At 72.4% G+C, this 57,671-nt stretch carries 42 protein-coding genes and 1 pseudogene (2 of these 43 only partly in view); 20 read left to right on the top strand and 23 right to left on the bottom strand.

Translation table 11 applies throughout. The features are described from left to right. Together ACQPZX_RS32395 and ACQPZX_RS32390 are read left to right on the top strand one after the other, a co-directional pair. Nucleotides 1-229 carry the 3' portion of an RNA polymerase sigma factor gene (locus ACQPZX_RS32395; protein ID WP_433363578.1) on the top strand. It extends 344 nt beyond the left edge of the window, so only the last 229 of its 573 coding nucleotides appear in the window; the start codon falls outside the window, past its left edge; the stop codon is at nt 227-229. Next, nucleotides 229-1,206 (top strand): hypothetical protein, encoded by a 978-nt coding sequence (locus ACQPZX_RS32390; RefSeq protein WP_433363575.1) that lies wholly within the window; start codon nt 229-231, stop codon nt 1,204-1,206. Before ACQPZX_RS32395 ends, ACQPZX_RS32390 begins: the two co-directional genes overlap by 1 nt. A 20-nt stretch (nt 1,207-1,226) precedes the next feature. Here the strand turns inward: ACQPZX_RS32390 and ACQPZX_RS32385 are convergent, their stop codons facing one another. The 4 genes from ACQPZX_RS32385 to ACQPZX_RS32370 are packed head-to-tail and all read right to left on the bottom strand — an operon-like array spanning nt 1,227 to nt 5,361. Beyond that, nucleotides 1,227-1,610 carry a RidA family protein gene (locus ACQPZX_RS32385; RefSeq protein ID WP_433363572.1) on the bottom strand — a complete coding sequence of 128 codons (384 nt, stop codon included), beginning with the start codon at nt 1,608-1,610 and terminating at the stop codon, nt 1,227-1,229. Nucleotides 1,611-1,654: 44 nt separating this feature from the next. Continuing rightward, on the bottom strand, nt 1,655-3,586 hold the full coding sequence (locus tag ACQPZX_RS32380) for a diguanylate cyclase (protein ID WP_433363569.1): 1,932 nt from the start codon (nt 3,584-3,586) through the stop codon (nt 1,655-1,657). A 45-nt stretch (nt 3,587-3,631) separates the two neighbouring features. Beyond that, a complete protein-coding gene (locus ACQPZX_RS32375) occupies nt 3,632-4,510 on the bottom strand; it encodes a DUF1266 domain-containing protein (protein ID WP_433363566.1) in 879 nt (292 codons plus the stop codon). After that, complete coding sequence (locus ACQPZX_RS32370; RefSeq protein WP_433363563.1) at nt 4,507-5,361, bottom strand: DUF1266 domain-containing protein; 855 nt, start codon at nt 5,359-5,361, stop codon at nt 4,507-4,509. The genes ACQPZX_RS32375 and ACQPZX_RS32370 overlap by 4 nt, the downstream gene beginning before the upstream one ends. A 78-nt stretch (nt 5,362-5,439) precedes the next feature. Between ACQPZX_RS32370 and ACQPZX_RS32365 the strand changes: the two genes are divergently transcribed. Continuing rightward, nucleotides 5,440-8,487, top strand: a complete 3,048-nt coding sequence (locus tag ACQPZX_RS32365; RefSeq protein WP_433363560.1) for a tetratricopeptide repeat protein — start codon at nt 5,440-5,442, stop codon at nt 8,485-8,487. Here ACQPZX_RS32365 and ACQPZX_RS32360 read toward each other — a convergent pair. Continuing rightward, nucleotides 8,455-9,102, bottom strand: a complete 648-nt coding sequence (locus tag ACQPZX_RS32360) for an adenylate kinase (protein ID WP_433363557.1) — start codon at nt 9,100-9,102, stop codon at nt 8,455-8,457. The two genes, ACQPZX_RS32365 and ACQPZX_RS32360, sit on opposite strands and share 33 nt — an antisense overlap. Nucleotides 9,103-9,137: 35 nt before the next feature. Next, nucleotides 9,138-10,541, bottom strand: coding sequence for an aldehyde dehydrogenase family protein (locus tag ACQPZX_RS32355; protein ID WP_433363554.1), 1,404 nt, complete (start codon nt 10,539-10,541; stop codon nt 9,138-9,140). 95 nt (nt 10,542-10,636) lie between these two features. Here ACQPZX_RS32355 and ACQPZX_RS32350 point away from each other — a divergent pair, with 95 nt between their 5' ends. Both ACQPZX_RS32350 and ACQPZX_RS32345 read left to right on the top strand, forming a co-directional pair. Next, nucleotides 10,637-11,470 (top strand): helix-turn-helix transcriptional regulator, encoded by an 834-nt coding sequence (locus ACQPZX_RS32350; protein WP_433363552.1) that lies wholly within the window; start codon nt 10,637-10,639, stop codon nt 11,468-11,470. 41 nt (nt 11,471-11,511) lie between these two features. Further along, a complete protein-coding gene (locus ACQPZX_RS32345; RefSeq protein WP_433363549.1) occupies nt 11,512-12,138 on the top strand; it encodes a TMEM175 family protein in 627 nt (208 codons plus the stop codon). Nucleotides 12,139-12,876: 738 nt separating this feature from the next. Here ACQPZX_RS32345 and ACQPZX_RS32340 read toward each other — a convergent pair. After that, nucleotides 12,877-13,230: a hypothetical protein gene (locus ACQPZX_RS32340; protein WP_433363546.1), complete on the bottom strand. Its 354-nt coding sequence runs from the start codon at nt 13,228-13,230 to the stop codon at nt 12,877-12,879. Between the two features lie 208 nt (nt 13,231-13,438). On the opposite strand from ACQPZX_RS32340, the gene ACQPZX_RS32335 reads away from it, so the two are divergent. Beyond that, nucleotides 13,439-16,795 carry a CARDB domain-containing protein gene (locus ACQPZX_RS32335; protein WP_433363544.1) on the top strand — a complete coding sequence of 1,119 codons (3,357 nt, stop codon included), beginning with the start codon at nt 13,439-13,441 and terminating at the stop codon, nt 16,793-16,795. Between the two features lie 38 nt (nt 16,796-16,833). Here the strand turns inward: ACQPZX_RS32335 and ACQPZX_RS32330 are convergent, their stop codons facing one another. From ACQPZX_RS32330 to ACQPZX_RS32320, 3 genes are read right to left on the bottom strand one after another with little or no spacing between them, the layout of a single operon-like run. Then, nucleotides 16,834-18,159 carry a hypothetical protein gene (locus tag ACQPZX_RS32330; protein ID WP_433363541.1) on the bottom strand — a complete coding sequence of 442 codons (1,326 nt, stop codon included), beginning with the start codon at nt 18,157-18,159 and terminating at the stop codon, nt 16,834-16,836. Next, the gene (locus tag ACQPZX_RS32325; RefSeq protein WP_433363539.1) at nt 18,156-20,048 is read right to left on the bottom strand and encodes a dynamin family protein; all 1,893 of its coding nucleotides are present in this window, start codon (nt 20,046-20,048) and stop codon (nt 18,156-18,158) included. Before ACQPZX_RS32325 ends, ACQPZX_RS32330 begins: the two co-directional genes overlap by 4 nt. A gap of 31 nt (nt 20,049-20,079) precedes the next feature. Then, nucleotides 20,080-20,922 (bottom strand): IniB N-terminal domain-containing protein, encoded by an 843-nt coding sequence (locus ACQPZX_RS32320; RefSeq protein ID WP_433363536.1) that lies wholly within the window; start codon nt 20,920-20,922, stop codon nt 20,080-20,082. 217 nt (nt 20,923-21,139) lie between these two features. Here ACQPZX_RS32320 and ACQPZX_RS32315 point away from each other — a divergent pair, with 217 nt between their 5' ends. From ACQPZX_RS32315 to ACQPZX_RS32280, 8 genes are read left to right on the top strand one after another with little or no spacing between them, the layout of a single operon-like run. Further along, nucleotides 21,140-22,120: a hypothetical protein gene (locus ACQPZX_RS32315; protein WP_433363533.1), complete on the top strand. Its 981-nt coding sequence runs from the start codon at nt 21,140-21,142 to the stop codon at nt 22,118-22,120. Next, nucleotides 22,117-24,660 carry a LuxR C-terminal-related transcriptional regulator gene (locus ACQPZX_RS32310; protein ID WP_433363530.1) on the top strand — a complete coding sequence of 848 codons (2,544 nt, stop codon included), beginning with the start codon at nt 22,117-22,119 and terminating at the stop codon, nt 24,658-24,660. The genes ACQPZX_RS32315 and ACQPZX_RS32310 overlap by 4 nt, the downstream gene beginning before the upstream one ends. Before the next feature lie 40 nt (nt 24,661-24,700). Continuing rightward, complete coding sequence (locus ACQPZX_RS32305) at nt 24,701-26,440, top strand: sensor histidine kinase (protein WP_433363527.1); 1,740 nt, start codon at nt 24,701-24,703, stop codon at nt 26,438-26,440. Continuing rightward, nucleotides 26,437-26,868: a roadblock/LC7 domain-containing protein gene (locus ACQPZX_RS32300; protein WP_433363524.1), complete on the top strand. Its 432-nt coding sequence runs from the start codon at nt 26,437-26,439 to the stop codon at nt 26,866-26,868. Before ACQPZX_RS32305 ends, ACQPZX_RS32300 begins: the two co-directional genes overlap by 4 nt. Then, entirely contained in the window at nt 26,865-27,233 is a 369-nt protein-coding gene (locus ACQPZX_RS32295) for a DUF742 domain-containing protein (RefSeq protein WP_433363522.1), read from the top strand. The genes ACQPZX_RS32300 and ACQPZX_RS32295 overlap by 4 nt, the downstream gene beginning before the upstream one ends. Before the next feature lie 17 nt (nt 27,234-27,250). Further along, nucleotides 27,251-27,982: a cellulose binding domain-containing protein gene (locus tag ACQPZX_RS32290; protein WP_433363519.1), complete on the top strand. Its 732-nt coding sequence runs from the start codon at nt 27,251-27,253 to the stop codon at nt 27,980-27,982. A gap of 59 nt (nt 27,983-28,041) precedes the next feature. Further along, nucleotides 28,042-28,974, top strand: a complete 933-nt coding sequence (locus ACQPZX_RS32285; RefSeq protein WP_433363516.1) for an ATP-binding cassette domain-containing protein — start codon at nt 28,042-28,044, stop codon at nt 28,972-28,974. Next, a complete protein-coding gene (locus ACQPZX_RS32280) occupies nt 28,971-29,732 on the top strand; it encodes an ABC transporter permease (RefSeq protein WP_433363513.1) in 762 nt (253 codons plus the stop codon). The genes ACQPZX_RS32285 and ACQPZX_RS32280 overlap by 4 nt, the downstream gene beginning before the upstream one ends. On the opposite strand, the gene ACQPZX_RS32275 is transcribed toward ACQPZX_RS32280, so the two are convergent. Beyond that, entirely contained in the window at nt 29,716-32,805 is a 3,090-nt protein-coding gene (locus ACQPZX_RS32275; RefSeq protein WP_433363510.1) for a BTAD domain-containing putative transcriptional regulator, read from the bottom strand. The two genes, ACQPZX_RS32280 and ACQPZX_RS32275, sit on opposite strands and share 17 nt — an antisense overlap. Before the next feature lie 78 nt (nt 32,806-32,883). On the opposite strand from ACQPZX_RS32275, the gene ACQPZX_RS32270 reads away from it, so the two are divergent. After that, nucleotides 32,884-35,301, top strand: coding sequence for a transglycosylase domain-containing protein (locus ACQPZX_RS32270; RefSeq protein WP_433363507.1), 2,418 nt, complete (start codon nt 32,884-32,886; stop codon nt 35,299-35,301). Between the two features lie 2 nt (nt 35,302-35,303). Here ACQPZX_RS32270 and ACQPZX_RS32265 read toward each other — a convergent pair whose 3' ends face one another. The 3 genes from ACQPZX_RS32265 to ACQPZX_RS32255 form a co-directional block, all read right to left on the bottom strand. Continuing rightward, complete coding sequence (locus ACQPZX_RS32265) at nt 35,304-36,017, bottom strand: ATP-binding cassette domain-containing protein (RefSeq protein ID WP_433363504.1); 714 nt, start codon at nt 36,015-36,017, stop codon at nt 35,304-35,306. Further along, nucleotides 36,014-36,832, bottom strand: coding sequence for an ATP-binding cassette domain-containing protein (locus ACQPZX_RS32260; protein WP_433363502.1), 819 nt, complete (start codon nt 36,830-36,832; stop codon nt 36,014-36,016). Before ACQPZX_RS32260 ends, ACQPZX_RS32265 begins: the two co-directional genes overlap by 4 nt. 78 nt (nt 36,833-36,910) lie before the next feature. After that, entirely contained in the window at nt 36,911-39,667 is a 2,757-nt protein-coding gene (locus tag ACQPZX_RS32255; protein WP_433363500.1) for a hypothetical protein, read from the bottom strand. 62 nt (nt 39,668-39,729) lie between these two features. On the opposite strand from ACQPZX_RS32255, the gene ACQPZX_RS32250 reads away from it, so the two are divergent. Beyond that, entirely contained in the window at nt 39,730-40,476 is a 747-nt protein-coding gene (locus tag ACQPZX_RS32250) for an alpha/beta fold hydrolase (protein ID WP_433363498.1), read from the top strand. Between the two features lie 12 nt (nt 40,477-40,488). Here the strand turns inward: ACQPZX_RS32250 and ACQPZX_RS32245 are convergent, their stop codons facing one another. From ACQPZX_RS32245 to metX, 7 genes and pseudogenes are all read right to left on the bottom strand, one after another. Continuing rightward, nucleotides 40,489-41,664, bottom strand: coding sequence for an AI-2E family transporter (locus ACQPZX_RS32245; RefSeq protein WP_433363496.1), 1,176 nt, complete (start codon nt 41,662-41,664; stop codon nt 40,489-40,491). Between the two features lie 79 nt (nt 41,665-41,743). Beyond that, nucleotides 41,744-44,578: a GH92 family glycosyl hydrolase gene (locus tag ACQPZX_RS32240; protein ID WP_433363493.1), complete on the bottom strand. Its 2,835-nt coding sequence runs from the start codon at nt 44,576-44,578 to the stop codon at nt 41,744-41,746. Between the two features lie 65 nt (nt 44,579-44,643). Continuing rightward, on the bottom strand, nt 44,644-45,624 hold the full coding sequence (locus ACQPZX_RS32235; protein ID WP_433363490.1) for an SDR family NAD(P)-dependent oxidoreductase: 981 nt from the start codon (nt 45,622-45,624) through the stop codon (nt 44,644-44,646). Nucleotides 45,625-45,662: 38 nt separating this feature from the next. Next, a pseudogene (locus ACQPZX_RS32230) lies at nt 45,663-45,892 on the bottom strand (chitinase); the annotation flags it as partial. 29 nt (nt 45,893-45,921) lie between these two features. Continuing rightward, nucleotides 45,922-46,404, bottom strand: a complete 483-nt coding sequence (locus ACQPZX_RS32225; protein WP_433363487.1) for a CoA-binding protein — start codon at nt 46,402-46,404, stop codon at nt 45,922-45,924. Then, the gene (locus tag ACQPZX_RS32220; protein ID WP_433363484.1) at nt 46,401-47,696 is read right to left on the bottom strand and encodes an O-acetylhomoserine aminocarboxypropyltransferase/cysteine synthase family protein; all 1,296 of its coding nucleotides are present in this window, start codon (nt 47,694-47,696) and stop codon (nt 46,401-46,403) included. The genes ACQPZX_RS32225 and ACQPZX_RS32220 overlap by 4 nt, the downstream gene beginning before the upstream one ends. Next, on the bottom strand, nt 47,693-48,898 hold the full coding sequence (gene metX / locus ACQPZX_RS32215; RefSeq protein WP_433363481.1) for a homoserine O-acetyltransferase MetX: 1,206 nt from the start codon (nt 48,896-48,898) through the stop codon (nt 47,693-47,695). The genes ACQPZX_RS32220 and metX overlap by 4 nt, the downstream gene beginning before the upstream one ends. Nucleotides 48,899-48,996: 98 nt before the next feature. Here metX and ACQPZX_RS32210 point away from each other — a divergent pair, with 98 nt between their 5' ends. Together ACQPZX_RS32210 and ACQPZX_RS32205 are read left to right on the top strand one after the other, a co-directional pair. After that, complete coding sequence (locus tag ACQPZX_RS32210) at nt 48,997-49,545, top strand: OsmC family protein (protein ID WP_433363478.1); 549 nt, start codon at nt 48,997-48,999, stop codon at nt 49,543-49,545. After that, on the top strand, nt 49,542-50,795 hold the full coding sequence (locus ACQPZX_RS32205) for an NAD(P)-binding domain-containing protein (RefSeq protein WP_433385521.1): 1,254 nt from the start codon (nt 49,542-49,544) through the stop codon (nt 50,793-50,795). The genes ACQPZX_RS32210 and ACQPZX_RS32205 overlap by 4 nt, the downstream gene beginning before the upstream one ends. Here ACQPZX_RS32205 and ACQPZX_RS32200 read toward each other — a convergent pair. Then, nucleotides 50,784-52,586 (bottom strand): hypothetical protein, encoded by a 1,803-nt coding sequence (locus tag ACQPZX_RS32200; RefSeq protein WP_433363475.1) that lies wholly within the window; start codon nt 52,584-52,586, stop codon nt 50,784-50,786. The two genes, ACQPZX_RS32205 and ACQPZX_RS32200, sit on opposite strands and share 12 nt — an antisense overlap. Next, on the bottom strand, nt 52,583-55,309 hold the full coding sequence (locus ACQPZX_RS32195) for a TIM barrel protein (protein WP_433363472.1): 2,727 nt from the start codon (nt 55,307-55,309) through the stop codon (nt 52,583-52,585). Before ACQPZX_RS32195 ends, ACQPZX_RS32200 begins: the two co-directional genes overlap by 4 nt. 228 nt (nt 55,310-55,537) lie before the next feature. Here ACQPZX_RS32195 and ACQPZX_RS32190 point away from each other — a divergent pair, with 228 nt between their 5' ends. Together ACQPZX_RS32190 and ACQPZX_RS32185 are read left to right on the top strand one after the other, a co-directional pair. Then, on the top strand, nt 55,538-57,484 hold the full coding sequence (locus tag ACQPZX_RS32190) for an FAD-dependent oxidoreductase (protein ID WP_433363469.1): 1,947 nt from the start codon (nt 55,538-55,540) through the stop codon (nt 57,482-57,484). Nucleotides 57,485-57,601: 117 nt separating this feature from the next. Then, nucleotides 57,602-57,671: the beginning of a RuBisCO large subunit C-terminal-like domain-containing protein gene (locus ACQPZX_RS32185; RefSeq protein ID WP_433363466.1), read on the top strand. It continues 1,001 nt past the right edge of the window; only the first 70 of its 1,071 coding nucleotides appear in the window; the start codon lies at nt 57,602-57,604; its stop codon lies beyond the right edge, outside the window.

The raw sequence follows: 57,671 nt of genomic DNA, 5'->3' as shown, positions 1-57,671 counted from the left end.
CGCGGGGCGGCTCGACGCGGCGGCCGTACGAGGGCGGCTGGCCGAGGCCCTCGGGCGGCTGCCGGAGCCGGTGCGCGCCGTGTTGCTGCTGGTCGCGTGGGCCGGGCTCAACCAGCAGGAGGCCGCCGAGGCGCTGGGCATACCGGCCGGCACGGCCCGGTCCCGGCTGCACCGGGCACGACAGGAGATGCGGGAGGCGCTGGGCGCCGAGATCGAGGTGGGCGAGTGATGGACGAGATCAGCATCCTGAAGGAGACCTTCGGCCCGGACGCGGCGCCGTCCCCGGAGGCCGAGCAGCGCGCCCGGGAGGCCCTGCGGGACCGGATGGCCCCGAGGCCGAAAGCCGCCTGGCGCCTGCGGATTCCGATCGTCGTCGGCCTCGCCACGTCCGCGGCCGTCGTCGCGGCGGTGGCGATCGCCAACCTCGGCGGCGCGGGCCCGGCGGTCCCGGTGACGACCCCCGAGCGGCCGCAGGAGCAGACCCAGGCGGCCGCGAAGGTGCCGTACCTCCGTCCGGTCAACGCGGCGCAGGTGCTGGAGAACGCGGCGTGGACGGTCGAGCAGGAGCAGTGGACCGACCCCGCCCCGACCCAGTTCATGTATGTCGAGACCCTCGAGATGCGCAACCCGCCGGCGTACGAGCAGAAGGCGCCGAACGGGGCTCTGCTGCCGGGCAAGGCCAAGTACCGCAAGATCCAGAAGTGGGACCGGATCGACGGCCAGGTGCAGGCGACGATGCGCAACGGCAAGCTCGAGACCCTGCGGCAGGGCCAGGACGGCACCTACTTCGCCTTCGTCCCCTGGTCGCAGATCATCAAGCTGACCTCGCCCGAGGCGATCGCCGCGTATCTCGAGCACCCCGAGGGCGGGGTCATGGCGGTGCCCGACGCGCTGGCCGGCCAGTACGTGCTGCCGCCCGAGGTGAAGGCGGCCATCTTCCGCTACCTCGCCCAGCAGCCGGGCATGACGGTCAACCCCGACGCGGTCAACCTCGACGGGCACCCGGCGATCGGGCTGGGCCGGGTCATGGAGGGCTACCTGTCGCAGGAGCTGCTCTTCGACAAGCAGACGTACACGCTGATCGGCGAGCGCCTGATCGCCGTGAAGGACGAGAGCGGCCGCGGCGACGGGCGCAAGGGCGACCTGTACCGGCAGGTGATCTACCGCAAGATGGCCATCGTGGACCGCCCTGGAGACACGGGGTAGGGCGGCCCGCGCCCGGGACGTCAGGCCTCGACCGCCGCGATGGCCTCGATCGAGATGAGGATGCCCCGCGGCAGCACCGCGTTGGCCGGGGCCGAGCGGGCGGGCGCCGGGTCGGGCATGTGGCGGGCGTAGATCTCGTTGATCAGCGGAAAGTCCTCGACATTGGTGTAGAAGATCGTCGTCTTCACCAGCGACGCCATCGAGGAGCCGGCGGCGGTGAGGATCGCGGCGAGGTTGCGCAGCGCCTGCTCGGTCTGCGCCTCGATGCCGTCGGCGAGGGCGCCGGTGGCCGGGTCGATGCCCGGCGTCCCCGAGCAGAACACGAACCCGCCGGCCACGATCGCCTGACTGTACGGCCCGATCGCCGCCGGAGCCGCCGGGGTGGACACCGCGGTCCTGGCCATGACTCGTCCCCCTATGGGTGAGTGGTGAGCGTCAACCCGCGACACTAGGCCCGCTGCGCCACCCGGCCGCGGCCGTCATTCTTGGCCCGGTAGAGGTGCCGGTCGGCGTCGCCAAGCAGGGTGGGCAGCTCCTCGTGGCCGCCGTGGTGCAATCCCACGCTGATCGACACGGTGAGGTCCGCGGCCAGCTCGTGCCAGGGATGGTCGCGGACCGCCTCCAGGATCGCCCGGGCGCGTGCCTCGGAGACGCCCGGGTGCACCTGGGCCAGGATGACGACGAACTCGTCGCCGCCGAGGCGGGCCGCGAGGTCCATGGCCCGCACGTTGGCGCTCAGGATCGCGGCGATCGCGGCCAGCACCCGGTCGCCGACGTCGTGACCGAACCGGTCGTTGACCTGCTTGAAGTGGTCGACGTCGATCATCATGGCGGCGTAGTCGCCCGGTTCGGCCGGCTGCCCGGCGTCGAGCAGGCCGCTGAGGTACGCCTGGTAGCCGCGCCGGTTGGCCAGCCCGGTGAGGTGGTCGGTGACGATCTCCCGGAGCAGCTGGTCGTGCTCGCGGCGGTGCCGGGCGACGGCGATCGCGTCGCGCATGCTGCTCATCCGCACCAGCCGGTCGTTCCACCGCAGCCGCACCAGCTCATCCGCGAACCGGCCGGGCGCCGCCGCCCGGCGCGCCCCATCCTGCGCCGCCTCCTCGCTCCGCGGCACCCCGCCCTGCAGCGCCTCGCTCTGGCGCGCCGCACCGTGCGCCGCCTCCTCGCTCCGCGGCGCCCCGCCCTGCAGCGCCTCGCTCTGGCGCGCCGCACCGTGCGCCGCCTCCTCGCTCCGCGGCACCCCGCCCTGCAGCGCCTCGCTCTGGCGCGCCTCGAGCTGCAGGGCGAGCAGCCAGGTGTGGAGGGGCACGGTCTGGCCGAAGCGGTCGGCCACGCCCCGCGCGAGAATGGCGGCGCCGGCCGGGTCGGCCGCGCGGACGGCCGCGATCGCCGCGCCGAGCGCACTGATCGCGGGCTCGACGCCAAGCGACGGCCCGGCATCACCGGGTGGTGGGCTGCCACCACCGGGCGGCGGACCCGGGAAATCAAGCGGCGAGCCGGCGGAATCGGCCGGTGGCGCGGCGGAATCGGCCGGCGAGCCGGCGAGCGCGGACGGGTGGCCGGCGAGCGCGGACGGGTGGCCGGCGAGCGCGGACGGGTGGCCGGCGAGCGCGGACGGGTGGCCGGCGAGCGCGGACGGGTGGCCGGCGAGGGCAGAGAGCAGGTGCAGGTGGCCGTCGTACTGGCGGATCCAGCTGGGCGGCCAGTACGGCGCGATGGCGTCGCGGCTGCCGGGCAGTGCGGCCGCGGCGCGGGTGGCGGCCGCGGGCCAGTCGCCGATCATCGCCTCGGCGCAGGACCAGTCCAGCAGCAGCTCGATGCGGTTGACGGCGAGGACGGTGCGGTGCCGGAAGGCGACGGTCTGCCAGCGCGGGTCGTCGTCCTCGTCGAGGGCCTTGTGGGTGCGGTCGTAGTGTTCCAGCGCCAGCTCCCAGAAGCCGAGCGCGTGCGCCACGCAGGCAACCTCGATCAGCGCCGCGGCCCGGTGCACCACCGGCCCGCCCTCCTCGTTGAGCAGGACGGCGGCGCGCACCAGCGGGCTGGCGGCCGACTCGCTGAGGTCCAGCGGGCGCTGGGCGCCGACCCGCCGGGCGGCGCTCGCGGCCAGGGCCAGCGCGAGCAGCGCCGGATCGTCGAGGGCGGTCGCCACGTCGAGCATGGCGCGCATCTGCTCGGCGTCGTCCCCGCCGGCGTCGCGGACGGCCAGCGAGCGGGCGAAATGCAGCAGCACCTGCACGTCCCACCAGTCCGGCTCGCCGATCCGGGCGGCGGCGTCGTCGACCTGGCCGGGGCTCAACTCGCCCTGGGCGGCTTCGATCAACGCGTACGCCTGCTCGATGGCGTGCACGCGCTCGCCGGTCAGGCCGTCGCCGGCGGGCACCGCCCCGCTCCCCCCGCCGCACCTGGCTGCGCCATGGGGGTAACCCTACCGAGGGAACTGCCGCGAACTGTCGGGTCCGGGGAAAGCGGACGCGGCCAGCGGGCTTCGCGGATCGGCCAGCAGCGGCGGCGCCGCGGTCCTCGCCCAGCGGATCGCCTCGGCGTCGCCGCTGAGGTAGGCGGGCAGCAGCTGGGCCGCGAGCATCGTGCGGGGCGACGGGTACCAGCGCCGGGCCAGCTCGCCGGTGCGGCGCAGGTAGTTGAGGCCCCTCGTGCGGTCCAGCCAGCCGACCGCCACGGCGCCGCGGGCCAGGTGGACGCCCTGACCCCAGTGCACGGCCAGCAGCGTCGGCACGAACTCTTCCGCATCGAGGAGGCCGGCGCCGCGCAACTGGTCCTCGGCGCCGGCGACCCGCTCGGCGATGTCGTGCAGGGCCGCCACCGCCTCCTCCGGCATGCCGGACCGGGATGCCCACTCGTCGATGGCGTGCCCCCAGAGCTCGGGGCCGCCGCGGCGGCGGTGCCGGATCACCTCCTCGACCCCGGAGAGGTGGTCGCCGACGGTCTCGGCGCCGGGGCCGAGGAGGTCGTTGACGCACCGGCCGATCGCGGTGGAGACGTCCTCCTCGCCCAGCACCGAGACGAGGTAGGGCTCGGCCCGCAGCCGCAGCTCGCGCTTGATGGCGCGGCGGGGGCGGCGGCAGCCGACGATGTCCAGCACCTCGCCGGCCCGCAGCGCGGCCAGCGCCCCGATCGCCAGCGCGGTGGCGTACTCGGTGACCGGTTGCGGCGCCTCGCCCTCGTAGACCGCGGTGTCCCGGGGGCGCGGCGGGCGCCGCCGCCATCGGCCGAGCACCTCCCGCAGGGCCGCCGCGAGCAGGATCAGCCCGACGGCGGCCAGCAGGACCTGGAGGCGCAGCGTCACCGGCGGGTCGGCCAGGCCAGCGTGAGCCAGGGGCTCGCCGGGTCGGTGAACAGCGTCTGGTGCGGTTCGAGGACGGTGGCGTACCAGACGTCGAACTCGTCGTTGTCGAAGCGGAGCACCCGGCCGAGCGCGTAACCGGCGGAGAAGTCGCCCCACGACGTGTAACGGCCGAACGCTTGTTTTGCGGCGCGCGACACGTACTCGATGGCCTGTTGCTCTTTGATGTAACGCACCTTGTAGCCCCAGCGGGCCATGTTGACGGCGCGACCCCAGTCGTAGGCGAGGAGGCTGCTGACGATGCCGCCCGCCGGCAGCAGGCCGTCGGCGCGGAACCGCTCCTCGTAGGCCAGCACCCGGTCGACGGTCGCGGTCATCTCGTCCACTGTGGTCTCCGGGACGCCCTGAGCGCGGGCCTGGTCGGCGACGGCCTGCTTCCAGGCGTCGGCGCCGGGCGTTCCGCGCAGCCCGTTGCGCACCCCGAGCACGAAGTCGGCGACCGGATCGCCGGTCTCGTCGTCCAGCAGGCCCTCGACGGTCTCCCGCAGCTCGCCCGCGGTGCTGACACCCCACTGGTTCTTCAGGAGCGTGTAGGTCTTCTGCGCGCTGTTCGCGTCGTCCTTGAGCGCGTTCCAGGACACGCCGTGGTTGAGCGACATGTGCGCGCCGACCGCGAGCGCGGTGGCCAGCTCGCCGCTGGTGGGCTGCTTCTGGTCGACGGCGACGACGTTGCGGTACGAGCGGACCATGCCGCGGGCGCTGCGGGCCGCCGAGCGCGCCCGGAGCACGATCTGCACGATGAAGGCGACGACGACGAGCGGCGCCAGGAAGTAGACGAAGGTAGGAATTTGCACGCGCGGCAAGGTAAGGACGCCCGCGCGAGGATCGCTCGCAATTCGCTATACCCGCTGGTAGATCACTAAGGTGTCCCGGTGGTCGAATCGCTGCGCTTCGAACTGCTCGGGCCGTTGCGGGCCTGGCGCGGCGACGCCCCGGTCGTGCTGGCCGGGGTCAAGCAGCAGACGGTGCTGGCGGTGCTGCTGCTGGCGGCCGGGCGGCCGGTCGCCGTCGAGCGGATCGTGGCCACCGTGTGGGGCGCGGCGCCGCCGCCGAGCGTCACCCACCTCGTGCAGACGTACGTGAGCCGCCTGCGCCAGGCGCTCGACCTCGGCCCGCACCTGGTCTCGACCGACGCGGGTTACCTGTTGCGGCTCGATCCGGCCCAGCTCGACGTCTCGGCCTTCGACCGCCATCTGGACGCGGCTCAGCAGGGCCACGAGCGCGGCGACCTGGCGGCGGCCGCGGGCGAGGTGGCGGCCGCGCTGGCGCTGTGGCAGGGCGAGCCGATGGGCGGGCTCGGCGGCGAGGCGGTCGACGTGGCCCGGCAACGGCTGGCCGAGCGGCGGCTGACCGCCCTGGAACTGCGAGCCACCGTCGACCTGGACGGGGGCCGGCATGCGGACGCGATCGCCGACCTTTCCCGGCTGGTGAAGGAGTATCCGCTTCAGGAGCGGCTGTGGGCGCTGCTGATGCTGGCGCTCTATCGCGCCGATCGACAGGCAGAGGCGCTGTCCACGTACGCGACGGCCCGCTCGCTGCTCGTCGAGGAACTGGGCGTGGAACCGGGCGCCGGGCTCACCCGGATGCACCAGCGGATCCTCGCCGCCGACCCCACCCTTGCCGGAGCCGCCCCGGCCGCCGCCGGCCGGGCCGCGCGTGACGATCTGCCCGCCGACGTCGCCGACTTCACCGGGCGCGAAGCCGAGCTGGGAAGCCTGCTGGCCGCGCCCGGCCTGGCGCCGCCGACGGCGGCCGTGGTGCTGGCGGTCGACGGGATGGCCGGGGTCGGCAAGTCCGCGCTCGCCGTGCACGTCGCGCACCGGCTGAGCGGGCGCTTCCCGGACGGTCGGCTCTTCATTGATCTGCACGCGCACAGCGAGGGCTCCCCGCCCGTCGAGCCGGCCGCCGCGCTCGACCAGCTGCTGCGGGCCCTTGGCGTGCCCGGCGAGGAGATCCCGGTAGCGCTCGACGAGCGGGCCGCCCGATGGCGCGCCGAGCTGGCCGGGCGGCGGGTGCTGCTGGTGCTCGACAACGCCCGCAGCGCCGCGCAGGTGCGGCCGCTGCTGCCCGGCACCGCGGGCTGCCTGACCCTGGTCACCAGCCGCCGCCGGCTGGCCGACCTGGACAGCACGGCGGTCGTCTCCCTCGACGTGCTGCCGCCACCCGAGGCGGCCGAGCTGTTCCACCGGATCCTGGGTGCCGGCCGCGGCGCCGAGGACGTCGCCGAGGTGGTCGGGCTCTGCGACCGGCTGCCGCTGGCGATCCGGATCGCTGCGGCCCGGCTGCGGGCGCGTCCATCGTGGACGGTAGGGCACCTGGCCTCGCGGCTGCGGGACCGGCGGCGGGTGCTGACCGAGCTCGCGGTCGGCGATCGCAGCGTGGCGGCGTCTTTCGCCCTCTCGTACGCCCAGCTCACCGCGCCGCAGCAGAGGCTCTTCCGGCTGCTCGGGCTGGCCTTCGGGGCCGACTTCGACGCCGGGCTGGCGGCTGCCGCGGCGGGCGAGCCGATCGACGGCCTGCTCGACGACCTGCTGGACGTGCACCTGCTGCAGGAGCCGGCGCCCGGGCGCTACCGCTTCCACGACCTGCTGCGGGAGCACGCGGCCGCCCTCGCCGCCGAGGAACCGGCCGCGGGACGCGACGCGGTGGGCCGGATGCTCGACCACTATCTGCGAACCGCCGTCGCGGCGGCCGACACGCTCTTTCCCCGTACGCGTCAGGAAAGGCCGCACCTGGACGCGAAGCCGGCCTTTGCGGATGCGGCTTCGGCGCGCGCCTGGCTGGATGCCGAGCGGGTCAACCTGGTCGCGGCGGTCGGGCACGCCGCGGCCGGCGGATGGGCGGCCCACGCGACCGGGCTGGCCGCCACGCTGCGCCTCTATCTGGACAGCGGCACGCATCACGTCGACGCCCTGGCCGTGCACGGACTCGCGCGGGACGCGGCCCGGGACGCCGGGGAACGCGCGGTCGCGCTGCACAACCTGGCCAAGGCCTGCTGGCGTCTCGGGCGCTACGAGGAGGCGGACGGACACCTGCGGGAGGCGCTGCCGGCGCTGCGCGGCGAGGCCGGCATCCTCGAGACGCTCGGGGCGACCCGCTACAGCCTGGGGCGGTATGACGACGCCATCGCGTTCTACGGCGAGGCCGCGCTGATCCATCGCTCGGGCGGGGATCGGGTGGCCGAGGCGACCGCGCTCAACAACATCGGGGTCATCCAGGAGCGGCAGGGGCGGTATCGCGAGGTTCTGGACCTGTGCGAGCAGGCCCTGGAGATCTACCGCGAGCACGGCGATCGGACCGGGGAGGCCGACGCGCTGTGCAACGCGGGTAATGCGTTGTGGCGGCTCGGGCGGTACGAGGCGGCGCGCGACCACCTGGAAGAGGCGCTGGTCATCCACCGGGAGACCGGCGACTCGGGGTGGGAGGCGCACACGCTGAACAGCCTCGGCAACGTGCTGAGCAGCCTCGGGCGGCACCGGGAGGCGCTGGCGCACTGCGATGCGGCGCTGGCCATTCAGCGGCGCAGCGGGGAGCTGGCGGAGGAGGCCGCGACCCTCGGCGATCGCGGGGTGATCCATCGGCTGCTCGGCCAGTGCCAGGAGAGCCTCGCCGATCTGGGGCGAGCTCTGGAGATCGCGCGGGAGACGGGGGATCGAGGGCTGGAGATCCAGGCGCTCAACGGGCAGGGGGAGACGCTGCTTGCGCTGGGGCTTCCGGCCGAGGCGAGCGACCGGCACACGGCCGCCCTCGCGCTGGCCCGCGAGACCGGCGACCGGCACGAGGAGGCGCGCGCCCACGACGGGCTGGCTCGCGCGCTGCCCGACGCGGGCGAGCACCGCGCGCTGGCGATGGCTATCTACACGGAGCTCGAAGTGCCCGAGGCGCGCTCATTTTCCGAAGGCGGCGCCCAGGCCGGTTAGGTCGATCGGGCGGCGGGCGCCCGGCGGCACCACGCCGACGAGGGGGCGGAGGACCTCGAGCGCGGTCAGCACCTCGCGGCCGACCTGCTCGACCGGGCGCATGGCGTCGACCGAGACGAGGATGCCGCGCTCGGCGTACCAGTCGACGATCGGGGCGGTCACGTCGTGGTAGACCGCCAAGCGGCGGGCGATGACCTCCTCGGTGTCGTCGGAGCGGTGCTCCAGTGCGGCCCGGGCGAGCAGCCGGCGCACCACCTCCTCGTCGCCCACCTTCAGGTGCAGCGCCACGTCGGCGGTCATGTCGAGCTTGAGGGCGGCCTCGTAGAGGGCCCGGGCCTGGGTGATGTTGCGGGGCACGCCGTCGAGCACGTAGCCGCCGCCGGCCGCCTTCGCCTCGGCGATCTCCTGCTCGACGATCCGCAGGACGATCTCGTCGGGCACCAGGTGGCCCTCGTCGAGGTGCTGCTTGACGGCGCGGCCCAGCTCGGTCCCCCGCGCGACGTGGTCGCGCAGCAGGTCGCCGGTCGCGATGTGCGGGATGCCGAAGTGGGTGGCGATCAGCGCACCCTGCGTTCCCTTGCCGGCGCCCGGTGGTGCGACCAACAGAACTCGCACGGGGGCCTCCTCGTCTCGTATGAGTCGAGCAAAACCTAGCGCTGGATGGACTTGATCTCCAGGAACTCTCCCAAGCCGTGGTGACCGAACTCACGGCCGTTGCCGGACTGCTTGTAGCCGCCGAACGGGGCCAAGGGGTTCCAGTGGCCGCCGTTGACGTCCACCTGACCGGCGCGCAACCGGCGGGCGACCGCCAGCGCGTGCTCGGGCTCGCCGAAGACGCCGCTGGTCAAGCCGTACAGCGTGCCGTTCGCGATGGCCACGGCCTCGTCCTCGTCCGCGTACGGGATGATGGTCAGCACCGGGCCGAAGATCTCCTCCTGGGCGATCGCCGACCGGGGGTCGACGTTCGCGAAGACCGTCGGCCGCACAAAGGCGCCGCGCTCCAGGGGATTGCCGGGACCGCCGTACGCGAGAGTGGCGCCGTCCTCGATGCCGCGCCGGATGTAGCCCTCGACCCTCGCCCGGTGCTCCTCGGAGGCCATCGGGCCGATCGCGGTCGTCTCGTCGAGCGGATCGCCGACCTGGAGAGCGGAGACCGCCTCGACGGCGAGGGCGACGGCCTCGTCGTGCCGGGACGCGGGCACCAGCAGCCGCGGCCACGCGCCGCACACCTGCCCGCCGTTGGTGAACGCCATCTGGACGCCGGCGGCGACGGCCCGAGGCAGGTCGGCGTCGTCGAGGACGACCGTGGCGCCCTTGCCGCCGAGCTCCAGGGCGACCCGCTTGACGGTGGCGGCGGCCACCTCGCCGATGCGGCGGCCGGCCCGGGTCGAGCCGGTGAACGAGATCATGTCGATGTCGGGATGGGCCGAGATGGCCTCACCGACGACCGCGCCCTCGCCGTACACGATGTTGAAGACGCCGGACGGCAGGCCGGCCTCGTGGGTGACCTCGGCCAGGATGTTCGCGGTCAGCGGGGCGACCTCGGACGGCTTGAACACCACGGTGTCGCCGGCCAGCAGCGCGGGCGCCAGCTTCGACACGATCTGCTGGAGCGGGAAGTTCCACGGGGTGATCGCGCCGACCACGCCGATCGGCTCCCGCACGAGCAGCGAGTTGCCGAGCTCCTCGGTCCAGGCGAAGTCCTCGGCGAGGGCGGCCATCGACTCGGTCACCAGCACCGGGAAGACCGCCTGCGCGGCGCGGGAGAGGGCGATCGGCGAGCCCATCTCGGCGGTGATGGTGGTGGCGATCTCCTCGGCGCGGGACTTGAGGCCCTCCGCGATCCGGCGAAGAACAGACACCCTTTCCCGTACGGGTGTGGCCGCCCACCCGGGGAAGGCGGCGCGCGCCGCCGCGACGGCCCGGTCCACCTCCTCGGCGGTGCCGGCGGGGGTCTCGCCGACCACCTCGCCGGTCGCCGGGTTGAGCACGGGGATGGTCTTGCCGGAGACGCCGGGAACGGCGGCTCCGTCGATCCAGTGGTTCGTTGTCATGCCCCGACTGTTTCCGGCTTCTGCGTAGGCGCCCATGCTCTCCGAGTACAGGGATAACGCGGAACATGGCCGGTCCGCCGGGGGTTGATCAGGTCATGGACCGTGCACGACTGGCCGAATTCCTGCGCACACGCCGCGAGGCCCTGCAACCGGAGGACGTGGGGCTGCCCCGCGGGCCGCGCCGGCGCACCAACGGCCTGCGCCGCGAGGAGGTCGCGGTGCTGTCGGACATGTCCTTCGACTACTACAACCGGCTCGAGCAGAAACGCGGCCCGCACCCCTCCGAGCAGATGCTCGCCGCGCTCGCCCGCGGGCTGCGCCTGTCGATGGAGGACCGCGACCACCTGTTCCGGCTGGCCGGCTACGCGACGCCGGGCCGGCGGGTGCGCGCCGACCACATCAACCCGGGGATGATGCGGATCCTCGACGGGCTCCAGGACGCGGCCGCGATGGTGGTCAACGACGTGGGGGAGTCGCTGCGGCAGACCCCGCTGGCGGTGGCTCTGCTCGGCGACGAGAGCGTGTACACCGGCCGGGCGCGCAGCCTGCACTACCGGTGGTTCACCGACCCGGCGAGCCGCCTGAGGTATCCGGCCGAGGACCACGAGGAGCGCGGCCTCACCATCGTTTCGCACCTGCACGCCACGTACACGAGGGCCGGCGCCGGATCGTACGCGGGTGAGCTCGCCGCCGACCTGCAGCGACGCAGCCCGGAGTTCGCCGCGCTGTGGGAGCGCCATCCGGTGGCCGGGCCCTACTGCGCGCTGGAGCGGCTCGACCATCCGCTGGTGGGGCGGCTCGACCTGCACTGCCAGACGCTGATCGACCCCGACCAGTCGCAGGGCCTGGTCGTGTACACGGCGACGCCCAGGACCGAGAGCTACGAGAAACTGGAGTTGCTGTCCGTGGTGGGCGCGCAGGCTCTGTAGCTTGTTGTCACATCCGGGCGGGCCATCCGGTCTCTACCCGTGTGAAGACCAGTCGAGTGGAAGCGTTCAGCGATGGCGTGCTGGCCATCATCATCACGATCATGGTGCTCGAGCTGAAGCCCCCCGAGGGCCACGCCCTGTCCGACCTGGTGCACACGACCGGCGCCGGGCTCCTGACATACCTGCTCAGCTTCGTCTACGTCGGCATCTACTGGAACAACCACCACCACATGTTCCACCTGGTCCGGCGCGTCACCGGCGGCGTGCTGTGGGCGAACCTGGGCCTGCTGTTCTGCCTCTCGCTGTTCCCGTTCACCACGAGCTGGCTCGACGAGTCCTCCTTCGAGCGCACCCCGGTCGTGATCTACGGCCTGAACCTGCTCGCTGCCGGCGTCGCCTACGTGATCCTCCAGACGGTCATCATCCGCCGGCAGGGCCCGGACTCCCCGCTGCGCCAGGCCATCGGCGCCGACGTCAAGGGCAAGATCTCCGCCGTCGTCAACCTGGCCGGCGTCCTGAGCGCCCTGCTGATCGACGACATCGGCGTCTGGATCGCCGGCGCTTGCTACGTCGGCGTGGCCATCCTGTGGATCGTCCCCGACCGCCGCATCGCCCGGGTGGTCCACGAGTACCAGGCCAGGGAGGACGCCGACCACACCCACGCCTGACCTGCCCTCACCCGCGCCGCGCTGCGCCCGCTCGCCCGCGCTGCGCCCGCTCGCCCGCGCTGCGCCCGCTCGCCCGCGCTGCGCCCGCTCATCCGCGCTGCGCCCGTTCATCCGCGCCGCGCTCGCCTCACTCGCACCCGCCCATACCCGCGCCGCGCCCGCCCGCGCCGCGCTCGCCTCACCCGCACCCGCCCACACCCGCGCCGCGCCCGCCCACCCGCGCCGCGCCTGCTCGGCGGCCGCGCGCCTGCTCGGCGGCCGCGCGCCTGCTCGGCGGCCGCGCGCCTGCTCGGTCCGGCTTGCCCGCTCGATGCTGATAGGTCGCGGTCAGAGGCGCGCCGAAATCCACCATCCCGGCGGTCTCGGTGGCTTGCCGCGCAAATAAGCGGATATTTCCGGCGGCGATGCCGTGCGCCGCCCCGGTCGGCCGTGCGCCGCCCCGGTCGGCCGTGCGCCGCCCCGGTCGGCCGTGCGCCGCCCCGGTCGGCCGTGCGCCGCCCCGGTCGGCCGTGCGCCGCCCCGGTCGGCCGTGCGCCGCCCCGGTCGGCCGTGCGCCGCCCCGGTCGGCCGTGCGCCGCCCCGGTCGGCCGTGCGCCGCCCCGGTCGGCCGTGCGCCGCCCCGGTCGGCCGTGCGCCGCCCCGGTCGGCCGTGCGCCGCCCCGGTCGGCCGTGCGCCGCTGGGGGCCAGCGGGCCCGAGAGGGCCGCAGCCATCCGCCATCGGGCTCGCGGCGACGGGGTCAATGGCAGACGGTGGCGAGGGTGACGAACAGGCAGCATGAACCGACCGTCGGCAGGACCAGGGCGATCGCCGTCCTTGCCGCGATCTCCAGGCCGCCGCGCCCGCGCCAGGTCGACGGCAGGACCTGCTCGATGGCGATCAGGACGATCCAGGCGAGCAGGACCAGCGGGAAGTAGAGGTCCCACGACGGGTTGCGGAAGGCGCTCGCGTTGCCGTTGCCGCCGTAGTTGGGGCAGTCCGTCCGCTGGGTGACGGGGTGGAGGAACAGGAGCAGCAGGACGATCGCGGCGCCGCCGACGAGCAATGTCCAGAAACCGGCCAGTGCGGATGGGCGGCGGCCGTCGTTGATCACCCGCGTGAGCGTAGGACGCCGCTGCACGCGGGCGTTGACGAGCGGTCACACATCTGAAATCTTAGATGCCTGTCTACGCAAGAATTCGGCAACACATGGAAAATCTCCGTGCACCGGGCCGAAACTTCGTGGCAGGACTCCCCATCCCCTGTTGGCCGCCCGGGAGCCCCGACCTCGGCGGCCGGCTGCGCAGAACGAAGAGGGCTTCATGACGAAGAGACCGCTCCGACGAAGACTGCTCAGCATCGCCCTGGCGGCCGGCCTGGTCGCCGCCGGAATGTCACCCACCGCCGCGCACGCCGCCGGTGGAGTCAACCTGGCCGCGGGCAAGGCCGCCACCGCCTCGGGCGTGAACGGCCCCTACCCCGCGTCGAACGTGACCGACGGGAACGCCAACTCGTACTGGGAGAGCCCGAACGGCGCCTTCCCGCAGTGGGTCCAGGTGGACCTCGGCGGCAACGTGGCCGTCGACCAGGCGAAGCTGAAACTGCCGCCGGCGACGGCGTGGGCGGCGCGCACCCAGACGCTGACCTTGCAGGGCAGCGCCAACGGCTCGAGCTGGAGCACGCTGTCCGGCTCGGCGGGCCGCACCTTCGACCCGGCCACCGGCAACACCGTCACCATCGATTTCACCGCGGCGACCGTCCGGTACGTCCGGGTCACCATCACCGCCAACACCGGCTGGCCGGCCGGGCAGCTCGCCGAGCTGGAGGTCTACGGCGTCGCCGGGACCGGCCCGGATCCCGATCCGGATCCGCCGACCGGCACCAACCTGGCGGCCGGCAAGGCGATGGAGGCCTCGTCCTCGGTCTTCACCTTCACCGCGTCGAACGCCAACGACAACAACACCGGGACCTACTGGGAGTCCGGCGGATTCCCGGCCACGCTGACCGCGAAGCTGGGCGCCGACGCGAACGTGACCGGCGTCGTGCTCAAACTCAACCCGGACCCGGTCTGGGGCGCCCGCACCCAGAGCGTCCAGGTTCTCGGCCGCGCGCAGGGCGAATCGGCGTTCACTTCGCTGAAAGCCCGCGCCGACTACGCCTTCAACCCGGCGACCAACCAGAACACGGTGACCATCCCGGTGACCGGCAAGGCCGCGGACCTGCAGGTGCAGTTCTTCGCCAACACCGGCGCCCCGGGCGGGCAGGTCGCCGAGATCCAGGTGCTCGGGACCTGGGCGCCCAACCCCGATCTGGTCGTGACCGGGCTGACCTGGTCGCCCGCCACGCCCGACGAGACCAGCGCGATCACGGTCTCGGCGTCAGTGCGAAACGCGGGTAACGCCGCATCGGCGGCGACCACTTTGGACGTACGCGTCAATGGTGTTGTTGTTGGAAACGCCCAAGTGAGTGCTCTCGCGGCCGGGGCGACGACGACGGTGACCGTCAACGCGGGCCGGTTCGCGCAGGGCAGTTATCCGGTGGCCGCGACCGTGGACCCGGGCAACATCGTCGCCGAGCAGAACAACGACAACAACACGCTCACCGCCTCGTCGCAGCTGGTCGTGGCGCAGGCGCCGGGGCCGGACCTTCAGGTGACCGGCGTGACCTCGAACCCGGCCAGCCCGTCGGCCGGCGCGCAGGTGACGTTCTCGGTGGCGGTCAACAACCGCGGCACGAGTGCGGCTGCCGCGACGGTCACCCGGCTCGTGGTCGGCGGCACGACGCTGAACGCGAACACCGGCGCGATCGCCGCGGGCCAGACGGTGAGCGTGAGTGTGGGGCCGTGGACGGCCACCAACGGCGGAGCCACGATAACGGCCACCGCGGACGCCACCGGCGTGGTTGTGGAAACCAATGAGAACAACAATTCGCGTACGCAATCGATCGTTGTCGGCCGGGGTGCGGCCGTTCCCTACGCGACGTATGAGGCGGAGGACGCGCGTTACCAAGGCACCCTCGTCGAGGCGGACGCGAAGCGGACCTTCGGTCACACCAACTTCGGCACCGAGTCGTCCGGCCGCAAGTCCGTGCGCCTCACCAGCCAGGGCCAGTTCGTCGAGTTCACCTCGACCGTGCCGTCCAACTCGATCGTGGTGCGCAACTCGATCCCGGACGCGCCGGCCGGCGGCGGGCAGACGGCGACGATCAGCCTCTATGTGAATGACCAGTTCGTGCAGAAACTGAGCCTGTCGTCGCGCAACAGCTGGCTCTACGGCACGAGCGACGACACCGAGTCGCTGTCCAACTCGCCGTCCGCCGACGCGCGGCGGCTGTTCGACGAGTCGCACGCGCTGCTGGCGCAGTCGTATCCGGCCGGCACCCGCTTCAAGCTCCAGCGCGACGCGACCGACACGGCGGCGTTCTACTACGTCGACTTCATCGACCTCGAGCAGGTCGCGCCGGCCCTGAGCCAGCCGGCGGGCTGCACGTCGATCACCGCCTACGGCGCGGTGCCGAACGACGGCGTCGACGACACCGCCGCCATCCAGCGGGCCGTGACCGACGACGAGAACGGCGTGATCAGCTGCGTCTGGATCCCGGAGGGGCAGTGGCGCCAGGAGCAGAAGATCCTGTCGCCCGACCCGGCGCGCGGCCAGTACAACCAGAAGGGCATCCGCAACGTCGTCGTCCGCGGCGCGGGCATGTGGCGATCGGTGCTCTACACCAACACCGAGCCGCAGAACGTGGTCGGCAACATCAACCACCCGCACGAGGGCAACGTCGGCTTCGACATCGACGACAACACCCAGATCTCCGACCTGGCGATCTTCGGCATGACCACCAACCGGGCCAACCGCGGCCACGGCATCAACGGCCGGCTCGGCAAGAACACCAAGATCAGCAACGTCTGGATCGAGCACGTCAACGTCGGCGCCTGGGTCGGCCGCGACTACTCGGACACGCCGGCCTACTGGAACCCGGGCGACGGGCTCGAGTTCTCCGGGATGCGCATCCGCGACACGTACGCGGACGGCATCAACTTCAGCAACGGCACGCGCAACTCGAAGGTGTTCAACTCCTCGTTCCGCACCACGGGCGACGATTCGCTGGCCGTGTGGGCGAATCCGCGCGTGAAGGACACCTCGGTGGACGTGGCGTCCAACAACCACTTCGTCAACAACACCGTGCAGCTGCCGTGGCGCGCCAACGGAATCGCCATCTACGGCGGGTCCAACAACTCCATCGAGAATAACCTCGTGTACGACACGATGAACTACCCCGGCATCATGCTGGCGACCGACCACGATCCGCTGCCGTTCGGCGGGACCACGCTGATCGCCAACAACGGGCTCTACCGGGCCGGCGGCGTGTTCTGGGGCGAGCAACAGGAATTCGGCGCGATCACGCTGTTCCCGTCCTCGAAGGACATCACCGGCGTCACCATCCGGGACACCGAGATCGTCGACTCCACGTATGACGGCATCCAGTTCAAGACCGGCGGCGGCAACATGCCGAACGTCGCCGTGACCAACGTGCGAATCGACAAGTCCAACAACGGCGCCGGCATCCTGGCGATGGGCGGCGCCCGCGGCAACGCGACCCTGACCAACGTCACCATCACCAACTCGGCCGACGGCAACATCGTCATCCAGCCGGGCTCGCAGTTCGTCATCAAATAAGTCCCGTGCCGGCCCTCCCGGGAGGGCCGGCACGCCGTTCAGCCCAGGTCGTCGAGGATGGCGGTGCAGCTGCGCAGCACGATCTCGGCCGCTCGCCGCCCGCCGGCCGTGGCGGCGTCGGTGGTCAGCGAATGCCAGCGAGCCGCCGCCGATTCCGCGGCCGGCCACAGCACCGAAGGCGGAGTCCGCGGATCCACGCCGAGCCGCTCGCAATGCGCGCCGCCCTCGGCTCCGACCAGCCGCCGCGCCTCCACCGCCAGCTCGGCCGGCAGCGTCACCCGCCCGGTCCGTAGCGCCGCCAGCAGCCGCAACTCGCGGAACGAATGCGCCCCGGCGACGACCTTCTCCAGCTCGGCACTCAACGCCGGCTGCGCCTCGGCCCGCAGCAGATGCGAGAGGCCCATCAGCGCGCTGCGGGCCTTGAGCGCCCCGCGCCGCCCGGTGAACAGGTCGCTGATCGACGCCTGCAACTCGGTCAGCCCGCTCTGCCGCACCAACTGCTCACCCAGCGCGGCCCGCGTCCGGGCGCCGGTGCGGGTCAGCGTCACCGCCAGCCGCACCCCACCGAGACCCAGCCGGTCCAGGAGCCCCGCCGAAGCCGGGAGCGAAGCGAAACGGTCCACTGACAGCAGATGCGCGTCGGCTTCGGCGCGCGGCATTCCGGCGATCGCGGCGATCGCACCGTACTCGTCCTCGCGAAGCGTCCGCCCGGCGTGCGCGATCCGCCCGGAAATCGCCAGCACGTCCTGACAGAGCGCGCCCACCCGCGGGTCCTTTCGCCTGCGGCGGGCGATCCGCTTGGCGTTGAGCAAAGCATCCGGCTTGCCGCCGGCAAGCTCGTCGGCGCGCGAGAGCAACACCATGACGTGTACGGGCAGAGCACCCCCGACCGGCAAAGACGGCGGCTCGCCGAGGTGGCGCACGAGATGCAGAACCGCGTCGGCCTCGGAGTACACGTCGTCGCTCGCGGTCTCCAGCAGGCGGGTGTGGCGCAGCGCCCGGCACGGCCACTCGACGACGACCGACCGCACGCCGGATTCCGGCACAGCCACGGCGTGCCCGGGCTTGGAACGTTCCAGGGGCACCACGTGACCCGGCGGAATCCGGGCGAGCGGCTGGGTCCCGTCGTGGAACCAGACCGGGGCGCCGCCGGCCCGTACCGGCGCCACCTCCTCGCCGATCAGGGCGTTGACCAAGGTGGACTTGCCCGCCTGCGGCCCGCCGGTGATGGCCACGCGGAGCGGCTCGTCGAGACGTACGCGATGGTGGCGCAACCATTTCTCGGCCCGGGCGTGCCCCCGGAAAGCCAGGGCGGCCCGGTCGAGCAGGTCGCGCGCCCGCCGCTCGAGGTCGTCGTCGCTCATGCCGGGGCTTGCAGCAGGGCCAGGGACTGCCGCTGCAGGCCGGCCAGGCGGATCAGCTCCTGCTCGACGCGGCGCGCCCGGGTCTCGCGGGCCGAGGCCTCCTGGTCGGCGTCCGCTTTCGCGGTGCGCAGCGACTCGACGATGGCGTCCTGCAGATCCTCGGTGACGGCCGTGAAATGGTCGCGCAGGGCGCGCTGGATCCGGCGTACGGAATCCTTGGCGTCCTTGGCCATGCCGATGTAGATCTCGTCGACGTGCCGCTGGACGGCGGCGCGAGCCGTCGCCTGACGGCGCTTGAGCAGCGAGCGGCCCTCCTCGCGGATGCTCTTGCCGCCGAACAGGGCGCCGCCGCTCAGCGAGATCGGGTTGATCAGCGACATGCCGGTGAGGCTGGTGGCCAGCCCGAACATCAGCACGCCGCCGTAGGAGCCGCGCAGTCCGGTGAACACCTTCTGACTGAGCGTGAACCGCTCGACCGGCGGGCTGTCCAGATCGGTCACCCTGTTCGGCAGGTCGCCGGGCACCGCGGGCACCCAGGACGGCAGCACCTGGCCCAGCTCGGGCGGGAACTCGGCGGCCACCGACCGCGCCAGCCACGCCGCCCGCTCGCTCAGCCAGCCGAGGCTGGTCTGCGCCGTCTCCACGAGGGCGTCGCGCAGCCACGGCTCGAACTCGTCCCAGACGCGCAGCGGGTCGGACTCGGTGAAGATCTCGTCGGAGCGGGCGATCACGGCCCGGGTGCGCTCGCGCAGGTCGTGCTCGATGTCGGACATCAGGTCGCCGACCTCGTCGGCCAGCCGGCTCTGCCAGCGGGTCGTGCATTTGCGCAGGCCGTCCATCCGCCGCTGGGCCTCGTGCAGGCGGGTCGCGGCGTCCGACCGGGCGGTCGCGGCCCGCTGCGCCGCCACGCTCTCACGCAGCGGCACGGCCAGCTCGTCGGTGACCGCCCGGCCGATCAGCCCGACCGCGGCCCGGGACAGCCGGTCCGGCTTGGCCACGATCAGTGTGCGCAGCAGCGTGACGAGCTGCGGGAAGCCAGATTCGCCGTTCAGCGCGCCGTCGCCGGTCCGGGCGGCGTGCGCGCGCAGCGCCGCCGAGGTCGGCACCACCGTGGCCGGGACGCCCGCCTGCACCAGCCGCATCCGGTTGGCCTCGACGTCGCGCCGCCAGTCCGGCGCGTAGTCGGTCTTGGTGAACGCCACGACCAGCCCGGGCCGCAGCGCCGACAGCTCGGCCAGGACGGCGAGCTCGGCGCCGGTCAGCTCCCGGCCGGCCTCACAGGCGAACAGCAGCACGTCGGCCCGGCCGGTGTCGGCCAGCTCGCGGACCCGGCCGAGCGCGGCGCCCTCCTCCCACGGCAGCGGCGGCGTGTCGATCAGCGCGAGCCCGGCGGCGAGCAGCTCGCGGGGCAGGCCCACCTCGGCGTGCAGCCGCTCGATCGACGTCATGCCCGCGAGGGTCTCGGCGAGCGCCTCGGCCGGCCGGTCGGCGGCCAGCGCGAGGCGGTCGTGCGGGCCGGCGCCGGCCTCGTCGCCGCGGATCAGCTGGGCGGTCGGCTGCGCGGCGTGCCGGATCACCGTCGGCACGGCGGTGCCCCGGTCGTCGCCGGTCACGCAGACCGGGGCATTGATCAGGGCGTTGATAAGCTGGCTCTTGCCCTGCCGTTCCCGCCCGACCACGAGCACCCGCAGGCTCGGGTCGAGCAGCTGGGTCCGGCGCTGCCACAACTGGCCGGCCAGATCGGGCCGGCCGTGCTCGGTGCAGGTGCGGATCGTCGCGTCGAGGACGTCGAGCCACAGGGGTGACAGGGCGCTGAGTTCCGTCCGGCCCGGCCGGACGGGGGAGGCCGGACCCGCATAGGCCGTGGGTCCGGTCTCCCAGCTTTCCATCGTTACGTCCTGCTCCCCTGCTCGTCCCGGATCAGAAGTGAAGGCCGCCGAGCAGGCCGTGACCCGCGTCCGGCTCGACCGGCTCGGGCGCCGGCGGCGTCGGGTGGGTCAGGCCGTCGACCAGCCCGGTCACGCCCGAGACGTGGTGGTCGATGACGCCGGTCGCGTCGCCGAGAACGCCGTCCACGGTGCCGTCGGGGAGAAGCCCCCCGACCGTGTGGTCCACGCCGCCGACCGTCCCGGAGATGGTCCCGCCGAGGTCTCCGGTGAGGCTCCCGGCAAGCGAAGAGGTTGCCTCGTGGACCCCGGCGACGTCAAGGCCGCCGGTCACGCCGGTCGCCGTGTTGACCGTGGCGTCCAGGGTGCCGGTGACCGCCGCGTGCGAGACGACGCTCTCGGCGCTGTAGGCCACGTCGGCCGTGGTGTGGTCGACCGTCGTGACGACCGTCGCGTCCAGGCCGGCCGCCGGGTCGTGGATGAGGCCGAGCCCGCCGGTCACGTCCACCGTGGAGAGCAGGTGGTCGGCGGTGACGGTGGTGGCCGCCGCGACGTTCAGGTCGGCCGCGTGCGAGTAGGTGCTGCCGCCGACCTGCGCGGTGATCGACTGCAGGTGGGCGACCGCGCCGGCCACGTCGAGGTGCGCCACGCCCGTGGTCACCTCGTCGACCTGGGCCAGTCCGGCCTGCGCCGGCACGTTGCTCAGCGGCGCGTAGTCCAGCACCAGCGGCAGCACGTCCTGCACGTCGGCGGCGGTGATGTCGCCGAGACCGGCCGCCTCGAGCGTGCCGTGCGGGTCCAGCTCGAACGCCGACCGGGCGCCCGGGTCATAGATCAGGTTGAGGACGAAATCCTGCAACGTCGGGGACGAATCCATTGAAAACGATCTCCTCACGGGGTCGTGGGTGTGCCACCAAGCTAGGAGCCGGGGACGCGCCGGGCATCGGGGTTCGTCCCCCTCTGCCGGCAGGGGATAGGGTGCGTCGGGGTTAGGGGGTTAGGGGATTGGTCGCCACGAAATTTGGGGGAAGACCCCCGATGCCCGATCTGGTACGAACATGGGGTCCCGAGATCGGATATTGAGGAGCTTCCCCTTGTCGTACCTGCTAGGCCTCGACGTCGGATCCGCCGCCACCTGGGCCGCGATCTGCCGCCGTGCACCCGGACCGGCCGGTTGGGGGCCACCGTCACCGGTCGCCACCGACTCGCCACCGGCCGTGCCGGGCCTGTTCCGGCGGTGCGGCGACTACGTGCCGGTCTACCACGACAACCTCCTCATCACCCCGCAGGCGCTGGTGGTCGAGCAGGCCCGCGCGGCCGGCGACCAGGTCTGGGCCCGCGAGGGCTCCGGTCCCGAGGGCATCGCGGTGGCCTACCCCAGCACGTGGGGTCCCGGCCGGGTGGGCCTGCTGCGGGCCGCCTTCGACGACGCCGGGATGAGCAATGTGGTGCTGGTCAGCAGGGCCTGCGCGGTGGTCGAGGGCCATCTCGCCGCGGGCCGCCCGGTGGCCTCCGGCCGACCGGTCGCCGTCTGCCGCATCGGTCGCGCTTCCGTCGAGGTCACGCTCCTCATCCCGTACGGGCCGGGGCGCCTCGAAGTCCTCGGAAGCGCCATTGTGGACGAGTTCGGCGGCGACGACCTGGCCGAGGGCGAGGCGCGCGCCGTCCTGGCCGCGATCCTCGATCTCGTACGCCGGACCGCGCGCGCCTGCCGGGCCGGGCTCGACGACCTGGCCGCCGTGCTGGTGGCTGGGGGCGGCGCCGCCCACCCGCTGGTCGTCCCGTCGCTGGCCGAGGCGCTGACGGCGCCGGTGATCCGGGAGGACCACCCGTGGCTGACCGTCGCCCGTGGAACGGCGCTGGCGCTCCGCTCGCCGGTGGCTATCCCTCTTGCCTCGCCGGTGGCCTTCCCTCTTGCCGAGCAGGCCTCGTCGCCGCTGGCCGACGTCCTTGTCCTGCCGACCGAGCTGCTGCCCATCACCGACAGCCGGCTCGGCGTCTCGGAGCTCGGCCCCGGCGAGATGCCCCCGCGCCCGCCGATCCAGGTCAGTGCCCCGAAGGTAGGCGGCAAATGAGCGCCGCCGAGCTGCTGGCCGAGGTGCGGGCCGACCCGGCCGCGCCGCTGCGAGCCGCCATCTGCGCCCCCGGCGGCTTCGGCAAGAGCATGCTGCTGGCCGAGTTGGAGCAGCTCTACGGCGACCAGGCTGTGCTCGTCGACGACGCCCACCGGCTCGGCGACGCCCGCCTGCAAGAGCTGCGCGAGCTGGCCGAACGCCCCGACGCGCGGATCGTGGTGGCCTACCGCCCGTGGCCCCGCCCGCCGGCGCTGGTCCCGCTCACCGAGGTCCTGCGCCGCCGGCGAGCCCCGATCGTGCTGCCCGCCCTGACCACCGCGGAAATCGGCGAGTTGGCCGGCTTCCCGCTCGCCGAATATGTGGCCGCACTCAGCGGCGGCGTGCCGCGCTACGTCGCCCGGCTGGCGGCGGCGCTCCCCGCCTCGGCGGTTCCGGGCCGGGTGCCGGCGACGGCGCTCGCGCCGTTCGCACCCGAGATCGATGAGCTGGACGCAGGGCTGCGCACGCTGTTGCTGGCGGCCGAGGCCGGGGCGGGACTGTCGTTCGACCTCATCGCCAAGCTGCTCGGCCGGGAGCCGCGGGATGTTGCCGAACTCGTCGCGGCCGGACAAGCCACCGGGATGCTCGGTGCGGACGGCACGATGATTCCGCTCGCCCGGCACGCGCTGGCCGCGCTGGCGCCGATCGCCGAGCGGATCGACGTGCGGCAGCGGCTCGCCGGCCTCCAGCTCGCGCGCGGCGGACCGGTCCTCCCGCTTGTGCGCCACCTGCTGCCCGAGGGCGGCGACGGCGCTCGGCCCGAGCTGGGCCATGCATTCGAGGCCGCTGGGGAGGAGGCACTCGGCGACGACCCGGCGCTGGCCGCCCGGCTCTTCGCGGCCGCCGCCGAGGCCGGCCGGCCCGCGGCCGCCCGGCACGCCATGGCCACGGCCCTCGCCGGAGACCTCGACCTGGCCGCCCGGCTCGCCGACCGGGCCTTGACCGACCGGTCGGTCACCGGCGGATCGCCCGCCCAGCGCGCCGAATCCGCGTACGTCTCCGCCGTCGCGATGGCCCACCGCGGCCGCCTCGAAAGCTCCGCCGAGCTGCTGCGCTGGGCCGGCCCGGGCACAGCTGCCAGCCTCCGCGCCGCGGCGCTGACCGGCGCTGGTCGTCCCGAGGAGGCCGACGAGGTGCTCGCCCGCCTCGACGCCGGCGACGACGGCCCGCCGACGCTGCTGCAGGCGTCCGCCGCGCTGATGGCGCGCGGCGTCCGGGAGTCGGTCACCGGCACGCCCGCCGCCGCGCTGTCCACGCTGGTCCAGGCGTCGACGCTGCTCGAACCGGCCGGGGCCGGCCTGCTGCCGGACAGCCCCGCCGCGCTGGCCGCGATCGTCGCCCTGCACGACGCCGACCTGGACACGGCCGAGGCCACCCTCGACCGCGCGATCCGCTCCACCATGGGCGGGCCGCCGCTGGCCGCGCGTCACCTGCTGCTGCAAGCCTGGTCCCGCATGCTGCGCGGCCACCTCGGGACGGCCGCCCGCCTCCTCGCCGAGGCGCGGACCGGCGTGGACGCCCCGGCCCTGCCCGGCGATCCGGGCGGCGCGCAAGCCGCACGGGGCCGCACGCGCGGCGTGGACGCCCCGGCTCTGCCCGGCGATCCGGGCGGCGCGCAAGCCGCACGGGGTCGCGCGCGCGACGCGGGCCCCCCGGCCCTGCTGGGTCGTGACCTGCTGTTCGCCACCGCGCTGCGGGTGGGGCTGGCCCGGCGCGACAGTGACCCGGTCGGGCTGCGCGCCGTCTGGCCGGATGCCTGTCAGGTGCTGATCAGTCAGCCCGTCGACCTCTTCACGCTGCTGCCGCTCGGCGAGCTGACCGTGGCCGCGGCCCGGCTCGGCGAGCAGGATCGGGTCGCCGCCCAACTGGCCGAGGCCGACCGGCTGCTGGCTCGCCTGGGAGACCCGCCGCTGTGGAGCGTTCCGCTGCACTGGAGCCGGCTGCACGCCGCCATCCTGGCCGAGCGTCCGGAGGAGGCCGAGCGGCACGCCACCGCCCTCGCCGAGAACGCCGGGCGCCGCCCGTACGCGGAAGCTTTGGCCTTGGCCGCAACTGGATGGCTTGCGGTGATCACCGACCGGATCGATCCGGAACGGATCGAGGCCGCCGCCCGCGGACTCGCCGCAACCGGCCTCGCCTGGGACGGCGCCCGGCTGGCGGGCCAGGCCGCGATCCGCACCGGCGACCGCAAGGCGATGACCTGGCTGCTCGACTGCGCGCGGCTGCTGGGCGGGCCGGCCGCCGAGCCGCGCGAGACGGAGACGCCGTCGGCCGAGCCGCTGCTCAGCGAGCGGGAGCAGCAGGTGGCCGCGCTGGTGGTCGCCGGGCTGACGTACAAGCAGGTGGCCGAGCAGCTCTACCTCTCGGCCAAGACGGTCGAGCACCACGTGGCCCGCATCCGCCAGCGCCTCGGCTGCACCGACCGCCGCGAGCTGCTGGCCCGGCTGCGGGAGCTGCTGCCGGAGCAACCGGCCGATCGACCGAACGGAGCGATGGCGTGATCCGTATTCATGCGGTCGACCGAGCGAACGGAGTTCTGGCGTGAAGCGGCCTATCGATCCCCGGCTGGGCGCCGGGCTGCTCCTCCTGGTCGCCCTGTGGCTGGCCGCCGCTGTGCCGGCCGTGCTCGGCGCGGCCGACCGGGTGCGGGAGCGCAACACCGCCGACCGGCTCGGGCGGGCGGTGGACACCGTGGTTGTGGCGCTGCAAGACGAGCGCCGGCTGTCGGTGGCTCGCCTCGCGGGCGGCGACGCTTCGGCGCTGGCCGCGGCCCGGGAGCGCACCGACCGGGCCGGCGACGATCTGCGGTCGCTCGACGGCAAGTGGGCCTATACGGAGTCGGCTAGCGAGCTGGTGGCGAGTCTGGACACGCTCGGCGTCGTCCGCTCCCAGGTGGACCACGGCCAGATGAAGGGCGCCGCGGTGCTCGCCGCCTATGGCTCCGCCATCCGGGACGGCCTCGGCCTGCCCTGGCTGCCAGCGGGACCGCTCGGCCGGGCGCGGGAGGCGCTGTCCGAGGAGGACGCGATGCTCCGCACCGCGCTCGCCACGACGGCCGGCGCCGGGGAGGCCGACCGGATCCGGGTCGGCGAGCTGGCCGGCGAGCGCCAAGCCGGGCTGTCCGGAGCTGGGGACGGCGGCGAAGCGCCGGCCGGGGCCGGGAACAGTGGCCAAGGCCCGGCCGGGATCGATGACCAGCGGCTGGCCGCGGTCGAGAGCCGGCTGATTCTCGGCAAGGGCGCCGCGGTCACCCCGGCGGAATGGGCGGCTGCGGCCGACCCGGTCAACGCCGCCCTGCGCGCCGCCGAGACGAGCGCCGCCCGCGCGGCGGTCGAGGACGCCACCCCGGCCGCGATCGGCGCGACCGTCTACGCCGGTCTCGTCGCGGGAGTCGGCCTCGTGGCCCTGCTCGGCGTCGTCGCCCTCGCCCGCCGGTTCCGGCCCGCGCCGGCGCCGGTCGACGCGGTGACGCAGGAGATAGCCGATCCCCGTGTCCAGGAGCTTCTGCTCGACCTGCACCGGCGCAGCCAGCGGCTGGTGCACCGCCTGCTGCGCCTGCTCGACGGCCTCGAGCGCCGCCAGTCCGACGAGGAGATGCTCGGCCAGCTCTACCGCGCCGACCACCTCGCCACCCGGGTGCGCCGCAACACCGAGAAGGCGATCACCCTGGCCGGCGGGGCCCCGGGCCGCCAGTGGCGGCGGCCCATGCCGCTGGGCGAGGTGGTGCGCGGCGCCGCCGCCGAGGTCGACGACTACGTACGCGTCTCCACCTCGCAGATCGAGCCGGCCGCGCTGGCCGGAGACGCGGTCCTCGAGATCACCCACCTGCTGGCCGAGCTGATCGACAACGCGGTCAGCTACTCGCCGGCCGAGACCCGGGTGCGCACCGGCGGCCGCTGGGCGGACGGTGGCTACACGGTGACCATCTCCGACGCCGGACCGGGCATGAGCGACCTCGACCTGGACCGCGCCCGCGAGGTGATGGACGACCCGCGCCCGCCCGGCGGCGGGGTCTGGCAGGGCTTCTACGTCGTGGGCCGGTTCGCCGCCCGGCACGCCGTCGACGTGCGGCTGATGCGCGGCCCGGCCGGCGGCCTGGTCGCCGAGGTGGCCCTGCCGGCCGGCCTGGTGACCCACCCGGGCCCCGACGAGCCCCGGCCGGGCGGCCCGCCCATCAACCGAGTGGACCGGATGCGCGCGCGACTGAGCGATGTGGACGCCACATCCGTAGATCTTTCCAACGTGGGCCATGGCGCAGCGAGCGAGGCGGAGGCGCAGTGAACGACTGGATCATCGGTGCGACGGGTGCGGGTCCCCTCCTCGACCAGTTGCACGGCCAGCTGCCCGGCACCGAGGGTGTGGTCCTGCTGTCCGCGGACGGGCTCGAGCTGGCGATTTCCTCCGGCACCCGGCCGGACAAGGCGACCCAGCTGTCGGCGGTCGCGGCCGGCCTGCACGCCATCGCCGACGCGGCCAACCGCAACAACGGCGGCCGCCGGGTCGACCAGTCGGTGGTCGAGATGGACTACCGCATGCTGGTGATCGTCCCGGTGACCGGGGAGCTGCTGCTCGCGGTGGTGTTCGACGCGGTCACCGACCTGTCGGGGACGCGCGAGCGGATCGCCACCTTCGCCAACCGGCTCGGGCTGCGGCTCTCCTCGGTCGACATGCGGCCCACCGAACCCGACCTGCTGCTGCCGATCTCATGATCAACGACGACATCTGGTACGACGACGAGGCCGGCCCCCTCGTCCGCCTGTACGCGATCACCGGGGGCCGTGCCGAGGCGCCGGCCGGCGATTTCACGCTCAGCACGATCGTGCAGCGGGTGCCCGGCTCGGAGCCCGGCCACGACCTGTCGCTCGCCGAGACGACCATCGTGGACCTCACCGAGCGCCCGGTGTCGGTCTCCGAGATCGCCGCCCGGCTCGGCCTGCCCCTCGGCCCGGTCCGGGTCATCCTCGGCGACCTGCGCGAGGCCGGCCTGGTCGCCGTTCCCCGCTCCCGCAACGCCGCCGAGCGCCCGTCCATGAGCCTGCTCGAGCAGGTGCTCAGCGGCTTGAACGCCCTGTGACGGCGGAGGTCCGTACGATGAACGACTCGCCCCCGCAACCCCGGCGCTCGCCGTCGGTGGTGCTGCTGGACGCTTTTCTCGGCCTGGTCACGGCCGTGCAGACGGGCAATCTGCCCGGGCGCCGCCGGGCCGGCCTGATCTGGCTGGCCGCCGGCGTGCTCGTCGTGGCCGGCGGCACCACGATCCTGGTCGGGGCGCTGATGCGCGCGCCGGGCGGCCTCACCGATCTGACCCCGCCGGGGAAGGCCGCGCCCGCGCCGCCGCCGCCGGTCACCAGCCTCGCCGCGCCCGCCACCGCGACCACTCCGACCCATCGAGTCTCGGCCGCCGCTTCGGAGTCGGCCTCCGCCACGCCAGTGACTTCCGGTCCAGTGGCAAAACCCTCGGCCGCCAACCCCGTGACCAGCGCGGGCAGCCACCTGACGGCCGCCTACGCCGCGGCCAATGGCAGCGGCCTGCTCGGCTACCAGGCCACGGTCACCCTGGCCGCCGAGGGCCCGAGCCCGTCGGCCGACTGGCGGCTGACCATCACCCTGCCCCGCACGACTCTGCAGGTCGCGGCCGTCGACGGTGCTACCGTCGAGCGCGACGGCGCGGTCTGGACCTTCACGCCCGACGACGCCACCCGGCAGATCGCCGCCGGCACGTCCGCCGTGATCTCCTTCGAGGTCCGCGGCGCCACGCTGGTCGACGCGCAGCCCACCGACTGCCGCGTCAACGACGAGGTCTGTTCCGGCCTTACTCGATAAGGGCAGCCGTGTCAGAGCCATGACAGGGCCGTGACAGGGCGCCCGCCGATCGTGGTCGCATGAGTTCAGCGATTGAGGTTTCCGGGCTGCGAAAGGCTTTCGGGGACAAGGTCGTGCTCGACGGCATCGACTTCGATGTCCAGGAGGGCACCATCTTCTCCCTGCTCGGCCCCAACGGGGCGGGCAAGACGACGACGGTCAACGTGTTGACCACCCTCATCGGCGCGGACGCCGGGACGGTGCGGGTCGCCGGCCACGACGTCGGCAAGGACGCCAAGGCGGTGCGCGCGACGATCGGCGTCACCGGCCAGTTCGCCGCGGTGGACGAGCTGCTCACCGGGCAGGAGAACCTTCAGATGATGGCGGACCTGCACCGGGTGGGCTCGCGCCGGCGGGTCGTCACCGAGCTGCTGGAACGGTTCGACCTGGCCGGCTCGGCGGGCAAGATGGCCGCCACGTACTCCGGCGGCATGCGCCGCAAGCTCGACCTGGCGATGACGCTGGTCGGCAACCCGAGGATCATCTTCCTCGACGAGCCGACGACCGGGCTGGACCCGCGCAGCCGCCGCACGATGTGGGAGATCATCCGCGAGCTGGTGGCCGGCGGCGTGACCATCCTCCTGACCACCCAGTACCTCGAGGAGGCCGACCAGCTCGCCGACCGGATCGCGGTGCTCGACCAGGGCCGGCTGGTCGCCCAGGGCACCTCCGCCGAGCTCAAGCGGCAGATCCCCGGCAGCCACGTGCTGCTCCGGTTCGCCGGCGCCGCCGAGCTCGACGCGGCCGCGCGGGTCCTCGCCGAGGCCACCCGCGACGACGAGGCGCTGACCCTCCAGGTCCCCAGCGACGGCGGGACCAAGTCGCTGCGGTCCCTGCTGGACCGGCTCGACGAGCACTCCCTCGACGCCGAGGAGCTGTCGGTGCACACGCCCGACCTCGACGACGTCTTCCTTGCCCTGACCGGACACAGCACGGAGGTATCGGCCGAATGAGCACCACCGCATCCCCGCTGGGCGACTCGGCGATCATGCTGCGCCGCAACTTCAAGCACACCCTCCGGAACCCGACCACGATGTTCAGCGCGGTCCTGTTCCCGGTCGTCATCATGCTCATGTTCGTGTATTTGCTGGGTGACGCGTTCAGTGTGGGCGTCGATTACGTCGACTACGCGACGCCGGGCATGATCGTGCTGGCCATCTGCTACGGGCTCGGCGCCACCGCGACGGCCGCGAACGACGACATGACCAAGGGCATCATCAACCGGTTCAAGGTCATGGACGTCTCCCGCGGCGCGGTGCTCTCCGGCCAGGTCATCGGCAGCCTGGTCAACAACCTCCTCGCGGTCGCGGCCATCGTCGGGACGGGGTACGCGCTGGGCTTCCGGCCCACCGCGAGCCTCGTCGACTGGCTCGGCGTTGTCGGCATGGTCCTGCTGGTCGGCTTCTCGATCGGCTGGCTCACGGTCGCGCTCGGCCTGTCCGCGAAGAGCGTGGAGACGGCCGGCCTGGCCACCGTCCCGCTGATCATGCTGCCGTTCCTGAGCACCGCGATCGTGCCGGCCGACAAGATGGGCCCGGGCGCCCGGCAGTTCGCCGAGTACCAGCCGTTCACGCCGATCATCGAGACGTTCCGCGGGCTGCTTTTCGGCTCGCTGCAGACGAGCGACCTGATCCAGGCGCTCGCCTGGTGCGCCGGGTTCCTGGTGGTCGGCTACCTGTGGGCGACCGCCACCTTCAAGAAGCGAGCGTGACCTCGGTCAGCTGACGCCAGTCGGCCTGCGCCCCCTGAGCGACCGCCTCGGCGAACCCCGTGTCGCCGAGGCGGTTTCGTGCCTCCCGCTCGATCCGTTCCCGATCCACGTGGGAACGGTCCTCGAGCCCGCGCACGGCGACGCTCGCCCCGAGCATCCGGGCCGCCTGCTCCGGGTCGTCGCGGCGCATCGCCAGGTCGGCGACCCCGATGAGAACCGCCGCGGTCAGGTGCGCGTGGCCCGCCTCGGCGGCCGCCCGATACGCCGCCAGGCGGTGCTTGTGCGCCTCGCCGAGATCGTCGGCGACGTAGCCGAGCAGGTCGTGCACAGCGGCGCTGATGTACGCCTCGTCCGCCTCGGCGCCCAGCATGGCGGTCGCCAGGCCGATCTGCCGGCGGGCCTCCGCCGGGTCGCCGGACCAGCGCGCCAGGTCGGCCTTGGAGAAGGCCAGCTCGGCCAGCGCGTCCGGCCAGTTGACGCGCACCGCGTACCGCTCCGCGTCGGCGATGGCGGCGGCGCTCGCGGCCCGGTCGCCGGCCAGCCAGTACAGCCGCGCCTGCCGGGCCCGCGTCCGGATGACGTCCTCGGTGGCGCCGACCTCGACGACGACCGCGAGCGCCTGCTCGTAGTACTCGCAGGCGGCACCGTACTCGCCGCGCGTGGCGATACGGTCGGCCAGCTCGGTCAGCGCGAACGAGATCCCGAACCGCTCGCCGAGGGCGCGGAACTCGGCGAGCGCCGCCTCGAGATAGGCGTCCGCGTCCCGGCCGCCGTGGCCGAGCTGGATGCGCATCTTGCCGAGTTGCAGCCGGGCGAGCGCGCGCACCCACGGATCCTCGTCGTCCAGCAGCGGCTCGAACGCGGTGAGGGCCTCGCCCGGGGCCCGCAGCATGCGTTCCAGCGGCGCGACCAGCCCCATTGCCGGGTGGTTCCGCCGGCCGCTCAGGCTCGCCCGGTACGCCTTGTGGATCCACTCCGCCACCTGCTGCTCGCCGCCGCGTCCGGAGTTCAGGAACATCGTGATCAGCCCGTACACGGTCGCCCGGATGTCGTCGGGCACCTCGCCCGGTATCTCGGTGGCGGCGAGGATCAGCTCGGCGCCCTCGGCCTTGTGGCCGCCGAGCCACCAGTACCAGCCGGCGCCCGCCGCGAGCCGCATGGCCGCGTGTGCCTCGCCGGCCGCGAGCGCGCCGCGCATGGCCGCGACGATGTTGTCGTGCTCGCGTTCCAGGGTGGCGAGCCACTCCAACTGCTCGGCCCGGCGCAGATGCGGCTCGGCGGTCTCGGCCAGCTCGGTGAAATAGGCAAGGTGGGCCCGGGTGACCGGGTCGCTCTCCCATGCCTCGCCGAGGCGGTGCCCGGCGTACTCCTTGACGGTGCCGAGCAGCCGGTAGCGCGGAGTGCCGGTGTCCAGGGCGACGACCAGCGACTTCTCGGCCAGCGAGGTGAGCAGCTCGAGCACGTCGTCGGGCTCGACCCCGGCGCCGGAGCACACCTGCTCGGCCGCCTCCAGGCTCGCGCCGCCCGCGAACACGGCCAGCCGGCGCAGGACCTTGCGTTCGGGGTCGCTGAGCAGCTCCCAGCTCCAGTCGACCACCGCCCGCAGCGTCCGGTGCCGGGGCAGCGCCGTCCGGCTGCCGCCGGTCAGCAGGCGGAACCGGTCGTCGAGCCGGTGCGCGAGCTGGTCGAGCGACATCGTGCGCAACCGGGCCGCGGCCAGCTCGATCGCCAGCGGCATCCCGTCCAGCGCCCGGCAGACGCGCGCCATCGTCGCCAGCGTGTGCACGTCGACCGTCAGGTCCTTGCGCACCGCGCTCGCCCGGTCACGCAGCAGCCGGACGGCCGGCGAGGACTTGATCTCGCCCGGGTCGGCGTCGTCGGCCGGCAGCTCCAGCGGCTCGACCTGCCACACCGCCTCGCCGGTGATGCCCAGCGGCTCCCGGCTGGTCGCCAGGATCCGCAGCCGCCGGCACTCGCCGAGCACCCGGTGGGCGAAGACCGCGGCGTGATCGATCACATGCTCGCAGTTGTCGAGGACCAGCAGCGCGTCCCGGTCGCGCACGGCGGCGACGAACCGCTCGGTCAGGTCGGCGCTCGGGGCCGGGCCGAGCAGCGCGTCCCGCAGCCCGAGCCCGGCCAGCGCCGCCTGCGCCACGTCGCTCTCGGTGCCGATCGGGGCGAGCTCCACCAGCCAGGCGCCGTCCGGCAGCTCGTCGAGCATGGTGCGCGCGGTTTCGGTGGCCAGCCGGGTCTTGCCCGAGCCGCCCGGCCCGATCAGCGTGGTGAGCCGGTGCTCGGCGACGAGCGCGCGGACCGCGGCCAGGTCGGAGTCCTTGCCGACGAAACTCGTCAGCTCGGCGCGCAGGTTGCTCCGGCGCCCGGGCCGGCCACCCTCGCCGCGCAGCAGGGCGACGTGCAGGGCGGACAGCTCCGGCGAGGGATCGGCGCCCAACTCCTCGGCCAGCGCTTCCCGGGTGCGCTGAAACAACTGCAGGGCCTCACTGCCACGGCCGGCTGCCACGAGCGCACGCATCAAAGACGCAACAAGCTTTTCCCGTACGGGATGAGCACCCACCAGATCGGTCAGCTCGCCGATGTCGCCGGGGCCCGCCTCGGCCTCGAACCGATCCTCCAGCGCGCTCAGCCGCAGCCCTTCGAGGCGGGCCACCGCCGCGTCGAAGGCCAGGCTGTCCTGCAGGCCGACGTCCTGCATGGCGGCGCCCCGCCAGAGCGCCAGCGCGTCGCGGGGACGGCCCGCCGCGACGAGCCGCTCGAACCGCACGGCGTCGACGGCCTCGGGCTGCACGGTCAGCCGGTAACCGTCGGTCAGGCCCTCGACCGAGCCCTCCGGCAGCGCCTTGCGCAGCCGCGAGACCAGCCGGTGCAGGGCGTTCGTCGCGTCGGCGGGCGGGTGCTCGCCCCAGATCCAGTCGACCAGCGCCGCCTTGGGAACCACCCGGCCGGGCTCGAGGGCGAGGGCGATCAGCAGCGCGCGCAGCCGGGCCCCCGGAACGTCGGCGAGGGCGCCGGCGTCCGTCCGCACCTCGAACGATCCAAGCACCCCGATCCGCACGCAGCGATTTTGCCACGTGGCCGGATTCACTCCCGTACCTCACACCGGATTCACAACCTGGATCACTACCCTGCCCGGGTGTCCTCTTGGTTCCGCCCGCGCGATCACAACATCTTCACCAACGCGACCTCGCTGCTGATCTGCGGGTTGCTGGCCGGGGTGGTGGTCGCGGCCGCGGCCTTCCCGGCCCTGGCGATGTCCGGGCTCACGGTCGAGGCCGGTGGCAAGGCCTTCGCCGCGCTGCCCAGCCAGCTCAAGGCCTTCAGCTCACCGCAGATCACCCGGATCTACGCATCCGACAACAAGACGCAGATCGCGGTCATGTACGACGAGTTCCGCAGCGACGTGCCGCTGAAGGAGATCTCGGTCAACATGCAGAACGCGATCATCGCGGCCGAGGACCGGGGCTTCTACAAGCACGGCGGCGTCGACCTCAAGGGCACGGTCCGCGCGTTCGTCAACGACTCGAGCGGCGGCGACAAGCAGGGCGCCTCCACCCTCGCCATGCAGTACGTGCGGATGGCGCTGGCCTACTCGGCGACCAACCCGCAGGACGTCGTGGCCGCGACGGAGGACACCCCGAAGCGCAAGGTCACCGAGATGAAGTACGCGATCCAGCTCGAGAAGGAGCTGTCCAAGCAGCAGGTCCTCGAGCGCTATCTGAACATCGCCCCGTTCGGCAACGGCGCGTACGGCATCTACGCGGCCAGCCAGATCTACTTCCAGAAGCTCCCCAAGGACCTCGACGTCGCGGAGGCGGCGCTGCTGGCCGGCATGGTCAAGGCCCCGACGACCAACAACCCGGCCACCCCCGCCGGGTACCCGAGGGCGGTCGACCGGCGCCACTACGTCCTCGACGGCATGGTCTCCACCGGCGCGATCACGGCGGCCCAGGAGCAGGCCGCGCTGAAGGAGACGGTCCCGCACAAGGTCAAGAAGGCCGGCAACGGCTGCGTCTCGGTCAACAAGAACCAGTGGGGCTTCTTCTGCGACTACTTCACCCGCTGGTGGAACGAGCAGCAGGCGTTCGGCGCCTCGACGTTCGACCGGGAGCAGCGCCTCAACGACGGCGGGTACCGGATCGTCACGACCATGGACCTCAAGGCGACCGCGGCGGCCTACAAGCGGATCAACCAGCAGATCAAGAACGGCAACAAGGACGCCCTGATGCTGGCCGCCGTCCAGCCCGGCACGGGTCAGGTGCTGGCGCTGGCCGCGAACCGCACGTTCAAGCTGGACGACTCGAAGAACCACATCTCGTCCAACCCGGCCAAGGCGGCCAAGAAGCTCAAGGGCACGTACCCGAACACCACCAACCCGATCATCAGCGGGGGCGGCGACGTCAACGGGTACCAGGCCGGCTCGACGTTCAAGATGTTCACGATGGTGGCCGCGCTCAAGGCCGGCATCCCGCTGACCAAGACCTTGAACGCCGGGGTCGTGGCCAAGACGCATTACATCGTGGAAGCGGGCAGCCGGGCGGCCTGCCCCGGCACCCACTTCTACTGCCCCGGCAACGCGGGTGAGAGCGAGGCCGGCGTCTACAACATGTGGTCGGCGTTCGGTCACTCGGTGAACACGTACTTCGTGCCACTCGAGGAAGAGGTCGGCGCGCAGAACGTGGTCCAGACGGCGAAGGACTTCGGCATCCAGTTCCGCGCCTCCAACGACGCGGACCTGGCCGCGCCGGGCAACGCCGAGCAGTGGGGCGCGTTCACGCTGGGCGTCTCGGCGTCCACGCCGCTCGACCTCGCCAACGCGTACGCGACGCTGGCGGCCGACGGCAAGTACTGCACGCCGACCCCGGTCAAGGAGATCGTCGACCGGGACAACGAGAAGATCGACGTCGGCAGCCCCAACTGCAAGCGGGTCGTCTCGGCCGACGTGGCCCGCTCCGCCCTCGACGCGGCCCGCTGCCCGGTCGGCGACTCGGCCCAGCTCGGCAGCTGCGGCGGCTCGGGGACGGCCCCGCAGACCCGCGGCATCGTCGGCCACCCGGTGTTCGGCAAGACCGGCACCACCGACAGCTCCAAGACGGCCGCGCTGATCGTCGGCACCACCTCGATCGTGGTGGCCGGCTACCTCGCCGACCCCGACTGGCCGCAGACCAGCCAGCACATGGACCACGGCACGGTGAACCCCGCGGTGTGGAACACGGTGGCCGACTACATGAAGGGCAAGCCGAGCGTCCAGTTCCCGAAGCCCGGCGACACCAAGGTGGCGCTCGGCGACCTGGTCTCGGTCCCGGCGGTGAGCTGCACGAACGTCGCCGACGCGACGATCGAGCTGAAGGGCGCCGGCTTCCTGCCGACGACCGGCGGCCAGGTCGCGTCGACATGCCCGGCCGGCACGGTGGCCGACACCAGGCCGAGCGGCCAGGCGGCGAAGGGCAGCCAGATCGTCATGGAGATCAGCAAGGGCGCCGGCGGCGCGACCCCGCCCGCGAACGGGAGCGGCCCGGGCAAGAAGGGCGGCGGAAAGAAACGCGGCGGCTGAGCTCAGGCGAGCGGGCCCGGCCTGGCCGGGCCTGGGCTCGGGCGCGCCGGCCTGGGCCCTGGGCGAGCGGGCCTGGCGCGAGGTTGGCGAGGCGTCCCGACGGGGTCAGGCGAGGCGGCCTGAGCTGAGGCGGATGACGGTGTCGGCGACGTCGATGACCCGCTGGTCGTGGGTGGCGACGACGGCGAGGCTGCCGGCTTCGACCGCCGCGCGCAGGGCGTCGAGGACCAGCTGGACGTGTTCGTCGTCCTGGTGAGCGGTCGGCTCGTCGAGGACGGCCACGGCGGGGTGAGGACCAGTGCGCGGGCCAGGGCCGTGCGCTGCTGCTCGCCCAGCGAGGTGTCGCGGGCCGGGCGGGCGGCGATGGCGGCGAGCCCGAGCCGGTCGAGCAGCTCCGCGCCGGTGGAGGTGCCGCGAACTCCGGCCGGAAGCAGGACGTTCTCGGCCACGGACAGCTCCGGCTCCAGCGCCAGGCGCTGCGGTAGCAGCGAGACGGTGGCCCAGTCGGGCCGGTCGTGGGCGGGGCGGCCGTTGACCAGAACGGAACCCGAGGACGGCCGCATGACGCCGGCGATGAGGTGGCAGAGCGTGGACTTCCCGGAGCCGGAGCGGCCGGCCAGGACCGTAAGCGTCGCCGGGGACAGCGAGAGCGAGATGTCGCGGAGGACGCCCTTCGCGTGGCTGACTTCGCGGACTTCCACCAAGGCCTCGGTCATTCCGCCCGCCTCAACTCAACGTGATCGTCCACAACGGTCACCACCACGCGGCGGCCGGGGAAGAGCGGCAGCGCCTCCGGCGGGAGCTGCAGGCGGCCCTGGCCGTCGATGGTGACGGTGTGGTCGCGGCCGGCGTCCTGCGAGCCGGACAGGACGCCGTGGCGGAAGCGCAGCACGGTGTCGGCCGCGGCGATCGCCCGCGCGTCGTGCGTGGCCAGGACGACCGCGCTGCCCTGCTCGGCCCGCGCGCGCAGAAGCCGCAGCACCAGCGCCGCCGAGTCGTCGTCGAGCTCGGCCGTCGGCTCGTCGGCCACCAGCAGCGCCGGCGGGCCGACCGAGGCCGCGGCCACCGCGAGGCGCTGCTGCTCGCCGCCCGACATCACCTCGGGCCGCTTGCGGGCCAGCGCGCTCAGCGCGACCTCGTCGAGCGCGGCGAGCGGGTCGCATTCCACGCCACGCAGCCGGGCCATCTGCTCGATCTGGCCGAGGGCGTCCAACTGCGGGAACAGGCTGTGCGTGGGCCGCTGCGCGACCCAGCCGATCTCCCGGGCGCGCAGGCGCCGCAACTGGCGGCGGGACAGGCCGGAGACCAGCCGTCCCCGGTGCCGCAGCTCGCCGCCGGCCGGCCGCTCCCGCAGCGCGAGCAGCGCCAGCAGCGTCGACTTCCCGCTGCCGGAGGGCCCGGTGACGGCGCTGATCCGCCCACCGCGCACGGTGACGTCGACGCCGCGCAGCGCCTGAGTCGGCCCGGTCGGCGCGGCATAGAGCTGGAGCAGGTCGTGCCCCTCCAGCACGGGCGAGCTGTCAGTCGTCACGGTAGGCGCCGTCGTCGGCCGGCGGGCGGAGCGCTGTCAGTCACACTGGGCGGCCTCATCCGTCGGCCGGGGGCGCTGTCAGTCGTCACGGTAGGCGGCCTCCTCTACGGCCGGGCGGGTGGCGGTCAGGGCCACGGCCAGCGCTGTGGCCAGGACGGCGGCGCCGGCGGTGACCGCCAGGCCGAGGGGGGAGAAATGGAAGGCGTAGCGGGGGAGCAGGACGGGCTGGTCGTCCAGCAGCCGGGCGCCGAGCGGGTACAGCGCGGCCACGCCGGCCACCGCGGCGGCGAGGGCCACCGCGGCCAGCAGCACGAACTCCAGCGCCCTCGCCTGCACGACCCGGGGGCGGCCCAGGCCCACCCGGGCGAGCATGAGGTCGGCCGGGCGGCGCTGCACGGCGGTGCGCTGGGCGTAGATGCCCAGGGTCAGCACCGCGAGCAGCGCGAGGTAGCCGGCGATCGCGACCTGGTAGCCGCGGGCGCGGGCCGTCCCGACGTAGGTCGCACCGGAACGCAACGCGGCGGCGGTGTCGACGCGCTCGGGGCGCACGCCCTTCGCCGCGGTCACCGCCTGGATGCCGGTCGCGCCGCCGGAGCTCCACAGCGATGCCTGCGCGACCTGGGCGCCGGCGGGCATCGCGGTCAGCGGCGCGAGGCGGGGGTCGTCGACGCCGAGGTTGCCGAGCAGCGGGTCGGCGGCGGCGACGTACATCGGGCGGCCGTGCATGCCGGGGAACGCGGCCACCCGGGCGGCGACGGTGAAGTCCTGGAAGTCGAAGCCGACCTTCAGCGGGAACGAGTCCACCTTCGCCGAGGCGGGGTCGGCGACGGCGATGACGCGTACGGAACGATCGGCGGCCATCGGCTCGGAAGCCAGTTCGGCGACGGCCGCGCGTGCCGCCGCCAGGTCGGCGCCGCGGCCCCACAGGGCGACCTCGCGGAAGCGGGCCGGATCGATGATCAGCAGGTCCTTCTGCTCGGCGTCGACCGGGCTCAGCACGTCGGTGTGCCACACGACCGTGTTGCCCGGCGGCAGCGGGGGCACGCGCACGCCGGGGACCGGGCCGGTGAGTCGCGGGGCGAACGGATCCCGTTGCGGTGGCGGCGATGGGGCGCCCTCGTCGAGGACGTACGAGCCTTCGAGCGGCGCCACGGCCTCGGCGCCGGCCGCCACCGCGACCCGATCCACGGCCGAGTCCGCCGTCGAGTCCACCGCGGACAGTGCGAACAACAGCATGCCCAGTCCCGCCGTGACCACCACGACGGCGAGACGGCGCTCGGCGCCACCCGAGCCGAGGCGCCGGCGAGCGATCCACAGAATTGCCCGCCGCGGCGAGATTGGAAGCGAGGTGCGCCTGCGGGCCGCGAGCCGGCTCGGCAGCCACCCGGCGACTACGCCGACGGCGGCGAGGACCAGCAGTGGAACCAGGAGGTCGATGCCACCGGCCGGACCGCCGGCGCCGGCCAGGCCAGCGGCGGATACCAGCGCGGCGACCACTACCAGCGCCGGCCAGGGGACGTGGCGTCTTGCGGTTGTGGGGGCCATCGGCCGTACGCGTCGGGATGTCGCGGCCGTGGCCACCCCGGCGACCGCGAGCAGTCCGGCCAGCGTGACCAGACCGGCCGTCAAGGCCGCCTGGGACTTTGACTCCTCGATGGCGCCGGGCGGGCCCAAGCGGGCCACGAGCTGCCACGCGGCCAACCAGCCCAACGCCGCGCCCAGGACGGCCGGAAGCAGGCTCTCGAGCAGCCAGAGGCTGCCTACCCGGGCCGGCGCGAGGCCGACGCTGACCGCGTGGCGCAGCTCGCGCTCGCGGCGTCGCGCGGACAGCAGCGCCACGGCCAGGACCGAGGCCAGGCCGACGCCGATCGCGGCCCACTCCACCGGGCGGGTGCGATGCCGGACGGTCTCGGTGGTCTCGCGCGCGATGGCGACGATCCGCCCGATGCCGCTGGCGAAACGGAACGCCAGCGGGCTGTCGGCGCCCTCGGGCGGCTGGCGGGTCGCGTAGGCGCGGCGCAGATCCTCCACGGCGCCGGCCGTGCGGCTTGCCTCGGCCAGCGTCGTGCCCGGCTCCAGCGCGGCCTCCACCGACCAGAAGATCTGGTCGTCCAGCGCCTTCGCCAGCGGCTCGACCGTCGCCGGGGTGCCGACCAGGAGGTAGGCCGGAAGGGTCTCGTATTCCGTGTCGCCGGGAGTGTCGCCGCGCCGCAGGGCCCACGTGGGACCGGCGGGCAGGCGGCCCTCGCCGTCGACCGCGTAGATGCCGGCGACCGTGCTCGTGGTCTGGTGCCGCTCGCCCTGCGTGCCCACGACGACCGTGAGGTTGATGCGGTCGCCGGTGTGCGCGCCGAGCGTGTCGGCCATCGGCCGCGGCAACCAAAGACCCTCCTCGCCTTCGGCTGCAGCAGTTTTGGTGAGCTCGGCGGAGGGCTTGGTGACGGCGAACAGGCGGGCTCGCTCCGTGGCGGCGCCCAGACTGACGGTCAGCTCCCAGAAGCGGGGCTCGACCATCTCGGCGCCGATCGAGCCGCCGGTCAGGTCGGGCTCGGTGAGGTGCGGGATCGCCCGCATGTCGTCGACTACGGCCTGCTGGTCGGCGCTTTTCGAACCTACGGCGGCCGAGAGGCGCACCACGGCCGCGTCGCTCTGGCGGGCGGTCGGGGGGATCTCGTCGCGGCGCAGCTGGAAGGTGGCGTTGTCGGAGGCCTCGGCGAACATGGGCGCGGCGGCGCCGGCGGCGGCCAGCACGAGGAACGCGGAGAGCGTCAGCAGCGACCAGGCCCGCTGCCGGAAGCCGCCGAGGACCGCGGCCGCGGTGAGCCGGTCACCCACGTCGGCGGCCTCCTTCGTTCGGAGCTCTGAAGCTACAACAGGTCCGCTGGCATGATCGGGTGATGATCTTCCGTTCCGCAACCCCGTCCGGCGCCTCGGTCGCCGTGCTCGACATCGGCGCGCGGTCACCCGTACGCGTCTATGTCGGTGGTCTTGGATCTGCCACGACCGTGAGTTTCGCGCCGGTGGCCGGCCACCCCGGTCTGGCCGGGCGGCACATCCTGGTGGATCTGATCGGCAGCGGGTGGAGCGACCACGACGACGCCTTCGGGCACACCGTCGACGAGCACGCCGGCACGGTGATCGGGGTCCTGGACGCGCTCGGCCTGCGCGACGTCACGCTGATCGGTCACTCGCTGGGCGGATCGGTGGCCATCAGCCTCGCCGCCCAGCGCCCCGATCTGGTGGGCCGTCTCGTCGTCGCGGAGCCGAACCTCGATCCGGGGGTCGGAACGATCTCCGCGCAGATCGCCGCCTACGACGAGGAAACCTTTGTCGCGACCGGGCGGCAGCGGATCCTCGACGCGTTGCGCTCGAGCGACGCGGATCGCGAATACGCTCGGACTTTCGCCCGCTGGTCGCCGCGCGGGCTGCACCGCACGGCGGTCTCGCTGCTGGCCGACCGGCCGGCCACCTTCCGGCAGCAGCTCGCCGCCTTCAACCGGCCGCGGCTGTACGTCAGCGGCGAACTGTCGCGTGAGGAGCTCGACGCCGTCCGCGCGAGCGGCTGTGAGGTACGCGTCGTTCCGGGCGCCGGTCACGACCTCATGGCGGACAACCTGGACGGCTTTGTGGCCGCGCTCGCCTAGGAGCTCTCGCGGTCAGGTCTTGGCCGGTGGCGCCGGCTCGACGGCCAGCGCGGATTGAGCGTCGGTCCGGCCGGCGGCGGCCGCCCGCTCGGCCTCGTCCGCCGGCACCGGCGTGTGGTCCTCGCCGACGGTGGGCACGGCCTTGGGGCGTCCGTGCCGGCTGTCCCAGACATCCCGGGCGATGATCTGCAGGATGCCGGCGATCGGGATGGCCAGCAACGCGCCGAGGATGCCGGCCAGCTCCACCGCGAGGAGGATCGCGACGAGCACGGTCAGCGGGTTCAGCTTCACCGTGCGGGCGAACACGACCGGCTGTAGGAGGTGGTTCTCCAGCTGCTGGTAGACGACGAAGAAGACGATGACCACGATTCCCGCGGTGGTGGACTCGACGAACCCGGCGATGGTGGCGACGACCGCGCCGAGCGTGGCGCCGACCAGCGGGATGAGGTCGGCCACGCCGACGAAAAGGGCGATCAGGCCGGCGTACGGCACGCCCAGGATCAGCAGCACGACGTAGGTGAGCCCGCCGCAGATCACGCTGATCAGCAGGTTGCCGGAGAGGTAGCCGGTGATCGTGCGGGCGCAGTCGTGACCGACCCGGCGCATGTGCTCGGCGCGGTCCTCCGGGAACAGGGCGAGGAATCCGTCGATGATCTTCGGGGCTTCCAGCACCATGAGGTACGAGAGCACGATGATCGTCACGGTGCCCGCGATCCCGGTGGCCACCGAGCGCAGGAAGGTCAGCGTGGGCGCCCCGAGACCGGAGGCGTACTCCCGGATCCGGGAGGCGTTGTTCTGCGCGTACTCGAGCAGGTTGAAACGCGCGATCAGGTGGCCGGCCGGTCCGCGCCCGTTGCGGGCATCCTCGATGAGCTGCGGCAGGTTCGTGATCGCCCGGCTGCCCTCGTGCGCCAGCGGCACCACGAACAGCGTGACGAGGCCGCCGAGCAGGGTGAACGTCACCAGGAAGACCAGCAGCGTGGCCAGCCAGCGCTTGCGGAACGCCGCCCGGCGGGTCACCCAGTTCACCGCCGGGTGCAGCGCCACCGCCAGGAACGCGGCGACCAGGATCCAGGTCAGCACCCGCCGCGTCTCGTACGCGAGCAGGAGCACCACCGCGGTGGCCACGATCAACCCGAGCACGATCAGAGTGCGGCGGGCCACGGCGCCGTTTTCCGTACCGGTCATGCCCCCGGGCTACCCCTGGACGAGCTCGGCAAACGGGGTCCCGGCCGCCATCGCGGCCGGGACCCGTGAGGAAGCCCTGTCAGTTCTGCGGCGGCACGTCCTTCGGGCCGCTGCCCCAGGTCAGGCTCGGGGCCGTGCCGAGGGTGTACACGAGGTGGCCGCCGTCGGTGACCGTGCGGGCCGGCAACCACGCCTTGGTGGTGGCGCGGCCGTCGACCTTCAGACCCTGGACGTAGTGCGCGGTCTCGGTGCCGGGCGCCTCGATGGTCAGCTTCTTGCCGCTGCCGAGCCGGACCTCGGCGCGGGGGAACAGCGGGGTGGTGAGCGCCAGCTCGGCGCGGGTGGGGACGGTGGGGTAGAGGCCGAGCGCCGAGAGGACGTACCAGGCGCTCATCGTGCCGGCGTCGTCGTTGCCGGGGATGCCGCCGGTGCCGTTGCTCCACTTGGTGTCGACAATGGCCTTCACCGTTTCCTGCGTCTTGTAGGCGGCGCCGAAGTAGTTGTAGAGATACGGCGTCTGGATGTCGGGCTCGTTGGTGGCGTCGAAGCGGGTGAGCTTCTTGGCGCTCAGGTCGAAGGTGCCGTCGGGGTTGCGGAAGAACGCGTCGAGGCGCTCGATGGCGGCGTCGTTGCCGCCCATCTTCTGCGCCAGCGTGACCACGTCGGAGTAGACCATCCACGTGTACTGGGCGCTGCTGCCCTCGACGAAACCGGTCTGGGTGGACGGGCTGAAGCCCTCGGCCCAGGTGCCGTCGAGGTAGCGGTCCCGCATCCAGCCGACGAACGGGCTGTCGATCGGGGCGGGGGTGGGCACGGCCGGGTCGGCCAGCTCCAGCTCACCCAGCTGCACGATGTCGGCGCCGCCGTTCGTGGTCACGTTGAGGCGGTAGTACGAATACGGCGCGGGGCTCGCGACCGCGTACCCCCTGGTCTGCCCTCGCTTGTCGAAAGCCTGACCGGTCTGCTCGTCGATCGTGGTCCACGTGCTGCCGTCGGCCGAACCCTGCAGCTGCCAGTCGGCGGGATCGCGCTCGGGAACGTCGTTGCCGGAGGTCAGCGCGTAGTTGGTGACGGTGAGCGGGGTGTCGAGCTGGGCGGCGACCCAGCCGGTGGTCGCGAAGGTCAGCCACTTGGTGCCCTTGTCGCCGTCGAAAGCCTGCGCCTTGCCCTCGCCCGGTGGGTTCTCGCCGCTCGCGGTGATGGCGGTGATGTGCTCGCGAATGTTGTGCTCGAGGCCCGGATCCGCCTTGGCGGCAGGATCGTAGACGTTGCGCCAGTTCTTCGATCGGGCCAGGAAAGTTTTGTACGTCTTCGTGTCGCCGAGCGCGAAAGCCAGCTGCGCGATGCCGTAGTCGGCCGCGGCGTCCTCGAGGGTTTCGGCGGCGCCGCCCCAGCAGTGGCAGTCGGCGGCGGGCACCCAGCCGTTCTTGATGTATTCGTTGAGCGAGGGCCGCTGGCCGAAACATTCGACGTTGCAACCCTTGTCGCTGTAGTCGTTCTCGGTCGCGACGGTTGCGGCGTGCACCAGGGAGTTGAGCGCGCCGCGGGCGTCGAAGTCGCGGGCGCCGAACGCGTACATGGCGGCGATCGCGGCCGCCGCCGGGTCGCCCGACATCACCGCGGTCTTGCCGTGCTGCAGCAGCCAGCGGTCCCACTCGCCGCCGCGCTGGGTGGCGTAGTTGAACAGCGATTGCGCGTAGTCGCTGGCCTGGCGACGGTCGAGCAGCGCGAGCAGTTGCACTTGAGCGCGGTAGACGTCCCAACCGGAAAAAGTGCCGTATTGCGCCTTTTGGCGATGTGAAATTTTGTGGATCTTGTCGTCGGCGCCGTAATAGCGGCCGTCGACGTCGCTGGTCAGCGTCGGCTCGAGCGAGGAGTGGTAGAGGGCTGTGTAGAAGGTGGCGAGCTGGTCGGGGGTGCCGCCGCCGATCCGGATTTTCCGGAGCCGGTCGTTCCAGGCATTGCGGGCCAGCGCCCGGACCTGGTCGAACCCGCCCGATTCGGCTGCGAGGTTTCGTTCGGCGCCGGCCTGATCCACGTACGAGATGGCGACGTGCATCGTGACGGCGGTCGTCCCCGGCGCGAAGGTCACGTAACCGCCCGAGCCCTTGCCCGCGTTGGGTCGCCCGGCGCTGCTGTAGCCGCTGCCGCCCTGCGCGTCGGTGCCGCCCGGTGTCAGCGTCGCGTCGGTCCAGGTGCCCGTGGCCGCGAACGGCTGGTCGATTTTCGCGACGAAATGCAGCGTGTAGTACGCGTGCGAGTTGTCGGTGCTCTGCGGCCCGCAGAAGTTGCCGGCGCTGACCGAGCCGGTGACCGTCTGGGTCGCCGGGTCGATGTGGACCGTCGCGTTCTCGCTGCCGGTCTCCGACATCGAGGTGCGGAAGAGCAGGCTGGCGCTCTTGTCGGCCGGGAAGGTGAAGCGCCCCAGTCCGGTGCGGTCGGTGACGGTGAGCTCGGCGCCCGCGCCGCTGTCCAGGCCCACCCGGTAGTAGCCGGGCTCGGCCGCCTCGTTCGCGTGGGAGAACGTGCTGGCGTAGACCTTGTCGGTGGTGTCGGCGGTCGGCGAGGTCGTGATGTCTCCCGCCTGCGGCATGATCGGGATGTCGCCGTTGGCGCCCGAGCAGCCCACGCCGCTGAGGTGGGTGAGGCTCAGGCCGCGGATCCGGGTGGCGGTGTACTGGTAGCCGCCGGGCGCGGGCGTGGAGATCTGGGTGCCGCGCGAGGTCTGCGGGCTCCAGGCGAGCATCCCGAACGGGCGTACGGCGCCGGGGTAGGTGTTGCCGAGGTTGGTGGTGCCGATGAACGGGTTGACGTACGCGGCCGGGTCGAGCTCTGGCCCGGCTTTTGCCGCCGTGGCGAGCGGCACGGTCACAGCCACGCCGGCGAGGGCGGCGAGGACACGGTTGCGGAGCATGTGGGGTGGACTCCCTCCGATGACAACGATGTCATCGTCAGGATTAATCTACGTACTGAAATATGTCAATGATCTCTGCCCGGATGGCCCCTGGAGTGGGCGCTCCTAAGCCATGCCGCCGCGGCCGCGGCGGTCGCGGCTGTCGCCAGCGCCGCCGTCGTCAGCACGGCCGTCGCCACACTGGCTCGGCCCCAGCGGCCGGGGCCGCCCTCGACCCGGGCCGCGGGCCGGAAGACGTTGCCGTCGTGCGGCTCGACGGACTGGCGGGACAGCCCGAAGCCGCGCATGAGCGGCGTCACGAGCGCGTCGTAGACCGGCGGGAAGAGCACGAAGCCGGTCTTGATCAGTCGGTTGGCGGCGCCCACCGAGACGCCGGAGCGGGGGTGGTCGGCGAGCCGGAGGATTGCCCGGGCCACCCGCTCGGGGGAGTCGACGGGCGGCGGCGGCCGTCCGACGAACCCGGCGTAGCTCGCCGCGCTGGTGTAGATCGAGGTGTCCACGCTGCCCGGCGCCACCCAGCACACCTGCACACCGGGCAGGTCGCGCGTCTCCTGCTGCAGCGTGCGCATCAGGCCGCGCAAGCCCCACTTTGCAGTGATATATGCGGACATGTAGGGCACGGTCACGTGCGCGAGCAGCGAACTGCCCAGGATCAGCGTCCCGCTTCGCTGCTGCCGGAAGACCCGCAGCGCCGCCCGGGCCACGTGCGAAGACCCGAGCAGGTCGGTGGTCACCACCCGATCGAACACCTCGGCCGGCAGGTCCAAGAATTTGCCGTACGCCATGACGGCGGCCGTGTCGACCCAGATGTCGATCCTGCCGTGCCGCCGCAGCGCCACGTCGGCCAGAGCGTCCACCTCTTCCTGCACCGTGACGTCGGCCGTGACCACCAGCGCGTCGTCCCCGCATCGAGCGGCGACGGCCGCGAGGGCGGCCTCGTCCCGGGCGGCCAGCACCACCCGGTCGCCGCGGGCGGCGAAGGCCAGGGCGGCGGCCCGGCCGATGCCGCTGGAAGCACCGGTCAGGACGACGACGCGAGAAGGCATGATCGGGCCGTACCCCGGCACGGCCCGATCAACCGTCAGCAGCTGCCGTTGTCGGCCCAGACGTCCCACTGGCCGCTGTGGGTGGCGGGGGACTCGTTCTGCGTCCACCACTTCGCGGTGTACTTGTGCCCGTTATGACTGACCGGCACGTACAGGCCGGGGTTGTTCTGCTGGCCGAGCTTGGTGCCGCCGTAGCCGCCGATCGAGACGCTGACGTCGCCGCCGTTGGCCCGGCGAGCTGGAACGCCTTCTGGCCGGTGGCGTTCATGACCTCGACCGGGTCGGGCGGGCGGATATCTATTGAAGCCCGCCGCGCACCGCGGTGATGCGCTGCGTGTTGAAGCCGAGCCAGTTCATTCGCCCCACGTACCGGGCGTGCTCGACCTTGAGGCAGCGGTCCACGATCACCGTGAGGCCGCCCTCCTCGGCGATCCGCGAGCCCTCCTCGTTGATCACGCCGAACTGGCACCAGAGCGTGTCCGCCCCGATCGCCACCGCGTCCCGGGCGATGTCGGGAAGCGCGCTCGGGGCGCGGAAGACGTTCACCACGTCGATGTGATCGGGCACGTCGCGCAGGCTGGCGTAGCTCTTCTCGCCGAGGATCTCGGTCTCGCGGGGGTTCACCGGGATCACCCGGTAGCCGTGCCGCTTGGCGTAATAGCCGACGAAGTAGCTGGCCCGCAGCGGGTTGTTGGACAGGCCGACGATCGCGATCGTCTTGGAGTTGTGCAGGACGCGCTGGATCGCCGTCACGTCCTGGTACCGCGCGAGATCGGTCATGCCGCTGCCACCTTCTCCAACGCCTGCGAAAGGTCCCAGATCAGATCGTCCACCGACTCGGTGCCGACCGACAGCCGTACGGTGCCGGGCCCCACCCCCGCCGCGGCCAGTTCCTCGTCGCTCAGCTGGCGGTGGGTCGTGCTGGCCGGATGGATGATCAGGCTCTTCGCGTCGCCGACGTTGGCCAGGTGCGACCAGAGCGTGACGTTGCGGATCAGATCGACGCCCGCATCGCGCCCGCCCGCGCAGTCGAACGAGAACACCGCGCCCGCCCCGAGCGGCAGGTATTTCTCGACCAGCGGCCGGTAACCGCTGGACGGCAGGCCCGGATAGGCCACCCGGGAGACCCCCGGGTGCGACTCGAGGAACTCGGCCACCCTGCGCGCGTTGACGACGTGGCGCTCCATGCGCAGCGACAGCGTCTCGAGGCCCTGCAGGAACAGGAACGCGTTGAACGGCGAGAGCGCGCCGCCGAGGTCACGCAGCGTCTCGGCGCGGAGTTTCATCAGATACCCGTACGTGCCGAACGTCTCGTGGAACTGCAGGCCGTGGTACGCCGGGGACGGGTCGGCCACCACCGGGAAGCGGCCGTTGGACCAGTTGAACAGGCCGGACTCCACCACCACGCCGCCGATGCTGGTGCCGTGGCCGCCGATGAACTTGGTCGCCGAGTGGATGACGATGTCGGCGCCGAACTCGATCGGCCGGCACAGGTACGGCGTCGCGAACGTGTTGTCCACGATCAGCGGCAGCTCGTGCTCGTGCGCGATCGCGGCCACCGCCTCGATGTCGAGGACGTTCCCGCCGGGGTTGCCGATCGTCTCGCCGAAGAACGCCTTCGTGTTGGCCGCGACCGCCTTGCGCCACGCGTCGGTGTCGTCGGGGTCGACCCAGGTCAGCTCGACGTTCATCTTGCGCAGCATGTGCTTGAGCTGGTTGACCGTGCCGCCGTACAGCGCCGACGAGGCGACGACGTGGTCGCCCGGCTCGAGCAGCGTGAACAGCGCGCCCGCCTGGGCCGCGATCCCGCTCGAGAAGGCCACCGCGCCGGAGCCGCCCTCGAGGTTCGCCACCCGCTCCTCGAACACCGCCACCGTCGGGTTCATGATGCGGGAGTACGTGTTGCCGTACTCCTGGAGGTTGAAGTAGGCGGCCGCCGATTCCGGGTCCTCGAACACGTAGCTCGTGGTCTGGAAGATCGGCACGGCACGCGCGCCCGTGTTCGGGTCCGGCCGTTGACCGGCGTGCAGCTGCCGGGTCTCGAACCCGAACTCGTGGGCTTGCTCGATCACTGGAGGTCCTCTTTCAGGAATCGCCGGACGATCGGCGTCTGCCGGGCTTCCTCGAGAAGGAAGCAGTCGTGCCCATAAGGCGCCTCGATCAGGTGGTACTCGACCGGCTTGCCCAACTCGTTCAGCGCCGCCTCGATCTCCATCGAGGCGACCGGCGGATAAAGCCAGTCAGAGCTGAAGGCAATCAATAACGTACGGGCGGAGACGTTCGCGAGCGCACGGGCGAGCGAACCGTCCCCATGTTGCCGCGCAAGATCAAAATACGTCAAAGCCCGAGACATCCGTACGTACGTGCCGGCATCGAACCGCTTGACGAACGACCCCGCCTGGTAGTCGAGGTAGCTCTCGATCTCGAATTCCGGGCGGTCGATCGTGTACCGGATGTCGTCGGCGAACTGCAGCCGCCGGCCGAACTTGCCCTCGAGCGCGGGCGCCGAAAGGTATGTCATATGGCCGACCATGCGGGCCACGCTCATGCCGTCGTCGGGCTGCCGGCCCGTCCCGTAGTAGTCGCCGCCCTGCCACGCCGGGTCGCGGGTGATCGCCTCGCGGGCGATCGCGTTCCAGGCCACTCCCTGCGGGTGCAGCGCGTGGGTGGAGGCGATCACCACGATCGAGTCGACCTGATCGGGGTACGTGACGGCCCACTGCAGGGCCTGCATGCCGCCGAGCGAGCCACCGGCCACGGCGGCGAGCCGCTCGATGCCGAGCTCGTCGAGGAAGGCCCGCTCGCACCGCACCATGTCGGCCACCGTGATGACGGGGAAGTCCGACCCGTACGCGTGGCCGGTCCTGGGGTTGATCGAGGACGGGCCGGTGGTGCCCTTGCAGCCGCCGAGCAGGTTGGTCGAGACCACGAAGAAGTGGTCGGTGTCGAACGCCTTGCCCGGCCCGATCATGCCGTCCCACCAGCCGAGGGCCTTGCCGGCCGCGCCGTCGCGGCTCTCCGCCGCGAAGCCGTCGCGCGTGCTGGTCTCGGATACGACAGTCGAGTATCCGGCAGCGTGCGCATCCCCGCTCAAGGCGTGACATACCAGGATGACGTTGTCACGCCCGGGCGCCAGGGTGCCGTACGTTTCGTAGGCGACGCGGACCGAGCTCAGCTCACGCCCGCAGTCGAGCGGCAACGGGGCCGGCAGATCCAGGAACTGGGTTTCGACGCTGCCGACCGAGCCGGCCGGAAGGGTCGAGGGTGCCACCATGTGGGCGACTATAGCTATGCGCCGTCTGGGCAGGCCAGTATCGTTGTCGCGATTCCCTATGGAGTTAGTAGGAGAACGGGTCGAAAGGGAGAATCGGTATGACGACGGTGGATAACGGGGTCAACGTGCAGGCGTTGCTGGAGGCGCGCGAGGTGCTCAAGGGCGCCCCCGAGGCGGCCCAGTTCACCTGGCGGGCGAACTCCAAGTGGGAGAACGGCGTGCACAGCACGACCAGCGTGCAGAAGTTCTTCGGGCTGGGGCAGGAGCAGACCCACAAGAGCGAGACGGTGTTCTCGGCCGATCACCCCGAGGTGTTCGCGGCCGAGGACCAGGGCATCACCCCGATCGAGTACCTGCTGGTCGGCCTGGCCGGCTGCCTGACCGCCGGCGTGGCGTCCGTAGCGCAGAACAGGGGGATCCAGCTGCGCTCGGTCGAGGCGACGGTCGAGGGCAACCATGACATCCGGGGCATCCTGGGCGCCGACAGCGACGTCCGCAACGGCTTCAACGACGTCAAAGTGATCTTCAACATCGACGCGGACGCGTCGAAGGAGGAGATTGAGGCCCTGGTGGCGCAGTCGCAGAAGCGGTCCGCGGTCTTCGACGCGCTCACCAACCCGACCGACGTCACGGTCGAAGTTCGCTGAACCCTAGGCAGGGCAGAACCATCGAAAGCGTCACCACGGTTGTCGTCGGCGCCGGGCACGCCGGGCTGGCCGCCAGTCACTTCCTGACCGACCGGTCGGTCGAGCACGTCGTCCTCGAGCGGGGCGAGGTGGCCAACTCGTGGCGGCGCGAGCGCTGGGACTCCCTGCGGCTGCTCACGCCCAACTGGCTGAGCCGGCTGCCGGGCCATGCCTACGACGGCCCGGATCCTGACGGATACATGACAAGCGGCGAGGTGGTCGAGTTCATCGAGCGCTTCGCCGCTGTCAGCCGGGCGCCGGTGCGCACCGGCACCGACGTGCTGTCGGTGCGGCCGGCCGACGGCGGCTACCACGTGACGACCAGCCGGGGCGAGCTGCGCTGCCGGACGGTCGTGATCGCCAGCGGCGCCTGCAACGTGCCGACGGTGCCCGCGGTCAGCGCCGGCGTGCCGTCGTTCATCGAGCAGCTGACGCCGTTCGACTACCGCGGCCCGGCGGGCCTGCCCGACGGCGGGGTGCTGGTGGTGGGCGCCTCGGCGACCGGCGTGCAGCTCGCGGCCGAGCTGCAGCGCGCGGGCCGGCAGGTGACGCTCGCGGTCGGTGAGCACGTGCGGCTGCCGCGCGTGTACCGCGGCCGCGACGTGCTCTGGTGGATGCACCACAGCGGGGTGTGGGACCAGCGCTACGACGAGGTCGACGACCTCACCCGGGCCCGCCGGTTGCCCTCGCCCCAACTGGTCGGCGGCGCCGACCGGGCCACCCTCGACCTCAACACGCTGACCGGGCTCGGCGTCGAGCTGGTGGGACGCCTGGCCGCCGTACGGGATGGCAATGCTCTTTTTTCGGGTGGGTTGCGCAACGTCTGTTCGCTGGCGGATCTCAAAATGAGACGCCTGCTCACGACCTTCGACGAGTGGGCTCGTTCTTCCGGCCGGGACGGCATCGGACCGCCCGAGGACTTCCCGCCGACCGTCGTGCCCGCGCCGGCCCGGCTGAAACTGGACCTGCGCGGCGGCGCGATCGGGTCGATCATCTGGGCGACCGGCTTCCGCCCCGAGTACGGCTGGCTGGACGTGCCGGTGGTGGACGCCAAGGGACACCTGCGCCACGAGGGTGGCGTGCTCGACGCGCCCGGGCTGTACGCGCTGGGGCTGCCGATGCTCCGGCGCCGCCGCTCGACGTTCATCAACGGCATCGAGGACGACGCCCGCGCGGTTGTCGGCCACCTGGCTTCCGGCCTACGCGGGTAGGCGCCGCCGGTCTCCGGGCCGGTGGAAGGCGGACGGGCTGTAGTAGCGGGTCACGGTGCCGTCCGCCGCGACCTCACGGCTGTAGTGCTTGAGGAAATCCCACAGCAGCGGCTGCTCCTCGGCCATGGTGTTGTGCGAGCGGTAGACGTTCTTCGTCACCTTGAACACCGGGATGCCGCGCGATTTCCAGGTCCACGTCTGGAAGCGCCGATGGAATCCGCTGCGCCGGCTCTCGGCCTGGTCGAGGGTCAAGCGGTTGACGCTCAGGTGATATTGCGCCCAGCTGTCGAGGGAGTTCTGCGTGTCGTCCCACAGCGTGCCGGCGAGGAACTGCAGATCGCCGTACCCGTAGATCTGGTAATTCGGAATCGGCCGGTTGCTGGCAGGATAGGCGACGCCGTCCATGGTGATGTTTCCGGCCGCGTCGGGGGCGACGGTGAACGAGGTGGAGGCGACGGCGGCGAAATATTCGGGGAACGCGATCGCGAAGTTCTGGGTGACCTGGCTGCCGGCGGACTGGCCGGTCGAATAGAAGCGGGTCGGGTCGACGTCGTAGTCCTTCGTCATCACGGCGCGAAGCTGCTGGAAGAACAGGTTCGAGTCGCGGTGGCTGACCGACACCGACGTGGTGCTGTACTGCTCGCAGACGACGACCAGGATGAATCCCTCGCGCTCGGCGACCTTCCACCACTGGGTGGCGTCGACGAACACCTTGTCGGTCTGGCTGTTCCCGGGCCAGACGAAGAGGACGGGCGCCTTCCGGCCTGCTTTTCGGGGCACGTGGACGAGGTACTCGCGGACGAAGCCGTTCACCATCATCGTGTGCACTTCGATGTTTTCGTAGCTGGCGCGTTCGTAGAGCTGGTTGCCGTAGGCGAAGAAATTCTCATACCTCGTGTACGCGGTGAGGAAGCCGATGATGTCGTCGACACCGGGCCGCCGGCGGGGTTGCACGGCAACTTTCGCGATCGGGCCGGCGTGCGACGTCATCCATCTCGGCGACCCGGGGCGCTGCTGGTAGACCGTGCCGAGGACGCCGTGTTCCGTCTGTCGGCCGACGTCGTTGGCGCGCTTCCAGTAGGCGAGGCTGGCGCCGGCCGAACGCGGGTCGGGATGGATGTACCACGTCGGCAGAACGGTTTCGTCGTAGCGGATGAGGTCGAAGCCGGGCGGGAACTCGACCGGGGTGTAGCCGTCCGTCGTGCCGTCGAACTGCTTTGACGCGTACGAGTCGAGAAAGGCGGCGCTCAAACCGGGGGAGTCGACGTAGACCTGGGCTATGACGCGCAACGGGTGTGCCACGGCCCATGCCTCGAGCGCGGGAGCGCCGCCGCCGTACCCGACGAGGTAATGCAGCCCGAAAATCGAGAAGTAGCGGTTGTTCTGGAAGAACGCCATGGCCTCCTCGACATAGGCGCTTTCCTCTTCGGGGGTGCCCCAGCCGCCGGGCCCCGGCTCGAGGATGAAGAGGCCCTCCTGGCGCTGGTCAGCTCGCCGTATCCACGCCGACAGGTCCTTGCCGGGGTCGGCGAGCACGGTGAAATAGGAGCGGATCGGTGTCTCGGGGGAGATGTAGACCTTCGCGGTGCGGGCGCCGAACGATTTCGTCCAGTAACCGGTCATCTCGCGCGGCAGTTTGTTGGCGCGGGAGTAGTCGTAGGCGGGGAACGGCCGCCCGTCGAGACTTCCGGGCAGGGGTTCCTTGGGTTTCTTGTCCCAGGCCGGAATCGCGGCGCCGGCGGCCAGTCCGGCGCTGCCCAAGAGGAGTCGGCGTCGGTCGAAGGTGGTCACAGAGTTTCGCCTTTCTCGAGGTGGGTGCGGGCCGCGGCGATCGCCAGACGGGCGTGTTCCTTGCCGCCGACCTGGGCGACGAGGGTGGCTCGCGGGATCTCCAGCGCGTAGGGCAGTCCCGGCGGGAGGGCGCCGAGGATGCCGGGGATGTCGATGCCGCCTTCGCCGGGGAAGAGCCGCTCGAAGCGGGCCGTGTGGATGAGGCCCTCGTTCGTGGCCGGCACGCCCGGCGGGGCGTCGCAGACGTGCACGAAGTGGAACCACTCGGCGGGCAGCTGGCGCAGGTCGGCCACGCTCGACCCGGAGCGGGCGAAATGCAGCAGGTCGACGAGGATGCCGGCGTTCGGCTGAGCGGCACCCCGGAGCACGCGGACGGCGGCGTTCAGGTCCGGGGTCTCCGTCCACGACGGGAACTCGAGGTCGACGGTGAGGCCGAGCGGGCGGGCCATTTCGCAGAGTTGCGCGAATCTGTCGGTCTTGCGGGCGCGGTCGGGGTCGGGAAGTTGCGCGATGACGTGGCGGGCGCCCAGCTCGGCGCCCGCTTCCAGGAAGCGCTGGAAGTCGCGGGGGTCCTCGTCCGGGCTGATCCGGGCGAGCTCGATGTCGAGAACCTCGATGCCGGTGGCGGCCAGCCGCACCTTGGTGGTTCGCATCAGCGCCGGGTCGGTGGCGAGGGGGTAGTGCGGCTCCTGCGGGGTGACCCGGGTCAGGCGCAGGCCCACGTACCGGTAGCCGGCCTCGGCGGCGGCGTCGACCAGTTCGGGCGGGGAGAGGCTCAGCGCGGTGAGATGGGCCAGCGAGAAGTCGTGGCGCTGATCCGGGGTCTTGTTCTGGCGCAGCGTGAGCAGGCGGCGCTCGCGGTGAGCGGCCATACGCACGGGCGCGCTGACCGGGCCGCCGTAGCCGGCGTAGCCGTCGATGCGCTGCACCACCGCGAAGAAGACCCGGTGGCCGAGCATCTCGGTGTAGAAGTGCAGGTAGGTGCCGGTCTCGTCGCGGTCGTAGAGGATCGAGTTCTCGCGCAGCGCGGCGAGCAGGTCGGGCGGCAGATCCAGCCGCGCGTCGAGGTCGGCGTAGTAGTTATCGGGGATTCGCAGCAGCGGTGCGCCCTGCGCGCGCATCGCCCGCGCGGTGGCGATGGCGTCGTCGGTGGCGAAGGCGACTTGCTGCGGGTTGGGGATGGCGGGCGCCCAGTCGCCGCGGCGCATCGGCGCGGTGTTGAGGGTGATTCGCACCCGGCGGGCCGGATCCTCGGCGGCCCGGCTGCGGATCGGGCCGAAGGGGGCGGCGATCTCGGACGTCTCGCCGGACCGCAGCCCGAGAACCGCCCTATAGAAGATGGCCGCCTCGTCGAAGTCGTCCACGGTGTCGGTGAGCGAGACATGATCGATGGCGGTGACCGGGCCGTCGCTGGCCGGCGACTGAGGCAGGAAGTCCTGGAGCCAGGCCTCGTTGCGCACCAGGAAGATGGACGTGCCGTCGGGGGCCGCGATCGACGCGAGGTCGGCCTCCCCCGGCTGGCGCAGGCGGGGGAGCACCGGGGCGAGCAGCCGCTCGGCGCGCTCGATCGAACGGGCCGGGTCGGCGCTCTCCACCGCCAGCGCGACGATCGTGGCCGTGCCTGGGGTGACCGTGCGCTGGGCCGCGAAGTTAAGGAGGATTCGCGCCGCGCCCTGCTGCCAGAGTTGCACGGGCTTCGACCGATGCTGCCCGGCGTGGGCGAAGCCGAGCGCGCTCAGGGCGGCGGCCACCCGCGGCCCGGACACGTCGTCGACCGCCAGCTCGGTGAAGACGATGCCGCTGAGATCGGGCGCCGCCGTCGTCGCTCCAGCCCTCGTCTTCCCAGCGCCTGAACCCGCCCGGGCCTCCGCCCCCGCTCCGGCGGCCCCCGCTCCGGCCGTGGGTGCCGCCGGGCCTGTTTCGTCTAGGGCCAGCAGCGAGCGCATGCCGTTGATCGCGGCGTGCCTTGGGTCGGCCTGGCGGTATACGTCGTTGGATACCTCGAGCGACAGCGGCCCGTCATAGCCGGTGCTCTCGACGTGCCGCAGGAAGCCCGTGACGTCGAGGGCGCCCAGCCCCGGGAACAGCCGGTGGTGGCGGCTGCGCTCGGCCACGTCCATGGTCGCCCGCGGCGCGTCGGCCAGCTGCAGGTGGAAGATCTTCTCGCCCGGGATCACCCGGATGCCGGCCGAGTCGCCGCGCGCCAGCACATGGAAGCTGTCCAGGCACAGCCCCAGCGCGGGATGCCCGGCCCGGCGCACGATTCGCCAGGCGTGCGAATAGGTGTTGACAAACCGTCCCCAGGCCATCGCCTCGTAGGCGATGCACAGCCCGTGCGCCTCGGCCAGCCCGGCGAGCGCGTGGAGTTGCTCGGCGGCGAGGTCGTCGTCGTCCACCGATTCCGGGCTCATCGACGAGCAGACCACCACCGTTCTCACGCCGATTTCCTCGAGTACGGCGAAGGTCCGTTCCGCGCGGCGCAGGTTCGCCGTGAACACGGCCGGCGGGACCGCCTCGACGTCCGGGAACGGCTGGTAGGCGTCGACGCTCAGTCCGCGCCGCGCACATTCGTCGCGGATGCGGTGCGGCGACCACGACGACGTCACCAGGTCGCTCTCCGCCAGCTCGACGCCGTGGAACCGGGCGGCCGCCGCCGCGGCCAGCTTGTCCTCGAGGGTGCCCGACAGGCAGTGGGTGGCGATCGACATCCGGCGTCCGGTCATGGCGCCCCTCCGCATCGTCGCTTCGCTTGGTCGCTTCGCTTGGTCGCTTCGCTTGGTCGCTTCGCTTGGTCGCTTCGCTTGGTCGCTTCGCTTGGTCGCTTCGCTTGGTCGCTTCGCTTGGTCGCTTCGCTTGGTCGCTTCGCTTCGGCGCTAGTGAACTCACTAGATAGTTCATAATGGTCCGCCAGTCGGTTCTTGGGAACCATCTAGTGGTTTATATTCACAACTGTGCTCACCCTCGGCAGCCCGCTCCGCGTCGGCCGGCACGTTCTGCGCAACCGCGTGGTCAGCCCGCCGATGGAACGCAACTACGGCACCCCCGACGGCCGCGTGACCGACCACTACGCCGCCTACCTGCGGGCCCGCGCCGCCGGGGGAGCCGCTCTGGTCTTCACCGAGGCGACCTATGTCCGCCCCGACGGGCGGGGCCGGGTGCGGCAGCTCGGCGCACACGGCGACCATGTCGTTCCCGGCCTGCGCGCCGTGGCCGACGCGGTGCACCGCGAAGGCGCCCTGCTCGGCGTGGAGCTCAACCACGCCGGCCGGGTCTCCGAGTTCGAGCCGGTAGCTCCCTCACCCGTGCCCTTCCGCGGCCGGACACCTCGTGAGCTGGCGGCCGGCGAGATCGCGGACATAGCCGGCGCCTTCGGGGCGGCCGCCGCCCGTTGCGCCCGCGCCGGCGTGGACGTCCTGGAGATCCACGCCGCGCACGGCTATCTCATCCATCAGTTCCTGTCCCCGCGCACCAACCGCCGCGCCGACCGCTACGCCGACCCGATGCTGTTCCTGAGCGAGGTGCTCACCCGGGTCCGCGAGGCCGCCCCGGACGCCACGGTCTTCCTGCGGTTGTCCGCCTTCGAGGGCGTGCCGGACGGCCTCGACCTGGCGGCCACGCTTTCGCTGACCGAGCAAATGCCACTGGAGCTGGTGGACGCCTTGGACATCTCGGCCGGCTGCTACGAGGCCGGCGAGTGGATGGTCCAGCCCGGCGAGGTTCCGCGCGGGGTGCTCGCGCCGTATGCCTCCCCTTTCCGGGCCTTCGGCAAGCCGGTGGGCGTCGCCGGCCGGATCACTACGGGCGAAGCCGCCGAGGAGATCCTGACCGCGGGCGCCGCCGACTTCGTCGCCGTGGGCCGGGCCCAGCACGCCGATCCCACATGGACGAACACCACGCTCGCGCGCGGACTCCCGCGCCCATGCATCGGCTGCAACCAGGGCTGCATAGACGTCCTGCACACCCAGCAGCCCATCTGGTGCCTCGTCAACCCAGCCGGCGACCCGCCCGCCACGTCGCCTGTGGCCCTGGTTGCCACGGACGCTGTAGCGCGGGCGACATACTCGGCGCGGGGTGGCGAGCCGGCCCTGGCTGCGCGGCGGCGGGTGCTGATCGTTGGCGCAGGGCTGGCTGGTCTTGAGGCAGCCCGGATTGCGGCGCTCGCCGGGCACGACGTGACTGTCATGGAAGCGTCGCCCGAGATCGGCGGTCAGTTCCGGCTCGCCGCCGGGTTGCCGGCCAAGCCCGAGTTCGGCCGTCTCCTCGACTGGTATGCGGCGGAGCTGGCCCGCCTGGCGGTCGACGTGCGGCTGTCCACGGTCGCGGACGCCTCGGCGGTGTCCGGGCATGCGCCGGATGTGCTGGTCGTGGCGGTCGGTGGGATTGGTGTGCTGCCGCCCGTGCCGGGCATCGAGCTGCCGCGTGTAGTCGAGGCGCGTGATTGGCTGCGGCGGCCCTCGGCCAAGGGCCCCCGCGTCCGACAGCCGCGGCACCCGGAGCTGCCTCGGCACGATGAAGTCGTGACCGTCTGGGGCGCCGACCGGCCGGGCATCGCCGTGGCCGACGCTGCCGCTACCGCCGGGCATCGGGTGCTGCTGCTGGCGGCCGGCGACGAGCTCGCGCCCGAGGCGGGGCCGCGCGAGAAGGTCCTGCTGGTGCGGCGGCTGACCACCGACCCGAAGGTCACGATCCGCTGGTCGGCGACGATCGAGGCGATCGAGCCCGGCCGCCTGCTGCTCACCGGCGACGAATGGATCGACGCCCGCGGGCCGGTCGTGGTCTCGCAGGGCACCCGGCCGCGTGCGTTCGATCCGGGCGACGGCGATCGGCGGACTCTGGTCCTGGACGAGGCGAGCTCGGCCGCCGAAGCGATCCGGAGGGGCGCCGCGATCGAGCTGTGACGTGGCCAGGTCAAAGGCGATCCGCCCTGATGCGGCCTTACCCGGACGGCGCGCCGCGATGGGGCTGTGGATGGGCGGTTAACGGGGATTCGGTGGGGCGGCCGTAGCCTGGCGGTCATGACTGAGGTCATCACGGCGGTTTATGAGATCGGTGGCGAGGATCCGGCGCGGCGGGCCGAAGAAGTCG

Source organism: Actinoplanes sp. CA-142083 (assembly GCF_050942195.1).
In the GTDB taxonomy this organism is placed as follows: Bacteria; Actinomycetota; Actinomycetes; order Mycobacteriales; family Micromonosporaceae; genus Actinoplanes.
Note: the sequence above shows the minus strand (reverse complement) of the source record. Positions and strands in the feature narration are given on the sequence as shown.

Bases quoted from the DNA above. Each gene is read 5' to 3' on its own strand.
- ACQPZX_RS32240 (WP_433363493.1), bottom strand. From the start codon at position 44,578: ATGCTCCGCAACCGTGTCCTCGCCGCCCTCGCCGGCGTGGCTGTGACC.
- ACQPZX_RS32355 (WP_433363554.1), bottom strand. From the start codon at position 10,541: ATGACAACGAACCACTGGATCGACGGAGCCGCCGTTCCCGGCGTCTCC.
- ACQPZX_RS32235 (WP_433363490.1), bottom strand. From the start codon at position 45,624: ATGCCTTCTCGCGTCGTCGTCCTGACCGGTGCTTCCAGCGGCATCGGC.
- ACQPZX_RS32310 (WP_433363530.1), top strand. From the start codon at position 22,117: ATGAGCGCCGCCGAGCTGCTGGCCGAGGTGCGGGCCGACCCGGCCGCG.
- ACQPZX_RS32225 (WP_433363487.1), bottom strand. From the start codon at position 46,404: ATGACCGATCTCGCGCGGTACCAGGACGTGACGGCGATCCAGCGCGTC.
- ACQPZX_RS32325 (WP_433363539.1), bottom strand. From the start codon at position 20,048: ATGGAAAGCTGGGAGACCGGACCCACGGCCTATGCGGGTCCGGCCTCC.
- ACQPZX_RS32320 (WP_433363536.1), bottom strand. From the start codon at position 20,922: ATGGATTCGTCCCCGACGTTGCAGGATTTCGTCCTCAACCTGATCTAT.
- metX (WP_433363481.1), bottom strand. From the start codon at position 48,898: ATGGTGGCACCCTCGACCCTTCCGGCCGGCTCGGTCGGCAGCGTCGAA.
- ACQPZX_RS32245 (WP_433363496.1), bottom strand. From the start codon at position 41,664: ATGACCGGTACGGAAAACGGCGCCGTGGCCCGCCGCACTCTGATCGTG.
- ACQPZX_RS32280 (WP_433363513.1), top strand. From the start codon at position 28,971: ATGAGCACCACCGCATCCCCGCTGGGCGACTCGGCGATCATGCTGCGC.
- ACQPZX_RS32195 (WP_433363472.1), bottom strand. From the start codon at position 55,309: ATGACCGGACGCCGGATGTCGATCGCCACCCACTGCCTGTCGGGCACC.
- ACQPZX_RS32285 (WP_433363516.1), top strand. From the start codon at position 28,042: ATGAGTTCAGCGATTGAGGTTTCCGGGCTGCGAAAGGCTTTCGGGGAC.
- ACQPZX_RS32385 (WP_433363572.1), bottom strand. From the start codon at position 1,610: ATGGCCAGGACCGCGGTGTCCACCCCGGCGGCTCCGGCGGCGATCGGG.
- ACQPZX_RS32350 (WP_433363552.1), top strand. From the start codon at position 10,637: ATGGACCGTGCACGACTGGCCGAATTCCTGCGCACACGCCGCGAGGCC.
- ACQPZX_RS32250 (WP_433363498.1), top strand. From the start codon at position 39,730: ATGATCTTCCGTTCCGCAACCCCGTCCGGCGCCTCGGTCGCCGTGCTC.
- ACQPZX_RS32335 (WP_433363544.1), top strand. From the start codon at position 13,439: ATGACGAAGAGACCGCTCCGACGAAGACTGCTCAGCATCGCCCTGGCG.
- ACQPZX_RS32290 (WP_433363519.1), top strand. From the start codon at position 27,251: ATGAACGACTCGCCCCCGCAACCCCGGCGCTCGCCGTCGGTGGTGCTG.
- ACQPZX_RS32390 (WP_433363575.1), top strand. From the start codon at position 229: ATGGACGAGATCAGCATCCTGAAGGAGACCTTCGGCCCGGACGCGGCG.
- ACQPZX_RS32210 (WP_433363478.1), top strand. From the start codon at position 48,997: ATGACGACGGTGGATAACGGGGTCAACGTGCAGGCGTTGCTGGAGGCG.
- ACQPZX_RS32265 (WP_433363504.1), bottom strand. From the start codon at position 36,017: ATGACCGAGGCCTTGGTGGAAGTCCGCGAAGTCAGCCACGCGAAGGGC.
- ACQPZX_RS32330 (WP_433363541.1), bottom strand. From the start codon at position 18,159: ATGAGCGACGACGACCTCGAGCGGCGGGCGCGCGACCTGCTCGACCGG.
- ACQPZX_RS32295 (WP_433363522.1), top strand. From the start codon at position 26,865: ATGATCAACGACGACATCTGGTACGACGACGAGGCCGGCCCCCTCGTC.